The organism is Pseudomonas sp. GW821-FHT05D12 (genome assembly GCF_059419825.1).
In genome coordinates this window covers 1-54,736 of record NZ_JBWKSN010000023.1, presented here as the reverse complement: position 1 = coordinate 54,736, position 54,736 = coordinate 1, and the positions used below count along the sequence as shown (strand labels likewise).

58 protein-coding genes and 1 tRNA gene (1 of these 59 cut by a window edge) are annotated in these 54,736 nt (G+C 61.6%); 33 read left to right on the top strand and 26 right to left on the bottom strand.

Annotated features, from left to right (window positions below):
• Nucleotides 1–1,094, top strand: the 3' portion of a protein-coding gene (cysG, locus tag AC07SI_RS29335) for a siroheme synthase CysG (protein ID WP_495007044.1). It extends 301 nt beyond the left edge of the window; 1,094 of the gene's 1,395 nt are visible here — the last part of the coding sequence; its start codon lies off the left edge, out of view; the stop codon is at nt 1,092–1,094.
• A gap of 866 nt (nt 1,095–1,960) precedes the next feature.
• On the opposite strand, the gene AC07SI_RS29330 is transcribed toward cysG, so the two are convergent.
• The 6 genes from AC07SI_RS29330 to tusD all read right to left on the bottom strand — a co-directional run bounded on the left by AC07SI_RS29330 (nt 1,961) and on the right by tusD (nt 5,397).
• Nucleotides 1,961–2,956, bottom strand: coding sequence for a glutathione S-transferase family protein (locus AC07SI_RS29330; RefSeq protein ID WP_495007043.1), 996 nt, complete (start codon nt 2,954–2,956; stop codon nt 1,961–1,963).
• An 88-nt stretch (nt 2,957–3,044) separates the two neighbouring features.
• Complete coding sequence (locus AC07SI_RS29325; protein WP_495007042.1) at nt 3,045–4,046, bottom strand: glycosyl transferase family protein; 1,002 nt, start codon at nt 4,044–4,046, stop codon at nt 3,045–3,047.
• Nucleotides 4,043–4,378, bottom strand: a complete 336-nt coding sequence (locus tag AC07SI_RS29320) for a TusE/DsrC/DsvC family sulfur relay protein (protein ID WP_120448964.1) — start codon at nt 4,376–4,378, stop codon at nt 4,043–4,045. The genes AC07SI_RS29325 and AC07SI_RS29320 overlap by 4 nt, the downstream gene beginning before the upstream one ends.
• Nucleotides 4,375–4,653, bottom strand: a complete 279-nt coding sequence (gene tusB, locus AC07SI_RS29315; RefSeq protein ID WP_106803439.1) for a sulfurtransferase complex subunit TusB — start codon at nt 4,651–4,653, stop codon at nt 4,375–4,377. Before tusB ends, AC07SI_RS29320 begins: the two co-directional genes overlap by 4 nt.
• Nucleotides 4,653–5,003, bottom strand: coding sequence for a sulfurtransferase complex subunit TusC (gene tusC, locus AC07SI_RS29310; protein ID WP_495007041.1), 351 nt, complete (start codon nt 5,001–5,003; stop codon nt 4,653–4,655). Before tusC ends, tusB begins: the two co-directional genes overlap by 1 nt.
• Nucleotide 5,004: 1 nt before the next feature.
• Nucleotides 5,005–5,397, bottom strand: coding sequence for a sulfurtransferase complex subunit TusD (tusD, locus tag AC07SI_RS29305; RefSeq protein ID WP_065907471.1), 393 nt, complete (start codon nt 5,395–5,397; stop codon nt 5,005–5,007).
• Nucleotides 5,398–5,554: 157 nt separating this feature from the next.
• Between tusD and AC07SI_RS29300 the strand changes: the two genes are divergently transcribed.
• The gene (locus AC07SI_RS29300; RefSeq protein ID WP_495007040.1) at nt 5,555–6,736 is read left to right on the top strand and encodes a CaiB/BaiF CoA transferase family protein; all 1,182 of its coding nucleotides are present in this window, start codon (nt 5,555–5,557) and stop codon (nt 6,734–6,736) included.
• A gap of 103 nt (nt 6,737–6,839) precedes the next feature.
• Here the strand turns inward: AC07SI_RS29300 and AC07SI_RS29295 are convergent, their stop codons facing one another.
• Both AC07SI_RS29295 and AC07SI_RS29290 read right to left on the bottom strand, forming a co-directional pair.
• Nucleotides 6,840–7,334, bottom strand: a complete 495-nt coding sequence (locus tag AC07SI_RS29295; protein WP_065907486.1) for a SprT family zinc-dependent metalloprotease — start codon at nt 7,332–7,334, stop codon at nt 6,840–6,842.
• 128 nt (nt 7,335–7,462) lie between these two features.
• Nucleotides 7,463–8,065 (bottom strand): Yip1 family protein, encoded by a 603-nt coding sequence (locus tag AC07SI_RS29290; RefSeq protein ID WP_065907465.1) that lies wholly within the window; start codon nt 8,063–8,065, stop codon nt 7,463–7,465.
• Nucleotides 8,066–8,407: 342 nt separating this feature from the next.
• Here AC07SI_RS29290 and ttcA point away from each other — a divergent pair, with 342 nt between their 5' ends.
• Together ttcA and AC07SI_RS29280 are read left to right on the top strand one after the other, a co-directional pair.
• Nucleotides 8,408–9,232 (top strand): tRNA 2-thiocytidine(32) synthetase TtcA, encoded by an 825-nt coding sequence (gene ttcA / locus AC07SI_RS29285; RefSeq protein WP_065907464.1) that lies wholly within the window; start codon nt 8,408–8,410, stop codon nt 9,230–9,232.
• Nucleotides 9,233–9,299: 67 nt separating this feature from the next.
• On the top strand, nt 9,300–9,971 hold the full coding sequence (locus AC07SI_RS29280) for a DNA-3-methyladenine glycosylase I (protein ID WP_010209632.1): 672 nt from the start codon (nt 9,300–9,302) through the stop codon (nt 9,969–9,971).
• Between the two features lie 149 nt (nt 9,972–10,120).
• Here the strand turns inward: AC07SI_RS29280 and AC07SI_RS29275 are convergent, their stop codons facing one another.
• From AC07SI_RS29275 to arsC, 3 genes are read right to left on the bottom strand one after another with little or no spacing between them, the layout of a single operon-like run.
• Complete coding sequence (locus AC07SI_RS29275; protein WP_106803441.1) at nt 10,121–10,525, bottom strand: DUF2069 domain-containing protein; 405 nt, start codon at nt 10,523–10,525, stop codon at nt 10,121–10,123.
• Nucleotides 10,509–11,123, bottom strand: a complete 615-nt coding sequence (gene wrbA / locus AC07SI_RS29270) for an NAD(P)H:quinone oxidoreductase (protein WP_065907460.1) — start codon at nt 11,121–11,123, stop codon at nt 10,509–10,511. Before wrbA ends, AC07SI_RS29275 begins: the two co-directional genes overlap by 17 nt.
• Nucleotides 11,120–11,473 carry an arsenate reductase (glutaredoxin) gene (arsC, locus tag AC07SI_RS29265; RefSeq protein WP_495007039.1) on the bottom strand — a complete coding sequence of 118 codons (354 nt, stop codon included), beginning with the start codon at nt 11,471–11,473 and terminating at the stop codon, nt 11,120–11,122. The genes wrbA and arsC overlap by 4 nt, the downstream gene beginning before the upstream one ends.
• Nucleotides 11,474–11,588: 115 nt before the next feature.
• Here arsC and AC07SI_RS29260 point away from each other — a divergent pair, with 115 nt between their 5' ends.
• Nucleotides 11,589–12,050: a TlpA disulfide reductase family protein gene (locus AC07SI_RS29260; protein WP_106803443.1), complete on the top strand. Its 462-nt coding sequence runs from the start codon at nt 11,589–11,591 to the stop codon at nt 12,048–12,050.
• A 140-nt stretch (nt 12,051–12,190) separates the two neighbouring features.
• Here AC07SI_RS29260 and AC07SI_RS29255 read toward each other — a convergent pair whose 3' ends face one another.
• The 4 genes from AC07SI_RS29255 to AC07SI_RS29240 form a co-directional block, all read right to left on the bottom strand.
• Nucleotides 12,191–12,595 carry an META domain-containing protein gene (locus tag AC07SI_RS29255; RefSeq protein WP_065907455.1) on the bottom strand — a complete coding sequence of 135 codons (405 nt, stop codon included), beginning with the start codon at nt 12,593–12,595 and terminating at the stop codon, nt 12,191–12,193.
• Nucleotides 12,592–13,032, bottom strand: coding sequence for a hypothetical protein (locus AC07SI_RS29250; protein WP_495007038.1), 441 nt, complete (start codon nt 13,030–13,032; stop codon nt 12,592–12,594). Before AC07SI_RS29250 ends, AC07SI_RS29255 begins: the two co-directional genes overlap by 4 nt.
• A 71-nt stretch (nt 13,033–13,103) precedes the next feature.
• Nucleotides 13,104–14,093, bottom strand: a complete 990-nt coding sequence (locus AC07SI_RS29245) for a 2-hydroxyacid dehydrogenase (protein ID WP_201145152.1) — start codon at nt 14,091–14,093, stop codon at nt 13,104–13,106.
• A gap of 144 nt (nt 14,094–14,237) precedes the next feature.
• Complete coding sequence (locus tag AC07SI_RS29240) at nt 14,238–16,991, bottom strand: response regulator (protein WP_106803445.1); 2,754 nt, start codon at nt 16,989–16,991, stop codon at nt 14,238–14,240.
• A gap of 205 nt (nt 16,992–17,196) precedes the next feature.
• On the opposite strand from AC07SI_RS29240, the gene AC07SI_RS29235 reads away from it, so the two are divergent.
• Nucleotides 17,197–17,925, top strand: coding sequence for a response regulator transcription factor (locus AC07SI_RS29235; RefSeq protein ID WP_201145150.1), 729 nt, complete (start codon nt 17,197–17,199; stop codon nt 17,923–17,925).
• Nucleotides 17,912–19,282, top strand: a complete 1,371-nt coding sequence (locus AC07SI_RS29230; RefSeq protein WP_065907445.1) for a sensor histidine kinase — start codon at nt 17,912–17,914, stop codon at nt 19,280–19,282. Before AC07SI_RS29235 ends, AC07SI_RS29230 begins: the two co-directional genes overlap by 14 nt.
• Nucleotides 19,283–19,285: 3 nt before the next feature.
• Here the strand turns inward: AC07SI_RS29230 and AC07SI_RS29225 are convergent, their stop codons facing one another.
• The gene (locus AC07SI_RS29225) at nt 19,286–19,801 is read right to left on the bottom strand and encodes a DUF2062 domain-containing protein (protein ID WP_065907443.1); all 516 of its coding nucleotides are present in this window, start codon (nt 19,799–19,801) and stop codon (nt 19,286–19,288) included.
• A gap of 135 nt (nt 19,802–19,936) precedes the next feature.
• Between AC07SI_RS29225 and AC07SI_RS29220 the strand changes: the two genes are divergently transcribed.
• From AC07SI_RS29220 to murB, 8 genes are all read left to right on the top strand, one after another.
• Nucleotides 19,937–22,162: a DNA internalization-related competence protein ComEC/Rec2 gene (locus AC07SI_RS29220; protein ID WP_495007037.1), complete on the top strand. Its 2,226-nt coding sequence runs from the start codon at nt 19,937–19,939 to the stop codon at nt 22,160–22,162.
• An 87-nt stretch (nt 22,163–22,249) separates the two neighbouring features.
• Nucleotides 22,250–22,885: a MotA/TolQ/ExbB proton channel family protein gene (locus AC07SI_RS29215; protein WP_065907440.1), complete on the top strand. Its 636-nt coding sequence runs from the start codon at nt 22,250–22,252 to the stop codon at nt 22,883–22,885.
• A complete protein-coding gene (locus AC07SI_RS29210) occupies nt 22,882–23,310 on the top strand; it encodes an ExbD/TolR family protein (protein ID WP_065907438.1) in 429 nt (142 codons plus the stop codon). The genes AC07SI_RS29215 and AC07SI_RS29210 overlap by 4 nt, the downstream gene beginning before the upstream one ends.
• Nucleotides 23,310–24,320 carry a tetraacyldisaccharide 4'-kinase gene (gene lpxK, locus AC07SI_RS29205; RefSeq protein ID WP_065907436.1) on the top strand — a complete coding sequence of 337 codons (1,011 nt, stop codon included), beginning with the start codon at nt 23,310–23,312 and terminating at the stop codon, nt 24,318–24,320. The genes AC07SI_RS29210 and lpxK overlap by 1 nt, the downstream gene beginning before the upstream one ends.
• Nucleotides 24,321–24,343: 23 nt before the next feature.
• Nucleotides 24,344–24,529 carry a Trm112 family protein gene (locus AC07SI_RS29200; RefSeq protein WP_003174668.1) on the top strand — a complete coding sequence of 62 codons (186 nt, stop codon included), beginning with the start codon at nt 24,344–24,346 and terminating at the stop codon, nt 24,527–24,529.
• Nucleotides 24,526–25,290, top strand: a complete 765-nt coding sequence (gene kdsB / locus AC07SI_RS29195) for a 3-deoxy-manno-octulosonate cytidylyltransferase (protein ID WP_495007036.1) — start codon at nt 24,526–24,528, stop codon at nt 25,288–25,290. The genes AC07SI_RS29200 and kdsB overlap by 4 nt, the downstream gene beginning before the upstream one ends.
• Complete coding sequence (locus AC07SI_RS29190; protein ID WP_106803449.1) at nt 25,290–25,754, top strand: low molecular weight protein-tyrosine-phosphatase; 465 nt, start codon at nt 25,290–25,292, stop codon at nt 25,752–25,754. Before kdsB ends, AC07SI_RS29190 begins: the two co-directional genes overlap by 1 nt.
• Complete coding sequence (gene murB, locus AC07SI_RS29185; RefSeq protein ID WP_495007035.1) at nt 25,751–26,770, top strand: UDP-N-acetylmuramate dehydrogenase; 1,020 nt, start codon at nt 25,751–25,753, stop codon at nt 26,768–26,770. Before AC07SI_RS29190 ends, murB begins: the two co-directional genes overlap by 4 nt.
• Before the next feature lie 63 nt (nt 26,771–26,833).
• Here the strand turns inward: murB and AC07SI_RS29180 are convergent, their stop codons facing one another.
• Nucleotides 26,834–27,505: a Bax inhibitor-1/YccA family protein gene (locus tag AC07SI_RS29180; protein ID WP_065907428.1), complete on the bottom strand. Its 672-nt coding sequence runs from the start codon at nt 27,503–27,505 to the stop codon at nt 26,834–26,836.
• Between the two features lie 152 nt (nt 27,506–27,657).
• Between AC07SI_RS29180 and AC07SI_RS29175 the strand changes: the two genes are divergently transcribed.
• Nucleotides 27,658–27,748: transfer RNA gene (locus AC07SI_RS29175), tRNA-Ser, on the top strand.
• Between the two features lie 168 nt (nt 27,749–27,916).
• Here AC07SI_RS29175 and AC07SI_RS29170 read toward each other — a convergent pair.
• From AC07SI_RS29170 to AC07SI_RS29155, 4 genes are all read right to left on the bottom strand, one after another.
• Nucleotides 27,917–28,156, bottom strand: a complete 240-nt coding sequence (locus tag AC07SI_RS29170) for a helix-hairpin-helix domain-containing protein (RefSeq protein WP_120448954.1) — start codon at nt 28,154–28,156, stop codon at nt 27,917–27,919.
• A 273-nt stretch (nt 28,157–28,429) separates the two neighbouring features.
• On the bottom strand, nt 28,430–28,864 hold the full coding sequence (locus AC07SI_RS29165; protein ID WP_201145132.1) for a hypothetical protein: 435 nt from the start codon (nt 28,862–28,864) through the stop codon (nt 28,430–28,432).
• 149 nt (nt 28,865–29,013) lie between these two features.
• A complete protein-coding gene (locus tag AC07SI_RS29160) occupies nt 29,014–29,571 on the bottom strand; it encodes a hypothetical protein (protein ID WP_201145130.1) in 558 nt (185 codons plus the stop codon).
• A 305-nt stretch (nt 29,572–29,876) separates the two neighbouring features.
• Nucleotides 29,877–30,260, bottom strand: coding sequence for a DUF1090 family protein (locus AC07SI_RS29155; protein WP_120448952.1), 384 nt, complete (start codon nt 30,258–30,260; stop codon nt 29,877–29,879).
• Between the two features lie 894 nt (nt 30,261–31,154).
• Here AC07SI_RS29155 and AC07SI_RS29150 point away from each other — a divergent pair.
• The 4 genes from AC07SI_RS29150 (at nt 31,155) to AC07SI_RS29135 (ending at nt 33,642) form a co-directional block, all read left to right on the top strand.
• Entirely contained in the window at nt 31,155–31,904 is a 750-nt protein-coding gene (locus AC07SI_RS29150) for a hypothetical protein (protein ID WP_065907416.1), read from the top strand.
• 79 nt (nt 31,905–31,983) lie between these two features.
• Nucleotides 31,984–32,460, top strand: a complete 477-nt coding sequence (locus tag AC07SI_RS29145) for a GAF domain-containing protein (RefSeq protein WP_065907414.1) — start codon at nt 31,984–31,986, stop codon at nt 32,458–32,460.
• A 130-nt stretch (nt 32,461–32,590) separates the two neighbouring features.
• Nucleotides 32,591–32,860 (top strand): hypothetical protein, encoded by a 270-nt coding sequence (locus AC07SI_RS29140; RefSeq protein ID WP_120448951.1) that lies wholly within the window; start codon nt 32,591–32,593, stop codon nt 32,858–32,860.
• A gap of 269 nt (nt 32,861–33,129) precedes the next feature.
• Nucleotides 33,130–33,642 (top strand): hypothetical protein, encoded by a 513-nt coding sequence (locus AC07SI_RS29135; RefSeq protein WP_495007034.1) that lies wholly within the window; start codon nt 33,130–33,132, stop codon nt 33,640–33,642.
• Between the two features lie 54 nt (nt 33,643–33,696).
• Here the strand turns inward: AC07SI_RS29135 and AC07SI_RS29130 are convergent, their stop codons facing one another.
• On the bottom strand, nt 33,697–34,323 hold the full coding sequence (locus AC07SI_RS29130) for a helix-turn-helix domain-containing protein (protein ID WP_106803462.1): 627 nt from the start codon (nt 34,321–34,323) through the stop codon (nt 33,697–33,699).
• A 5-nt stretch (nt 34,324–34,328) separates the two neighbouring features.
• Nucleotides 34,329–34,487 (bottom strand): hypothetical protein, encoded by a 159-nt coding sequence (locus AC07SI_RS29125; RefSeq protein ID WP_162946103.1) that lies wholly within the window; start codon nt 34,485–34,487, stop codon nt 34,329–34,331.
• A gap of 249 nt (nt 34,488–34,736) precedes the next feature.
• On the opposite strand from AC07SI_RS29125, the gene AC07SI_RS29120 reads away from it, so the two are divergent.
• The 3 genes from AC07SI_RS29120 (at nt 34,737) to AC07SI_RS29110 (ending at nt 38,734) form a co-directional block, all read left to right on the top strand.
• A complete protein-coding gene (locus tag AC07SI_RS29120; protein ID WP_495007033.1) occupies nt 34,737–36,854 on the top strand; it encodes a TonB-dependent receptor family protein in 2,118 nt (705 codons plus the stop codon).
• Between the two features lie 408 nt (nt 36,855–37,262).
• Nucleotides 37,263–37,805 carry a sigma-70 family RNA polymerase sigma factor gene (locus tag AC07SI_RS29115; RefSeq protein ID WP_065907399.1) on the top strand — a complete coding sequence of 181 codons (543 nt, stop codon included), beginning with the start codon at nt 37,263–37,265 and terminating at the stop codon, nt 37,803–37,805.
• Nucleotides 37,802–38,734: a FecR family protein gene (locus AC07SI_RS29110; RefSeq protein ID WP_213553215.1), complete on the top strand. Its 933-nt coding sequence runs from the start codon at nt 37,802–37,804 to the stop codon at nt 38,732–38,734. The genes AC07SI_RS29115 and AC07SI_RS29110 overlap by 4 nt, the downstream gene beginning before the upstream one ends.
• Here the strand turns inward: AC07SI_RS29110 and AC07SI_RS29105 are convergent.
• Nucleotides 38,731–40,548, bottom strand: coding sequence for a sigma-54-dependent Fis family transcriptional regulator (locus AC07SI_RS29105; protein WP_065907394.1), 1,818 nt, complete (start codon nt 40,546–40,548; stop codon nt 38,731–38,733). The genes AC07SI_RS29110 and AC07SI_RS29105 overlap by 4 nt on opposite strands.
• 353 nt (nt 40,549–40,901) lie before the next feature.
• Here AC07SI_RS29105 and AC07SI_RS29100 point away from each other — a divergent pair, with 353 nt between their 5' ends.
• From AC07SI_RS29100 to AC07SI_RS29075, 6 genes are all read left to right on the top strand, one after another.
• On the top strand, nt 40,902–41,996 hold the full coding sequence (locus AC07SI_RS29100; protein WP_495007032.1) for an ABC transporter ATP-binding protein: 1,095 nt from the start codon (nt 40,902–40,904) through the stop codon (nt 41,994–41,996).
• Nucleotides 41,996–43,093: an ABC transporter ATP-binding protein gene (locus tag AC07SI_RS29095; protein WP_495007031.1), complete on the top strand. Its 1,098-nt coding sequence runs from the start codon at nt 41,996–41,998 to the stop codon at nt 43,091–43,093. The genes AC07SI_RS29100 and AC07SI_RS29095 overlap by 1 nt, the downstream gene beginning before the upstream one ends.
• Nucleotides 43,090–43,956 carry a carbohydrate ABC transporter permease gene (locus tag AC07SI_RS29090; RefSeq protein WP_495007030.1) on the top strand — a complete coding sequence of 289 codons (867 nt, stop codon included), beginning with the start codon at nt 43,090–43,092 and terminating at the stop codon, nt 43,954–43,956. The genes AC07SI_RS29095 and AC07SI_RS29090 overlap by 4 nt, the downstream gene beginning before the upstream one ends.
• Nucleotides 43,957–43,966: 10 nt before the next feature.
• A complete protein-coding gene (locus AC07SI_RS29085; RefSeq protein WP_003232361.1) occupies nt 43,967–44,767 on the top strand; it encodes a carbohydrate ABC transporter permease in 801 nt (266 codons plus the stop codon).
• Between the two features lie 11 nt (nt 44,768–44,778).
• Nucleotides 44,779–45,051 (top strand): DUF2160 domain-containing protein, encoded by a 273-nt coding sequence (locus tag AC07SI_RS29080; protein WP_003232363.1) that lies wholly within the window; start codon nt 44,779–44,781, stop codon nt 45,049–45,051.
• Nucleotides 45,052–45,134: 83 nt separating this feature from the next.
• Nucleotides 45,135–46,877 carry an ABC transporter substrate-binding protein gene (locus tag AC07SI_RS29075; protein WP_065907385.1) on the top strand — a complete coding sequence of 581 codons (1,743 nt, stop codon included), beginning with the start codon at nt 45,135–45,137 and terminating at the stop codon, nt 46,875–46,877.
• A gap of 666 nt (nt 46,878–47,543) precedes the next feature.
• Here AC07SI_RS29075 and potE read toward each other — a convergent pair.
• Nucleotides 47,544–48,872, bottom strand: a complete 1,329-nt coding sequence (potE, locus tag AC07SI_RS29070) for a putrescine-ornithine antiporter (protein WP_495007029.1) — start codon at nt 48,870–48,872, stop codon at nt 47,544–47,546.
• A gap of 341 nt (nt 48,873–49,213) precedes the next feature.
• On the opposite strand from potE, the gene AC07SI_RS29065 reads away from it, so the two are divergent.
• From AC07SI_RS29065 to AC07SI_RS29055, 3 genes are all read left to right on the top strand, one after another.
• Nucleotides 49,214–50,587 (top strand): iron-containing redox enzyme family protein, encoded by a 1,374-nt coding sequence (locus AC07SI_RS29065; protein ID WP_495007028.1) that lies wholly within the window; start codon nt 49,214–49,216, stop codon nt 50,585–50,587.
• Between the two features lie 11 nt (nt 50,588–50,598).
• Nucleotides 50,599–51,543, top strand: a complete 945-nt coding sequence (locus AC07SI_RS29060) for a methyltransferase (RefSeq protein ID WP_065907377.1) — start codon at nt 50,599–50,601, stop codon at nt 51,541–51,543.
• Nucleotides 51,544–51,633: 90 nt separating this feature from the next.
• Nucleotides 51,634–52,878 carry a zinc-dependent alcohol dehydrogenase gene (locus tag AC07SI_RS29055; RefSeq protein WP_495007027.1) on the top strand — a complete coding sequence of 415 codons (1,245 nt, stop codon included), beginning with the start codon at nt 51,634–51,636 and terminating at the stop codon, nt 52,876–52,878.
• A gap of 46 nt (nt 52,879–52,924) precedes the next feature.
• Here the strand turns inward: AC07SI_RS29055 and AC07SI_RS29050 are convergent, their stop codons facing one another.
• The gene (locus AC07SI_RS29050) at nt 52,925–53,356 is read right to left on the bottom strand and encodes a hypothetical protein (RefSeq protein ID WP_106803473.1); all 432 of its coding nucleotides are present in this window, start codon (nt 53,354–53,356) and stop codon (nt 52,925–52,927) included.
• Between the two features lie 163 nt (nt 53,357–53,519).
• Here AC07SI_RS29050 and AC07SI_RS29045 point away from each other — a divergent pair, with 163 nt between their 5' ends.
• Nucleotides 53,520–54,533, top strand: a complete 1,014-nt coding sequence (locus AC07SI_RS29045) for an ABC transporter substrate-binding protein (protein ID WP_495007026.1) — start codon at nt 53,520–53,522, stop codon at nt 54,531–54,533.
• Nucleotides 54,534–54,736 lie beyond the last annotated feature (203 nt).

The following is a 54,736-nucleotide window of genomic DNA, read 5'->3' as shown; positions in this document are numbered from 1 at the left end:
ATGTGGTGGATGCGCCGGCCTTGTGCAGCGTGATCTTCCCGGCGATTGTCGACCGTTCACCGTTGGTGATCGCGGTGTCCAGCGGCGGCGATGCGCCGGTGCTGGCACGCTTGATCCGGGCCAAGCTGGAAACCTGGATTCCGTCCACCTACGGGCAACTGGCCGGGCTCGCGGCGCGTTTTCGCGCCCAGGTCAAAGGCCTGTACCCGGATGTGCAACAACGCCGTGCGTTCTGGGAAGAAGTGTTCCAGGGCCCGATTGCCGACCGTCAATTGGCCGGGCAGGGTGAGGAGGCCGAGCGCCTGCTGATCGAAAAGGTCAACGGCGCGCCGCCGTATGCACCGGGCGAGGTGTACCTAGTGGGGGCAGGGCCGGGTGATCCGGACCTGCTGACCTTCCGCGCCTTGCGCCTGATGCAGCAGGCCGACGTGGTGCTGTACGACCGCCTGGTGGCCCCGGCGATTCTCGAACTGTGCCGCCGCGATGCCGAGCGTATTTATGTCGGCAAGCGTCGCGCCGATCACGCGGTCCCGCAGGACCAGATCAACCAGCAACTGGTGGACCTGGCCAAGCAGGGCAAGCGTGTATTGCGGCTCAAGGGTGGCGACCCGTTCATCTTTGGCCGGGGGGGCGAAGAGATCGAGGAACTGGCGGCCCATGGCATTCCGTTCCAGGTGGTGCCTGGCATCACGGCGGCGAGCGGTTGCGCGGCGTATGCCGGGATTCCGCTGACTCACCGTGACTATGCGCAGTCGGTGCGGTTTATCACCGGGCACCTGAAGGACGGCACCTCGGACCTGCCCTGGCATGACCTGGTGGGACCGTCGCAGACCCTGGTGTTCTACATGGGCCTGATTGGCTTGCCGATCATCTGCGAACAACTGATCAAGCATGGCCGCGCGGCGGACACCCCCGCTGCGTTGATCCAGCAGGGCACCACCTCCAACCAGCGCGTATTCACCGGCACCCTGGCGGACTTGCCGCGCATGGTGGCGGAGCATGAAGTGCATGCACCGACACTGGTAATCGTCGGTGAAGTGGTGGTGTTGCGCGAGAAGCTGAAGTGGTTTGAGGGCGCGCAGTCGCAGGTTTAGGCCTGTGTGATTGCCGGGCTTGTTGAGGCTGCGCAGTTGTTGTGGCCAGTGGGCTTTCTGAGGCCAGTGAGATTTCTGAGGCCGGGGAGATTTTTGTGGGCAGTGGAGATTTCTGAGGCCAGTGGGATTCCTGCGGGCAGTGGAGATTCCTGTGGGCAGTGAGATTCCTGTGGTCAGTGGAGATTCCAGAGGCTAGTGAGATTCCTGTGATCAGTGGAGATTCCTGTGATCAGTGGAGATTCCTGTGATCAGTGGAGATTCCTGTGACCAGTGGAGATTCCTGAGGTCAGTGAGACTCCTGAGATCAGTGAGACTCCTGAGGTCAGTGAGACTCCTGAGGTCAGTGGAGATTCCTGAGGCCAGTGGAGATTCCTGAGGTCAGTGAGACTCCTGAGGTCAGTGGAGATTCCTGAGGCCAGTGATATTCCTGAGGTCATTGGAGATTCCTGTGGCCAGTGAGATTCCTGAGGTCAGTGGAGATTCCTGTGGCCAGTGAGATTCCTGTGGCCAGTGGAGATTCCTGTGGCGAGCGGGCTTGCCCCGCGTTGGGGCGCGAAGCGGCCCCAGTACACTCGCCGCGCAGTTTCAGGAAGACCGTGTAGGCAGGTTTTGGGGCCGCTTCGCGCCCCAACGCGGGGCAAGCCCGCTCGCCACAAGAAGCCCACTGATCTCAAGAAGCCCGCTGACCTCAAGAAGCCCACTGACCTCAAGATGCCCGCTGACCTCAAGAAGCCCACTGACCTCCAGAAGCCCACTGACTTCCAGAAGCCCACTGACCTCAAGAAGCCCACTAACCTCAAGATGCCTGCTGGCTCCGAGAAGCTTGCTAGCCATAGCAAGCCCCGCCCCAGAGACACCGGGTCGTCTCAGCTAAAGACGCCTTTCCCCGCAAGGCGAGCCCGATCATGGTCGGCATCAAAACTCTGCAACGGCCCCTTCGGCACGATTGCCGTCGGATTGATGGTCCGGTGGCTCGCATAGTAATGCCCCTTGATATGCGCAAAATCCACCGTCTCGGCCACGCCCGGCCACTGGTACATCTCCCGCAACCAATTCGACAGGTTCGGATAATCGGCAATCCGCCGCAGGTTGCATTTGAAGTGGCTGTAATACACCGCATCAAAACGGATCAGCGTGGTGAACAGGCGCACATCCGCCTCGGTCAGGTACTCACCGGCCAGGTAGCGATGTACTTGCAGGTGCTGCTCCAGGTGATCCAGTTCGGCAAACACATCATCAAATGCGCTTTCGTAGGCCTTTTGCGCGGTGGCAAAGCCGGCGCGGTACACGCCATTGTTCACGGCCGGGTAGATCCGCTCATTCAGCGCGTCGATGCTCGGGCGCAGTGCCTGCGGGTAGAAGTCCAGGGTATTGCCGGTCAGCGCGTTGAAGGCGCTGTTGAACATGCGGATGATTTCCGCCGACTCATTACTCACGATGCGCTGCAGTTTCTTGTCCCACAACACCGGCACGGTGACGCGCCCGGTGTAGTCGGCGGTGTCGGCGGTGTAACGCTGGTGCATGAAGTCGAAGCCATCCAGCGTGTCGCCGGTGGAGCCGTGGGTCTTGTCAAAGGTCCAGCCGTTTTCCAGCATCAACCAGCTGACTACCGACACGTCGATCAGGCTTTCCAGGCCCTTGAGCTTGCGCAGGATCAGCGTGCGATGCGCCCAAGGGCAGGCAAGGGAGACGTAGAGGTGATAGCGACCGGCTTCGGCCTTGAAGCCGCCTTCGCCGCTGGGGCCGGGCGCACCATCGGCGGTCACCCAGTTTCGGCGTTGCGCCTGTTCACGCTGGAAAGCGCCGTCGGCGCTACTTTCGTACCACTGGTCCTTCCAGTGCCCTTCGATCAGCAAACCCATGACTGGCTCCTTGGCTAATAAGCGTTGGAGCCCAGTCTAAAGGGATGAGTTCGAACTAAAAGCGCAAAGACCGGGCGTGAATCATCGATTAAATCGATTTATCTCGCGCATCCCAGTACTGCTGGGCCAATGTGAACGCCTGTTCCCGTGGGTGGCCCAGGCCACGCAGCGCCAGGGCCATGGTCGCGATCAGCGCCAGTTGCGGGTAGCTCTCTTCGGCGTCGCCGCGCCACACGGCTTTTAAATGTTGCGGCTCAAGGCTCGCGGGTTTGACGTGGCGCTGGGCGGAGAGGGCGGGCCATTCTTCGTCCCAGCTTTCGCCACCGGTGGTGCCGTACAGGTGGCTGATGGTGTCGGGATTGATCTCGACTTCGCCGCCATCCCCCTTGACCACAATCACATTGTCGCCGAGCAGGCCGCTGGCATCGCGGTGCACGCCTTGATAACCGGGGTGGAAGATGCTTTGCAGGCCGCAGCGTGCATTCAGCGGGTTGAGCAGGCGTGCCAGGGAGTGGATCGGCGAGCGCAGGCCCAGGGTGTTGCGCAGGTCGATCATGCGCTGCAGTTGCGGCGCCCAGTCGCCCAAGGGAATAAATGCCAGGTTGCCTCGTTCGAACGCGGCGCCGACCTGCTGCCAGTTGCGGCACAGCGGGATCTGCAAGCCCTCCAGCAATTGCTCGGTGTACAAGCGGCCGGCGGTGTGTGCGCCGCCGCCGTGCATGAGGATGCGTACACCGTTCTGCGCCAGGCACTTGGCCGCCAGCAGGTACCACGGCAGGTGGCGCTTCTTGCCGGCATAGGTCGGCCAGTCGACATCTACGTTCAAGGCCGGGGCGTGCAGGCGCTCGCGCACGGCTTCGGTGAAGCCGGCGAGTTCTTCCGGGCTTTCTTCCTTGTGGCGCAGCAGCATCAGGAAGGCGCCGAGCTGGGTGTCTTCGACTTTTTCGTCGAGCAGCATGCCCATGGCTTCGCGGGCCTCTTCACGGGTGAGGTTGCGCGCGCCGCGCTTGCCTTTGCCCAGAATGCGCACGAATTGCGCAAATGGGTGCTCGGCAGGGGTTTCAAGGGTCAGCGGGGCAAAGTCGGTCATAAGCAATTCGTCGGCCTGGGCAGGCCCGCCAGCTTGGCGGCGAGTTTGGCGGGAGTGCCGTTGAACAGTTTGTTGAGGTGCAGGCTGTTGCCCTTTTCCGGGCCCAGCTTCAAGGCGGTGTACTTGATCAGCGGGCGCGTGGCGGGAGACAGCTGGAATTCGGCATAGAACTGGCGCAGCAGCGTGAGGATTTCCCAATGGTCCGCGGTCAACTCCAGCGTTTCGGCGGCGGCCAGGGCGTGGGCCACCTCCGTCGACCACTCGTTCAGGTCGACGAGGTAGCCGTCCTTGTCCAGTTCCAGGGTGCGTGCGCCGACGGTCAGGGTGTTCATAGCCAGGTGTTGACCTTGTCGTAGTCGATCGACAGTTGCACGAAGCCCGGGTAGTCGACGCTGTCGGCCCAATCCGGTAGGGGCAGATTGCGCGCCAGCAGGTCTTCGGCCAGCACCAGGACCTTCACACCCTTGGCCTGCAGGGCCGGGTTGTGCAGCCCATAGGCGCCGTCGCCGCAGAGCAGGATTGCATCGTCGGCGCCACAGATGCGCAGGCAACTGGCGAGGCGGCTGTCGGTGAACGGCGAGTGGGAAACCACATGTAAAGTCGACATCAGAGGGTCATCACCTGGTCGTAACGGTCAATCAGCGTGGAAATGGCGGCGCTGTCCAATGGCTGGGCGCTGGCCGGGGAGATAAGCCCGCGCTCGGCCAGGCTGTGGCTGCAGACGAACACATCATCGATGCCGAACAGGCCCAGTGCCTGCAGGTTGGCGCTGAGGTCCTTCTGCTGCACGGCCTTGGCGTCCTGTTGCGGCGCCAGCTGGAACACGCCGTCATCGAGGAACAGCAGGCCGATCGGCAGATCAAACGCGCCGCCGGCCAGCACGATATCCAGTGCTTCGCGCGCGCCCGGCCCGGACCACGGTGCCTGGCGGCTGATCACCAATAAGGATTTGGACATCTCACGGCCCTCCAAAACAGATCAGGCGGTCGGCGGCCTGGGCGGCGTCGTGCAATTGCCCCAGGCCCGACAGTGCCCACGGCGCATCCAGGTTCACTGCGCTGCGTTGATAGCGCGTGGCTTCCTCGGTGTTGAGCACGCCACGGCGCAACGCGGCGGCGATGCAGACCACGCCGTCGAGTTGGTGCTGACTGACCCACTCGCGCCACTGGCGGGCGATGTCCTGCTCGTCCTGGGGCGCGACGATGTTATTGGCAGCGCTGTAGACGCCGTCCTGATAGAAAAACAGCCGAACAATCTCATGCCCGCCGGCCAGCACCGCCTGGGCAAAGCGCAGGGCGCGGCGCGAGGAGGGCGCGTGGGCGGCGGAAAACACTGCAATCGCAAACTTCATGGAACACTCTGCAAGCAAACGTGGGCCAATGATAAAGCCGCCTGCACGAAAAAGCCCGCCGTGATCAAAACGGTCACCCTCGCTGATCGTTCTGACGATTGCCGGTCGGCGCCAGGCTGCCTAGTCTGTGGGAACCCGAAACACAACTGGAGTGTTCATGTCAGGTCCCTTGGCGTCCCTCAAAGTGCTGGATTTTTCCACCTTGCTGCCCGGTCCGTTTGCATCATTGATGCTCGCCGACATGGGCGCCGAGGTGCTGCGTATCGAATCGCCCACGCGCATGGACCTGTTGCGGGTATTGCCGCCGCACGATCACGGCACATCGGCGAGCCACGCCTACCTCAATCGCAACAAACGCAGCCTGGCGCTGGACCTCAAGCAAGCCGAGGCGCTGGAGATCGTGCACGCGCTGGTCAAGGAGTACGACATCGTGCTCGAACAGTTCCGCCCCGGGGTGATGGAGCGCCTGGGCCTGGGGTATGAAGTGTTGAAGGCGATCAACCCGCGGCTGATCTACGTCTCCATCACGGGTTACGGGCAGACCGGCCCCTACAAGGATCGTGCCGGGCATGACATCAATTACCTCGCCCTGGCCGGCCTCGCCAGCTACACCGGTCGCCAGGACAGCGGGCCGTTGCCCTTGGGCGTGCAATTGGCGGATGTGGGCGGCGGTTCGCTGCATGCGGTGGTGGGACTGCTGGCGGCAGTGATTGCCCGGCAAACCAGTGGCCTCGGCCAGTACCTGGATGTGAGCATGACCGACTGCTCGTTCAGCCTGAATGCCATGGCTGGCGCCGGTTACCTGGCGTGTGGCGTCGAGCCGGCGTGGGAGGGGCATGTGCTCAATGGCGGCAGTTTCTACGACTATTACCGCTCGCGGGATGGGCGCTGGATGTCAGTGGGCAGCCTCGAGCCCGGGTTTATGCAACAACTCTGTACGGCATTGGGTCGCCCGGAGCTGGCGGCGCAAGGCTTGTCACCCAAGCCGCAGGCGCAACAAGCCTTGAAGCTGGCGCTGCAGGTCGAGTTCGAGAAGCGCAGTTTTGATGAGCTGTGCGCGTTGTTTGCCGGGGTGGACGCGTGTGTTGAGCCTGTCCTCGCTTTGAGTGAGGCGGTGGAGCATCCGCAGTTGAAGGCACGGGCGTTGGTCACCCAGGTGCCACGGGGCGATGGCTCGACCCAGGCGCAGATTGCCTGCCCGTTGAAGTTCTCCGAGGCATTGCCGCAGCCTAGGCATATCGGTGCCGTCGTAGGGGCGCACAGTGATGAAGTGCTGGCGGAGCTGGGCTTGAGTGCGCAGCGGATAGCCGATTTGCGGCAGGCCAAAGTTGTGGGGTGACTGAACAGGCGCTTTCGCGGCCAAGCCCGTTCCCACGTTTTGACCGCGCCCTATCCTCGTAATGCATTCAAATGGCGGGGTGGGCGTGCCTGCGAAGAGGCCCTCACTCCACCCGGGTTTCGCCGGTAAACACCAAGGTCTGCCGGCACCGCCTGCACAAATACCGCCGCCCCTGGGCCACCATCCCGTGGCGCTGTGACGAGAACGGAAAATCACTGTCCGCACACGGGCAACGGTAGATATAGCGCATCACCTGGCGGCGCTTGACTGCATAGGTGTGGCAACGGTCCGGCGGCAGTTCATAGACCCCGCGCATGATCAGTTGCCATTCCTCGCCATGCGGCTGGATGCGCTCGCCAAACAATTGGTGGGCGATCAGGTGCGCCACCTCATGAGCCACGGTCTGCTTGAGGAAGTGCTGGCTGTTTTCGCGGTAGAGCTGTGGGTTGAAGCGCAGCAGGTTCTCGTGCAAATGCGCGACACCGGCCTTCTGGCCCCGCAGCTTGAGGCTGACCTGGGGGCGTTTGAAGCTTCGTTTGAAAAAGGATTCGGCTTGCAGGAAACAATCTTCGACGCGGGTATTGAGTTGCTCGGGCATGCTGACCATATCTCCAGAGACGTCCAGTATGCCGCAAAACCGGGTGTTTCCGAATCTGTCAGGCGCCGAATGGTCATGCATAACGCACAAAGCCACCTTGCGGCGGCTTTGCCTACCCCTTTGACCGGTCAGTTGGTATAGATCGGGCCGACGCCCAGCCCCCAGACAATCACGGTAAACGCCATGATTGCCACCAGGACTACCAGGCCCACGGCCAGTACCGAGCTGGAAAACAGGAAGCCCTCGTCGGGATCAATGCTCATGAAGGTGGGCAGCCCTACATACAGCAGGTACACCGTGTAGCAAATCGCCGCCGTCCCGACCACCATGCCCAGCCACATATGTGGGTAGAGCGCCGCCAGCCCGCCGATAAACAGCGGTGTCGCGGTGTAGGTGGCAAAGGCTACGCACCGCGCCATGCTGGGGTTGGCGTCGTAGGTGCGGGCCATCCAGTGAATGAACGCGCCCATCACCGCCACGCCGCCGAGCATGGCCGCGTACGACATGATGGTCATCCACAACGCGCTTTCCTGGGTCAGCATGACCGGCGCGCGGCTGCCGATCACCCAACCGACCCGGGTGGTACCGATAAAGGCGGACACGGCGGGGATCGCCGCGAGAATCAAGGTGTGAGTGAGGTACATGTGGCTGATGCTTTCTTCTTTATCGCCACGAATTTCCCGCCATTCCTGGTCGGGATGGGTAAACAGCCCCACGACGTGATGGATCATGCCAGTCACTCCTGTCGTTATTACCATCGCCCCCCATCGGAGCGCCCACCGGCCAATTGGCCTGAAAGGTCTGGATAGTGATGTGCGACCTCAAGTCGCAGTATAGGAAGGGATGACCGGAAAAACTGTAGGGCTTTAGAGCAAATCGCGCTGTAAACATTGGCCCTAATCGCGGTGAGGTCTGTGTACGCGTCGGCTTGCCGGCGATTGCGCTATAACGGGCTGCCACGAAACGGCAACCACCGCTATCGCCGGCGAGCCAGCGCCTACAATGGAACTCGGTGGTGCTTATCGGTAAAATACCGCGCTTTTCGTCACACACCTCTAGCGGATCCAAGCGCCATGGGCACTCTTACGGTCAATCAGAACAAACTGCAAAAACGCCTGCGTCGCCTGGCCGGTGAAGCGGTCGCCGATTTCAACATGATCGAGGACGGCGACAAGGTCATGGTCTGCCTCTCCGGCGGCAAAGACAGCTACACCATGCTTGACGTGCTGCTGCACCTGCAAAAGGTCGCGCCGATCCAGTTCGAGATCGTCGCCGTCAACATGGACCAGAAACAACCGGGTTTCCCTGAGCACGTGCTGCCGGCCTACCTCAAGGAGCTGGGCGTCGAGTACCACATCGTCGAGAAAGACACCTACTCGGTGGTCAAGGAGCTGATCCCGGAAGGCAAGACCACTTGCTCGCTGTGCTCGCGCCTGCGCCGTGGCACGCTCTACACGTTCGCCGATGAGATCGGTGCGACCAAGATGGCCCTGGGGCACCATCGTGACGACATCGTCGAGACCTTCTTCCTGAATATGTTCTTCAACGGCTCGCTCAAGGCCATGCCGCCCAAGCTGCGTGCCGATGACGGGCGCAACGTGGTGATTCGCCCGCTGGCGTATTGCAATGAGAAGGACATCCAGGCCTATTCCGACTTCAAGCAATTCCCGATCATCCCGTGCAACCTGTGCGGCTCCCAGGAAAACCTGCAGCGCCAGGTGGTCAAGGAGATGCTGGTGGACTGGGAGCGCAAGACCCCAGGCCGTACTGAAAGCATCTTCCGCAGCCTGCAGAACGTGATCCCGTCACAGCTGGCCGACCGCAACCTGTTTGACTTCACCAGCCTGAAGATTGATGAAACCGCCGCGTCGCGCTTCGTCAATGTTGTGAACCTCTGAGCCGATTCAACGCTCTGACACACGGCGCTTGCGGGCGCCGTTTTCAATTCCATTGCCAGGAGAGGGCATGCGCGATTACAAGTGGCTGCACGAATATTGTCTGAACCGCTTCGGTTCAGCGGCCGAGTTGGAAGCCCACCTGCCTGTACCCAAGACCCCGGCGCAGTTGCGCAAGATCAGTGATGACCGCTACCTGTCGACCCTGGCGCTGCGGGTCTTTCGCGCAGGCTTGAAACACAGCGTGGTCGACGCCAAGTGGCCGGCGTTCGAGCAAGTGTTCTTCGGCTTCGATCCGGAAAAAGTCGTGTTGATGGGCGCCGAGCACCTGGAGCGGCTGATGCAGGACACGCGCATCATCCGCCACCTGGGCAAACTCAAGAGTGTGCCGCGCAACGCGCAGATGATCCTCGACATCGAGCAGGAAAAGGGCAGCTTTGGTGCGTTCGTCGCCGACTGGCCGGTGACCGATATCGTTGGGTTGTGGAAGTACCTGAGCAAGCACGGCCACCAATTGGGCGGCCTGTCGGCGCCGCGCTTTTTGCGCATGGTCGGCAAGGATACGTTTGTGCCGAGTTATGACGTGGTGGCCGCGCTGAATGCGCAGAAGATCGTCGACAAAGCGCCGACCAGCCTGCGCGACCTGGCGACGGTGCAGGGCGCGTTCAACCAATGGCATGCCGAGAGCGGCCGGCCGATGTGCCAGTTGTCGATGATGCTGGCTTACACAGTGAATCACTGACCGAGTTCTATCGTGGCGAGCGGGCTTGCCCCGCGTTGGGCTGCGTAGCGGCCCCAAAACCAAGCCCTGCTTTCTATCAGAAAGAATGCGGTGACTATTTCGGGGGCTGCTGCGCAGCCCAACGCGGGGCAAGCCCGCTCGCCACAACGTTATTCTGCCAGTCTTCGATTCAACTGATGCCGCCAGCGCACATACAGCAACGCCGTACAGAACACCGCCAGGCTCGCGAGCATCTCCAGCACACCGAACCACTGGCGGTTCGGGTCGTACGCTGCCAGCGCGCCCTTGATGAAATACAGGTTCACCACAAAGCACATCCACGAATGTCCGCGCGCGCTGCCCAGCAACATGCCCGGCGCGAGGATCAGCAGCGGTACCAGTTCGATCAGCAGGATCACCCACGGGCGGGCGCCGTGCAGGTCGGCGATGAACAGGTAGTACACGCAGAGCAACCCCACCAGGGCGAAAAACGCCAGCAGGCTCAGCGTGCGCGCGAGCTTGACCCGTGGCTCCAGCCACGCCTGGGGCGGCAGGACCTTAGGCTTTCTGGCCACGGCCGTTCTCCAGCAACGTGGCGGTGGTGGCGAGGCGCAGGCCGAGGGCGCGGCACAGGCTGATTTCGTGTTGATCGAGCAAGCGCTTGCCATCCGGCCCGGCATGGTGGCTGGCGCCATACGGAGTGCCGCCACCCTGGGTGTCGAGCAGTGCCTGTTCGCTGTACGGCAGGCCGGTGATCAGCATGCCGTGGTGCAGCAGCGGCAGCAGCATCGACATCAGCGTGGTTTCCTGGCCGCCGTGCAGGCTGGCGGTGGAGGTGAACACCCCGGCCGGCTTGCCGACGAGCGCGCCGGTGAGCCACAGGTTGCTGGTGCCGTCGAGGAAGTACTTGAGCGGCGCGGCCATATTGCCGAAGCGCGTCGGGCTGCCGAGGGCCAGGCCGGAACAGTGTTTCAAGTCATCGAGGCTGGCATACAGCGCGCCTTCCTCCGGGATGCTCGGTGCCACGGCTTCGCACTCGGTGGAGATCGCCGGCACGGTGCGCAAGCGCGCCTCCATCCCGCCTTGCTCGATGCCCCGGGCAATCTGCCGGGCCATTTCGCTCACCGAGCCATTGCGGCTGTAATACAACACCAGCACATACGGCGACGTCACGGCAGGATCTCCAGCACGTTTTCCGGCGGGCGGCCAATGATGGCTGTGTCGGCGGTTTCCAGGATCGGGCGTTCCATCAACTTCGGGTGCGCGGCGATGGCGGCAATCAATTGCGCTTCGCTGAGGCTGGCGTCGGCCAGGCCGAGGGCCTTGTATTCGTCTTCACCGGTGCGCAGCAGTTGCCGGGCGCTGATGCCGAGCTTGACCAGCAAGGCCTGCAATTGCGCGGCGTCGAGCGGGGTTTCCAGGTAGCGCACCACGGTCGGGGCGAGGCCACGGGCTTCCAGCAGTTCGAGCGCACCGCGGGATTTCGAGCAGCGCGGGTTGTGATAAAGCGTCAGATCGGTCATGTGCGGGTCGCATCTTGCGTAAGGTGGCAGGTATTCTACCTGCGCTGCGCCCGGTCCTTAAACCGTTAGAGGCGTTAGGTCGCAGCCTACGTTCATTTTTGCGAAGGATTACCCCATGACTAGGCGACTGATCGGTGCATTGGCGATCATCACAACCCTGCTGCTCAGCGGCTGCGGTAATGACTACGGCGTTGACCAGAACGGCCAGAAGGTGGCGGCCGAGCGCCTGGACAAGCAATGGCTGGTGGTCAACTACTGGGCGGAATGGTGTGGCCCGTGCCGCACGGAAATCCCTGAACTCAACGCCCTGGCGGAGCAGTTGAAGGGGCAGGGCGTGGGTGTGTTCGGGGTCAACTTCGACAATGTGCAAGGCGCAGAGCTGAAGGAAGCCAGCGACAAGCTGGGCATCAAGTTCACGGTGCTGGCGCAGAACCCGGACGGGATCTTCGATATTCCGCGCAGCGAAGCATTGCCGGTGACCTACATCATCGATGACAAGGGCAAGGTGCGCGAGCAGTTGATGGGTGAGCAGACTGCAGAAGGCGTATTGGCCAAGCTCAAGGCCCTTCGCGGCTAAAGGCGGTCCCCGATCAAATGTGCGAGGGGGCTTGCTCCCGAATGCGGTGGCTCAGCCAATACAAGTGCTGACTGACACACTGCCTTCGGGAGCAAGCCCCCTCCCACATTTAGACCTCAGCCATCTCTGGATGGAGTGGGTCAGCCTTCTTCCAGCCAGAGGCGGATGGGCTGGCCCTCGGCTGGCCAGAAGCGCGTCTGTTCGATCGGCGAGATGTCCCAGCGCTGCACCCCTTGCAGGGCCTGGAAGAAGCGGTGTTCCTGCTCCATCAGGGCCTCGGCGCAGAGTTTGCGGGTGCTGCCGATCTTGCCGAAGCTGAGCTTGTCGCCGTCGACGGTGTACGGCGCAAACCAGTGGTTGCAACCGCCATTGCCGTAGGCGCGCCCGTCGGCACCGAGGGTGACGGTCAGGTGCGCGTAATCCATCAGCGGCCGCTCACCAATCCACTCCACTACGTAGCTGTGATCCTGCTTGAGCCGGACCGCGTCACCGGCGCAACCCGTCAGGGCCGCACCGAGGGCGGCGAGCAGAAGCAGGCCTTTCATTGCGCGGCCTGCTGGCATTTCGGGCAGCGGTGTTTGTCGCCCTCGCTGGCCCAACCCAGTTCCTTGACACGCGCATTGGCGGCCGGTTGCAGCGGCTCTTTGGTCAGCTTGGTTTCCACCGCGAATTCAAACTCCAGCACGGCGTCGCAGCTGTCGCAGTTGACCTTCCAGGTGTGAATTTCCAGTTCGCCGAATTTCGGCCCCTGGGCCATGGCGACCCACTGGCCTGCCGGGCGGATGGAGTAGCGCGCGTCACCTTCGACGGTCAGGCGCATCGACAGGGTTTTGCTGCCTCGCAGGGTGACGATCAGCACGTCGCCGTGCTTGATCGAGCCACCGTTGCCGGTGACCTGGTAACGGCCCGGCACCAGGGCGCGGCATTCGATCAGGGTGTGTTGCGGGCTCAGCAAGCTGAAGCGGAAATCGTGTTCGGCCATGGATCCTCCAAATAGGCGCGGCATCCTATCACGGGTGCCTGCCGATCATGCGCCTGGTATATGACCGCTGATCATCCTTCGACGCGGTTCTGGGCGCGGCCATCGGCCCACGCTGCAATGTTCGCCAGGGTCGTGCCAGCAATCGCCGCCAGGGCCTCGCGGGTGAGGAAAGCCTGGTGCGCGGTGATGATCACGTTGGGGAAGGTCAGCAGGCGCGCGAGTACATCGTCCTGCAGCGGCAGGTCGGAGCGGTCCTCGAAAAACAGCTGGGCTTCTTCCTCATACACATCCAGGCCGAGGTAGCCGAGCTGGCCGTCCTTGAGCGCCTCGATCAGTGCTGGCGTGTCGACCAGGCCACCGCGACCGGTGTTGATCAGCATCGCGCCGGGTTGCATCTGTGCCAGCGAACGCGCGTTGATCAGGTGTTTGCTGTCGGCAGTCAACGGGCAGTGCAGGCTGATGATCTGCGCTTCGGCGAGCAGTTCGGGCAGGCTCACGTAGCGGGCGCCGAGGGCCTCGACCTGCGGGTTGGGGAAGGGGTCGTAGGCGAGCAACTGGCAACCGAAGCCGGCCATGATCTTGGCGAACGTGGCGCCGATCTGCCCTGTGCCGACCACACCGACGGTCTTGCCCACCAGGTCGAAACCCGTCAGGCCGTGCAAGCTGAAATCGCCATCGCGGGTGCGGTTATAGGCGCGGTGCAGGCGGCGATTGAGCGCGAGGATCAACGCCACTGCATGTTCGGCCACCGCATGGGGCGAGTAGGCGGGCACACGCACGATGGTCAGGCCCAGGCGCTGGGCGGCCGGCAGGTCCACATGGTTATAGCCGGCCGACCGCAGGGCGATCAGCCGTGTGCCGCCCTGGGCCAATTGCTCCAGCACCGGCGCGCTGAGGTCGTCATTGATAAACGCGCAGACCACTTCGTGATGTTCGGCCAGGGCCACGGTGTCGAGGTTGAGCCGGGCGGGTTGGAACTGCAGCTCCAGGCCATCGGGCAAGGGCTCGCCGAGAAAGCTGTCGCGGTCGTAGGTTTGGCTGCTGAAAAGAATCACGCGCATTGAATAGCTCCCTGCGATCGTAGAATGGTTGCGTTGCTCGTAGGCGCGACTTGCTGCAGCAAGTGTGTTGCAGAGGGGGTGTCGTGGCGAGCAAGCGCTCTCGCCACCTCCCTTGTCACAGCAATCGCGCTCCTACAGCGGTGTTCAGGCGCTGACCCGCGCTTCACTGGCGAGCCGGGCGATCGCCATGTCCAGTTCGTCCAGCGCGTGCATGGCTTTGGCGTCGTCCTGCTTGAGCAGGGTTTCGGCACGTTGGCAGGCCGCGCGCAGCTGTGGCACGCCACAATAGCGAGTGGCGCCATGCAGGCGGTGGACGCGTTCGATCAGGGCGTTGTTGTCATTGGCATCACGGGCGACGTTGATAGCCAGGCGGTCGGCTTCCAGCGACGCCAGCAGCATGGCGAGCATGTCGGCGGCGAGGTCGGTCTTGCCGGCGGCCAGGCGCAGGCCCTCTTCGTGGTCCAGCACCGGCAGTTGCTCGCGAGGGCCGAGGCCATCGGCGCTGCGTTCCGGGCCCTGGTTGCGCAGGGCCAGGCCGGTCCATTTCAACACCACCTGCGCCAGTTGCCGCTCGCTGATGGGTTTGGTCAGGTAATCGTCCATGCCACTTTGCAGCAGCGCGCGTTTTTCGTTGGCCATGGCGTGGGCGGTGAGGGCGACCACCGGCAACGGCGTACCGTGCCGCTCGCTTTCCCACTGGCGAATCGCCTCGGTACTCTGGCGACCGTCCATGCCGGGCATTTGCACGTCCATCAGCACCAGGTCGAAGGTGTCCTGCTTCACCGCGTCGACGGCCGCATAGCCACTTTCCACGGCGCGCACCCGTGCGCCCATGTCTTCGAGCAGGGTTTGCACCAGCAAAAGGTTGGCCGGGTTGTCATCCACACACAGCACGCGCGGTGCACGGCTGGACAACGGCTCGCCAGGTTCGCTGCGCGAAGGGCGGGGGCTGATCAGGTCGGAGAGCGCCCTGCGCAGCTTGCGCGTGCAAGCCGGCTTGGCCTGCAACTGGCTGTTGGGGTTGGGTACCGACTGGTTGAACAGCATCTGCTCGGTGGTCGGGCACAGCACCAGCACTTTGCAGCCCAGGTGTTCGAGGTCCCACAGGTGTTGGTTGAGGCGTTCCGGCGGAATGTCATTGGCGGTCACGCCGAGCACCGCAAGATCGATGGCCTGTTCGGTCTGATGCGCGCTGGTGATGCCGTTGGTCAGGCTTTCGAGGCTGTTGAACGGCGTGACCTGCAGGCCACAGTCTTCGAGTTGGTGCTGCAAGGCCTGACGCGCGAGTTCGTGGTTTTCGAGGACAGCCACGCGATGGCCCAGCAGCGGCGCACACGGCAGGTCTTCGACATCGTCGCGGGTCTTGGGCAGGTTGAGGCTGATCCAGAATTCCGAGCCTTCGCCGGGCGTACTGTCGACGCCGATTTCACCGCCCATCTGCTCGATCAGGCGCTTGGAAATCACCAGGCCCAACCCGGTACCACCGGGCTGGCGCGACAACGAGTTGTCGGCCTGGCTGAAGGCCTGGAACAACGCGCGCACGTCCTGGCTGGACAGGCCGATGCCGGTGTCCTGCACACTGATGCGCAGTTGCACGCTGTCTTCCTGCTCGTCCTCGATCATCGCCCGGGCGACGATGGTGCCTTCACGGGTGAACTTGATCGCGTTGCTGATCAGGTTGGTCAGGATCTGCTTGAGGCGCAGCGGGTCGCCGACCAGTGCCAGCGGGGTGTCGCGGTACACCAGGCTGACCAGTTCGAGCTGCTTGGCGTGCGCGGCGGGGGCGAGGATGGTCAGGGTGTCCTGCAGCAGGTCGCGCAGGTTGAACGGGATACTGTCGAGCACCAGCTTGCCGGCTTCGATTTTCGAGAAGTCGAGGATCTCGTTGATGATGCCCAGCAGGTTGTCGGCGGATTTTTCGATGGTGCCCAGGTAGTCCAGCTGGCGCGGGGTCAGTTCACTTTTTTGCAGCAGGTGGGTAAAACCGAGGATGCCGTTGAGCGGCGTGCGGATTTCATGGCTCATATTGGCCAGGAACTCGGACTTGATGCGGCTAGCTTCCAGCGCCTCTTTGCGCGCCAGGTCCAGCTCGATGTTCTGGATTTCAATGGTTTCCAGGTTCTGGCGCACGTCTTCAGTGGCCTGGTCGATGCTGTGTTGCAACTCTTCCCGGGCGTTCTGCAGGGTTTCGGCCATGCGGTTGATGCCCGAGGCGAGCTGGTCCAGTTCTTGGCTGCCGAGGGCGGGCAGGCGGGTTTCCAGGTTGCCGTCCTTGAGCTGGGCCACGGCTTGTTTGATCAAGCCGATCGGGGAATTGATCGTGCGGCTGATCCGCAGCGCCAGGGCCGCGGTGCAGATCAGGCCGATGGCGATCAGCAGCAGGCTGGCGAACAGACTGCGGTAGCCACGCAGCAACATGCCATTGTGGGACAGCTCCACCTCGACCCAGCCGAGCAGGCGGTCGGCTTCATCGGGAATCAGGTCGCCGGCGAGGTTGCGATGGCGGCCAAACACTGGCAGCAGGTACCGCGTGGCGTCATTGCCGGTGCGCTGCAGCAAGTGCGAGCTGTTGCCGACCGGCGGCTGGTTGAGCATGGTCGGGCCGGCGTGGGCGAGGGACGCGCGGTCGGGGGCGAGGAAGGACACGGCGCGTACGTCCGGCTGTTCCAGGGATTGCGTGGCGATGCGTTCCAGCAGGTCCGTGTTGCGCGCGCTCAAGGCGGGTGCCACCAGCGGTGCCAGCTGCTCGGCGATCATTTCGCCGCGCTGCAGCAATTGCGACTGCAGTTCCGAGAGCTGCATCCAGGTGAAATAGCCCCCCAGCAAAGAGGCCATCAGGCTGGTCGGTAATAAGGTCAGCAACAGTACGCGGCCCTTTATCCCCATTCTTCTAAGCACGCCACTCTCCTGCTACCACAGTGTTATCGAATTTCTGCACGGGCATCCGGCCCGCACCACCTGCGCAGTGTAGCCATTTGCACGGCGAGGAATCTTGCAAATTAATGACATACGGCAATCTTCGCGCCATTTGGCGCCGGGTGGCGATTGCCTGGCGCGGGGTAATCTTGAATAATCAGTCATTGAGAATGACTTGCAGACGCTAATGAATCCCGCAGCAGTTGGCCTACCCAGTATCCTGACCATCGAAGACGATCCCGTGCTCGGCGCCTACGTGCATGAGCACCTGGGCCGCTGTGGTTTCCAGGTCACCTGGTGCCAGAACGGCCAGCAAGGCCTGCAGATGGCCCGCGACCAGGCGTTCGACGTGGTGTTAATGGATATCCTGCTGCCCGGGCTGGATGGCCTGTCGATCCTGACCCATCTGCGCCAGAGCCATTCGATCCCGGTGATCCTGATGTCGGCCCTGGGCGCCGAAGCCGACCGCGTCAGTGGTTTTCGCCTGGGCGCCGACGATTACTTGCCCAAGCCGTTCAGCATGATCGAACTGCGCGTGCGCATCGAAGCCATCCTGCGCCGAGTGGCCCTGGATCGGCGCCCGCTGCCGAGCCTGACCCTGGCGCGCGATGACGCACGCACGCTGCGTTTTGACGATGAACTGTGCGACGTCTTCTACCAGCAACACTGGGCCGGGCTGACCCGCAGCGAATACCGCCTGCTCGAAACCCTGCACCGCAATGGCGACGAAGTGCTCAGCAAGGCCTTCCTCTACCAGCATGTGCTGCAACGTGGCTATGCGCCTCACGACCGCAGTCTCGATATGCATATCAGCCAGATCCGCCGCAAGCTCAAGGCCATCGGCTATGCCGAGCGCGAAGTGCGCACGGTGTGGGGCAAGGGTTATGTGCTGAGTGCTCTTGATGACGGACTTTGATCGTCCGTTGCAGCGGTTGCCGGGCAAGCACTCGTTATTCTGGAAGCTGGCTTGCCTGCTGATCGCCTTCTGTCTGCTGATGATCTGGCTCAGTTGGTCCTGGGGCCGCTACATGGAAGAGCAGAATGCCTATCTGGCCGAGGAACCCCGCGAAATTCTCAAGGGCTACGCGGCAGGCGCCGAGCTGGCGTGGAGCACCCAGGGACGTGCCGGGGTGGACGCGTGGTTGCAGGTCATGGCCAAGCGCGAGTCGACCTGGATCGGTGTGATCGGCAACGACTTGCAATCGCTGAGCAGCAAGCCGCTGGCGGTCAAGGAAAGCCAGCGCCTGACTTTCCTGCGTGGCCTGGAATGGCCGGTCAGCCGCCATGTCAAAGGCCTGCCCTGGTTGAAAATTCCATTTCCCGTGGACCCCAACGCCGGTTCGCTGGTGATCGAGTTGCCGCAGCGCTTCATGCCGGGGCGTTATCAACTGTTCTGGCGGGTGGTGACCAACGGTGTGATCCCCGGCCTGTTTACCTTGTTGCTGTGTGTGGGCTTGTACCGGCTGCTGATCATGCCGCTCAACCAACTGCGCGAGCAGGCCAATGCCTGGCGTGCCGATCAGTTGAATACGCGGCTGTCCCACGCGGCCACCAGCCGTCAGGATGAATTGGGCGAGCTGGGCCGGGCTTTCGACCAGATGTCCGAGCGCCTGCAAGGGACCGTGCTACTGCAGCAGCAATTGCTGCGAGACATGTCCCATGAACTGCGCACCCCGTTAAGCCGCCTGCGCGTGGCCTGTGACAGTGAGCAGGACCTGGCGCAACTGCGCGAGCGACTCGGCCGCGAGATTGACGCCATGCAGCGCCTGGTGGAAGACAGCCTGCAACTGGCCTGGCTGGACACCGAGCGGGCGCCGTTGCCGCAGGAAGACATCCAGCTCCAGGCGCTGTGGGACATGTTGCGCGAAAACGCGTGCTTTGAAAGTGACTGGTCGCCGTCGCGCCTGCCGTGTCTGCTGGGCGCCGATTGCTGGGTGCGTGGCAACCTGAATACCCTGGCCCAGGCCCTGGAAAATATCCTGCGCAATGCCATCCGGCATTCGCCAGTGGACGGTATCGTCAGCCTGGACGGGCAGCGTGATGGCGAGTACTGGCACCTTTGGCTGGAAGATCAGGGCGGGGGGATCGACGAGCAGGACCTGGAGCGAATCTTCGCGCCCTTTACCCGCCTGGACGGTTCACGCCCCGGCGACGGTGGCTTCGGCCTGGGCTTGAGCATCGCGCGCAACGCCGTACAGCGCCAGGAAGGCAGCCTGTGGGCGGAAAACACCGGCAGCGGCCTGCGCGTGCACCTGCGTCTGCGGGCGCGCTGACCCTCACGCGCGACGCTGTTTGCGTTTCTTCCATTGGTGCGCCACCCACCAACGCCAATAGAGCATGGTCAGGCAATAGGCCAGCGCCCCCAACACCAGCCCCAATACCACCGAACCCAGCAGGAAGGGCTGCCACAAGGTACTCAGTTGGCTGCTGATCCATTCCCAGGTGAGGTCATCGGGCAGGCTGCGTGGCGGTACATTCATCAGCCACGCGCCGGTCAGGTAGGTGCAGATAAACACCACCGGCATGGTGATCGGGTTGGTCAGCCACACCAGGCTGACGGCGATGGGCATATTGCCGCGCACCGTAATCGCCAGGATGGCCGCGAGCAGCATCTGCAACGGGATCGGGATAAAGGCCGCGAACAGGCCGACCGCCATGGCCCGGGCCACCGAGTGCCGGTTCAGGTGCCAGAGGTTCGGGTCATGCAGCAGCGTGCCGAGAAACTGTAATGACTTGTGTTCCCTGATACTGGTCGGGTCGGGCATGTACCGTTTGAATAAGCGCCGGGGCATAAGGGGTCCAGGTCAGTTCGAGGGGCAAGTATGCCCGCATTCTATAAACAGAAAATTCAGACTTTGTGACAAAACATCATAGGCGCTGCCCGGCAACCCGCTAAGACTGAGTGGATCACTTGCAAAGGATGATTCATGAAGACAGGGATGTTTGCGCTGGCGCTGGGGTTACTGGCCTTGCGTTGGTTACCGGCGCTGCCGTCGACGGGGTGGCTGGTGATGCTGCTGGTGGTGGCGCTGATGCTGTTGCCGTTTCGCACCTACCCGCTGGCGTTCTTGCTGTTCGGTTTGAGCTGGGCTTGCCTCAGCGCGCAATTGGCCCTGGATGATCGTCTCGATCCGGCGCTGGACGGCCAGACCCGCTGGGTCGAAGGGCGGGTCACCGGGTTACCGCAACGAACAGGCGAGGGCGTACGTTTTGAACTGACCGACAGCCGCTCGCGAAAGGCGCGGCTGCCCAAGCGTATTCGCGTGTCCTGGCGGGGCGGGCCCGAGGTGCGCAGTGGCGAGCGCTGGCGCTTGGCAGTCAGCCTCAAGCGGCCCTCGGGCCTGCTGAATTTTCATGGGTTCGATCAAGAGGCCTGGCTGTTGGCCCAGCGCATCGGTGCCACCGCGTCGGTGAAGGACGGCGAGCGCCTGGCGCCGGCGCGCAATGCCTGGCGCGACAGCGTGCGCCAACGCCTGATCGCGGTGGATGCCCAAGGTCGCGAGTCGGGCCTGGCTGCGTTGGTGCTGGGCGACGGTTCGGGGTTGGCGGCCGAAGATTGGCAGGTCTTGCAGGCTACTGGCACCGTGCACTTGCTGGTGATTTCCGGCCAGCATATCGGCCTGCTGGCGGGGCTGGTCTACGGACTGATCGCCGGGTTGGCGCGCTACGGGTGCTGGCCGCGCGCCTGGCCGTGGCTGCCATGGGCGTGCGGCCTGGCATTCGGCGCAGCCCTGGGGTACGGCCTGTTGGCAGGGTTCGGCGTGCCGGTCCAGCGTGCGTGTGTGATGGTCGGATTGGTGCTGGTGTGGCGTTTGCGCTTTCGTCACCTGGGGGTGTGGTGGCCATTGTTGCTGGCGCTTAATGGCGTGCTGATCCTGGAACCATTGGCCAGTTTGCAGCCAGGCTTCTGGTTGTCCTTTGCCGCGGTGGCGGTGCTGATCCTGGCCTTCGCCGGGCGGCTGGGGCCCTGGAGTGTGTGGCAGGCATGGACCCGACCGCAGTGGCTGATCGCCATCGGCCTGTTTCCGGTATTGCTGGTGCTGGGGTTGCCGATCAGCCTGAGTGCGCCGTTGGCCAATCTGGTGGCGGTGCCCTGGATCAGCCTGGTGGTATTGCCGCTGGCCTTGCTGGGGACTGCCTTGCTGCCGTTGCCGTGGTTGGGGGAGAGCCTGTTGTGGCTGGCCGGCGGTGCATTGGCCGGGCTGTTCGAGGGCCTGGCCTGGCTCGCCGGACTGCTGCCGGCGTGGGTCCCGGCCGAGGTGCCGCTGGGTTACTGGTGGTTGAGCCTGCTGGGCACGGTGCTGCTGTTGTTGCCCAACGGTGTGCCGTTGCGCCTGCTGGGGTTGCCGATGCTGCTGCTTGCCGTCTTTCCGCCGCAGGAGCGGGTGCCCCATGGGCAGGTGGACGTGGTTCAGCTGGATGTCGGGCAGGGGCAATCCCTGATCCTGCGAACCCGCCATCACACTTTGCTCTACGATGCCGGCCCGCGTACCGGAACATTTGACCTCGGCGCGCGGGTGGTGCTGCCGTCGCTGCGAAAGTTCGGGGTCGACAGGCTCGACATGATGTTGCTCAGCCATGCCGATGCGGATCACGCGGGTGGCGCGGCGGCGATTGCCAGGGGCATGCCGATCCAGCGTGTGGTGGGCGGTGAAGTCGAAGGCCTGCCGGCGTTCCTCGGCACCCAGCCTTGCGTCAGCGGTGAGCAATGGCAGTGGGACGGTGTTTCATTCGAGCTGTGGCAATGGCCAGGCGCCGACAACGGTAATGCGAAGTCCTGCGTGCTGCAGGTGCAGGCGAATGGCGAGCGCCTGTTGCTCACCGGCGACATTGATCGCGCCGCCGAACAGGCTTTCCTGGCTTCGCCGCTGGCCGTGCCGACCGATTGGCTGCAAGCGCCCCACCATGGCAGCCGCAGTTCGTCTTCGAAGGCCTTCCTGCAACGATTGGCACCCGGTTCGGTGCTGATATCGCGGGGGCGTGGCAACGCGTTCGGCCATCCCCATCCGCAGGTGCTGCAGCGCTATCAGGCGCTGGGCAGCCAGGTCTACGACAGTGCCGAGCAGGGGGCCGTGCGCCTGCAGCTGGGGGCCTTTGCAGCACCGGTTGTTGCGCGCAGTCAACGCCGGTTCTGGCGCGAGTGGTTACCCTGATCGTACCGTCGACCGCTGCATGGCCGGCGGACCCCGCCGGCGAACCTATATGGTAAAGTGGCGCACTTTTTCGAGGGGACATTCACTGTGTGGGAATTGGTCAAATCCGGCGGCTGGATGATGTTGCCGATCATCATGAGTTCCATCGCCGCACTCGGCATCGTCGCCGAACGCCTGTGGACCCTGCGCGCCAGTCGCGTCACCCCCGAGCATCTGCTGGGGCAGGTCTGGGGCTGGATCAAGAACAAACAGTTGGACAAGGACAAGCTCAAGGAACTGCGGGCCAACTCGCCGCTGGGTGAGATCCTCGCCGCGGGCCTGGCCAACTCCAAGCATGGTCGCGAGATCATGAAGGAGTGCATCGAGGAAGCCGCGGCCCGCGTCATCCATGAACTGGAACGCTATATCAACGCCCTCGGCACCATCGCTGCCATGGCGCCGTTGTTGGGGCTGCTGGGCACGGTATTGGGCATGATCGATATTTTCAGCTCGTTCATGGGCTCGGGCATGACCACCAACGCCGCGGTGCTGGCCGGTGGTATTTCCAAGGCCTTGATCACCACGGCCGCAGGCCTGATGGTCGGTATTCCTTCGGTGTTCTTCCATCGCTTCCTGCAACGCCGCATCGATGAACTGGTGGTTGGCATGGAGCAGGAAGCCATCAAGTTGGTGGAAGTGGTGCAGGGCGACCGTGATGTGGACCTGGTCGAGGGCAGAGCGTGAAATTTCGCCGCAAGCAACGGGAAAATGTCGATATCAACCTCGCGTCGCTGATCGACGTGGTGTTCATCCTGCTGCTGTTTTTTGTCGTCACCACCACGTTCACCCGACAAACCCAGCTGCGTGTCGACTTGCCGGAAGCCGTGAGCGGTTCGCCTGCCGAAGACCAGCAAGTCAAGCAACTCGACATCGCCATCAGCGCCGACGGGGTGTTCTCGGTGAATAACCAGTTGCTCGAGAAAAACGACCTCAATAGCCTGATGGACGCGCTGCAGAAGGAATCCGGCGGTGATACCAAGATGCCGCTGTCGATCAGTGCAGACGGCAAGACCCAGCACCAGGCCGTGATCACCGCCATGGACGCGGCCGGCAAGCTCGGCTTCAGCCATCTGCGCATGACCACTGTCGAGGCGGCGAGCCAACCCTGATGGCCATGTCCGATCGTTTGCTCAAGGCCTGGTACACCGGCCATCCGGCGCTCGCCTTGTTGCGGCCGCTGGAATCCCTGTATCGCCGCGTGGTGCAGCGCAAGCGTGCGCGATTCCTGGCGGGCGAGGGTGAGATCTACCAGTCGCCTGTGCCGGTGGTGGTGGTCGGCAATATCACCGTGGGTGGCACCGGCAAGACGCCGTTGATCCTGTGGCTGATCGAACACTGCCGGCGCAGCGGTTTGCGCGTTGGCGTGGTCAGTCGTGGGTATGGTGCCAAGCCGCCGCAGCTACCGTGGCGGGTCGAGGCCAGCCACAGCGCCGACGTGGCCGGTGATGAGCCGCTATTGATCGTGCAGCGCTGCGGTGTCCCATTGATGATCGACCCCGACCGCAGTCGCGCGGTCCGGGCCCTGCTGGCGAGTGAAACCCTGGACCTGATCCTCTCCGACGACGGCCTGCAGCATTACCGCCTGGCCCGTGACCTGGAACTGGTACTGATCGACGCCGCCCGTGGCCTGGGCAATCGCCGCTGCCTGCCGGCCGGACCGTTGCGCGAGCCGGTGGAGCGCCTGCAGAGTGTCGATGCGTTGCTGTACAACGGCGCCGTCTCGGACCGTGAGGACGGCTTCGCCTTTCGCCTGCAACCCAGCGCATTGGTCAACCTGCAGAGCGGCGAGCGCCAGCCGGTCGATTACTTCCCGGCGGGCCAGCAGGTGCACGCGGTCGCCGGCATCGGCAACCCGCAACGTTTCTTCAATACCCTTGAAACGCTACACTGGCAACCCATACCCCATGCTTTTGCCGACCACGCGCCCTACAGCGCCGAGGTCCTGAACTTTACGCCGTCATTGCCGCTGGTCATGACCGAGAAGGACGCGGTGAAGTGCCGCGCCTTTGCCCGGCCAGACTGGTGGTACCTTGCAGTGGATGCCGTGCCGTCGCCAGCGTTCGTCGCCTGGTTCGATACGCAGTTGATGCGTCTGCTGCCCGCTCGTCTCTTGCCTTAAACGCTGCTATCCAGGAAACACTCATGGACACCAAATTGCTCGACATCCTCGCTTGCCCGATCTGCAAAGGCCCGCTCAAGCTCAGCGCCGACAAAACCGAGCTGATCAGCAAAGGCGCCGGCCTGGCTTACCCGATCCGTGATGGCATCCCGGTGATGCTGGAAAGCGAAGCCCGCACCCTGACTACCGACGAGCGCCTGGATAAATGACCACAGCCTTTACCGTTGTCATTCCGTCGCGCTACGCCTCGACCCGTCTGCCGGGCAAACCGCTGCAGCTGATCGGTCACAAGCCGATGATCCAGCTGGTGTGGGAACAGGCCTGCAAGAGCAGCGCCGAGCGCGTGGTGGTGGCTACCGATGATCCACGCATCATCGACGCCTGCAAGGGTTTCGGCGCCGAAGCGGTGCTGACCCGCGAGGACCACAACTCCGGCACCGACCGCCTGGCTGAAGTGGCCACCCAGCTGGGCCTGGCCCCGGATGCGATCGTGGTCAACGTGCAGGGTGACGAGCCGCTGATCCCGCCGAGCGTGATCGATCAGGTGGCCGCCAACCTGGCCGCCCATGGCGAAGCGCGCATGGCCACGCTGGCCGAGCCGATCGAAGACATCGACACACTGTTCAACCCCAATGTGGTCAAGGTGGTCAGTGACATCAATGGCCTGGCGCTGACGTTCAGCCGTTCGACCTTGCCGTGGGCCCGCGATGCCTTTGCCAAGCAGCCTGGCGTGTTGCCGCAAGGCGTGCCGTATCGCCGCCATATTGGCATCTACGCCTATCGCGCCGGCTTCCTGCATGACTTCGTCAGCTGGGGCCCGTGCTGGCTGGAAAACACCGAATCGCTGGAACAACTGCGTGCCCTGTGGCACGGCGTGCGTATCCACGTGGGCGATGCCCTGGAAGCGCCTCCTGCCGGCGTCGATACCCCGGAAGACCTTGAGCGCGTCCGGCGCCTGCTGGGGGCTTGATGGAAGTTCTGTTTGTCTGCCTGGGCAATATCTGCCGCTCGCCGACTGCCGAAGGTGTGCTGCGCCATAAATTGCGCGAAGCCGGGCTGGCGGGGCAGGTGGAAGTCGCCTCGGCCGGTACCGGTGAATGGCATATCGGCAACCCGCCCGACCAGCGCAGCCAGCGTGCAGCGTTGGTTCGCGGCTACGACCTGTCGGCGCAACGTGCCCAGCAGGTATCACGTGCCGACTTTGCGCGCTATGACCTGATCCTCGCGATGGACAACAGCAACCTGCGCAACCTCAAGGCCCTGCAGCCAGCGCAGGGCAAGGCCGAGCTGGACCTGTTCCTGCGCCGCTTTGAGGCTGAAGTCGACGAAGTGCCGGACCCTTACTACGAAGGCGAACAAGGCTTCGAGCGGGTGCTGGACCTGATCGAGCGCGCCTGTGACTTATTGGTGATCGAATTGAAGGGGCGGTTATGACCTTGCAGGTGCTTGCGCAGGTATCGCTCAAGCCATTCAACAGCTTTGGCATCGATGTGCGTGCCCAGCTGTTCGCCGAAGCGCACAGCGATGACGACGTGCGCGAGGCCCTGGCCTACGGCGCCGCGAATGCATTGCCGGTGCTGGTCATCGGTGGCGGCAGCAACCTGCTGCTGACCCAGGATATTCCTGCACTGGTCCTGCGTATGGCCACCCAAGGCATCCGCGTGCTCAGCGATGACGGCGTGCAGGTGGTGGTTGAAGCCGAAGCGGGCGAAGCCTGGCACCCATTCGTGCTGTGGACCCTGGCGCAGGGCTTCTGCGGCCTGGAAAACCTCAGCCTGATCCCTGGTACGGTGGGCGCTGCCCCCATGCAGAACATCGGTGCCTACGGTGTAGAGATCAAGGACGTATTCGCCGGCCTGACTGCCCTGGACCGGCACACGGGCGAGCTGCGCGATTTCAGCCTGCCAGAGTGCAATTTTGCCTACCGCGACAGCCTGTTCAAGCACGAGACCGGGCGCTGGCTGATCCTGCGGGTGCGCTTTGCCCTGAGTCGCGCCAGCCACCTCAAGCTCGACTACGGCCCGGTGCAGCAGCGCCTGGCCGGGCAGGGCATCACCGAGGCGACGCCAAGTGATGTCAGCCGGGCAATCTGCAGCATTCGTCGCGAGAAACTGCCGGACCCGGCGGAGCTTGGCAATGCCGGCAGCTTCTTCAAGAACCCGTTGGTGTCCCAGGCGCTGGCTGCGCAACTGCAGGAGCTGTACCCGGACCTGGTGGCGTATCCCCAGGCCGATGGGCAGATGAAACTCGCCGCCGGCTGGCTGATCGACAAGGCAGGCTGGAAGGGCTTTCGCGAAGGCGATGCGGGCGTGCACAAGTTGCAGGCGCTGGTGCTGGTCAACTATGGCGCTGCGTCAGGGCACGACATTGCCAACCTTGCCAGGCGTATCCAGCAGGATATCGCCGAGCGCTTCAAGGTCGACCTGGAAATGGAACCCAACCAGTATTGAACCGCTGAAAACAAAAATGCCCCGTATCTTTCGATACGGGGCATTTTTTATTGCGCGGATGAATCAGTCATCGCGGCTCATGATGCCGAAGATCTGCAACAGGCTGATAAACAGGTTGTAGATCGACACATACAGGCTGATGGTCGCCATGATGTAGTTGCGCTCACCGCCGTGGATGATGGCGCTGGTCTGGAACAGGATGCACACCGAGGAGAACAGCACAAAACCTGCGCTGATCGCCAGTTGCAGGCCGCTGATCTGGAAGAACATGCTGGCGAGCACGGCCGCCAGCAGCACGAAGAAGCCCGCGGTGATGAAGCCACCCAGGAAGCTCATGTCCTTGCGGGTAATCAGCACGTAGGCCGACAGACCACCAAACACCAGGGCCGTCATGGCAAACGCCGAGCTGACCACTTCCGCGCCGCCGGCCATGCCGAGGTAACGGTTGAGGATCGGGCCGAGGATAAAGCCCATGAAACCGGTCAAGGCAAACGCCGACACCAGGCCCCAGGCCGAGTCACGCAGCTTGTTGGTCAGGAAAAACAGACCGTAGAAGCCGATCAGCACGACAAAGATGTTCGGGTAGCCGACGCGCATCTGTTGAGCCACGAACGCCATCACGCCGCTGAAGGCGAGGGTGAGGGCAAGCAAGCCATAGGTGTTGCGCAACACGCGGCTGACTTCAAGCTGCTCAGCCTGCGCGTTACCATTCACTGCGTAATTCTGTTCGCGCATGGCGACACTCCTTCGGTTTTGAAACGTTCAGTCGCAAAGATCATAACAGACGCTCTGTAACAAGCGATGGCGAGAGTTTGACAGTGTGTTTCATTCGGGTATTATGGCGCCCGCTGAGACGGGATAGGCTACTATAATCCTGTGATGCACAAGGGAAATTGGCAGAGTGGTTGAATGCACCGGTCTTGAAAACCGGCGGACGTTAATAGCGTCTCCAGGGTTCGAATCCCTGGTTTCCCGCCAAGATTTACACGAAAGCCCCGCAATGCGGGGCTTTTGCGTTTCTGGCGGTTGGCGGCTCTTTTAGTTAAAGCCCCGATCGTTTGCGCATCGTCTCAGGCAGTTTCCGCAACTCGATGTCAGCGGGTCGGTTTCAGGGTCTTTCCCAACACGTCTGCACCGGGCCGGGATTTAATCTGTAGAGCTCTTCGCAAGCTCCACTGCGGCGGTGATGGCTGCTCTGGCTTGAGGGCTGTTCTTCCAGCAAGTCGAGCCTAATGCCGCGGATGCTCGAGCCAGGATGTCACCCACATCTGATTTTCGGAGTTCGGCGAGCGATTCGATACCCATTTGCTCAAGTCGAGTCATTACGGTTGGCCCTACACCTTTGAGTGCGAGCAGAGCGGTTCTTTCATCCAATGAAAACGGCACTGTAAATTCCTTTTTTACCGACGAGTCCACGTGAGTGTGCCCGACGCTAGAGAGTGCCTCAATAGGCCGGCATCCTCGTTTTAAGGAGGATGGAGTGGAATTCTGGCTTGGATACTCAGGACCTGTGGGTGGCGAAACCCAAAACGCAGTTGCAGTTATCTTCTCCACGGAAGCTTGTAAGGGCTTCATTCAGATCGACAGACTCACACTCTATAAATTGGGTGAGACGCTCAGAAGCTCGCGGTGAGCCATCTATCATTGGATGGCTCAGTTTTAAAAGCCTGGGGGGATATACCCAGGTACGTAAGGGACGTTCGTGCACTTGCCATGGAGGATGCGCCCATCCTCGATTCTAAAAAGTACGATTTTTTTGGCTTTGTTGACCGTCGCCTCAAGTTTGCAGGAAGAGCTATGTCCGACCGTTTGATAATGTTCCGTGTACACCATGCCATTGCCCGTGTGGTTCATCGAGGTTCCTGCTGCTTCAGTATTGGTCCAACTTGAGGACTTATACCAAGTCAGTACCGCTAGCGCCTCGCCGTTCGGGCCTGTTTGCTTTTTCATTGAATCGGGCTTGCCAAATAAATCCAGTGCCTCCTGGAGGTCTCGCCCTTCCCAGCGAGACTGGGCAATGGTGCTACAACCATTCAAAAGCAGTACTGATGAAATGACCACCCCTAGCAACACTGTTTTAGCCAACTTCTCCATCCCGACGCCCTCTGTCTCGCTAAAAGTAAAAAACTACATCTGATGTCTGTATTGGGGTTTAGCGGATACTTATCCATCGCGATGCCCGTTCAAGTTAACGCGCTCGCAACCCCTAAGTATCCGTCTCCGTCAGCGTGCGGATCGATTTGCTATTTATTGCCCAGTATGGAGTCCAGGTCCTCCATCATCTGACTTTTCTCGCGGATGGGCGCCAGCTTAAAGAACATCTGCTGGGTAATATTAATCATCTGCATATATTCCATCTTGCCCATCGCAATCATATCTTTGCTCTTTGGCGAGCAGACGAACTCAGCACTGCGCTGGACCCAGGGGTCTTTCACGTCCTGCCATTTTTCCGATACTTTCAAGTGCCGCAGGCTACCCATGCGCGAGACAGATTGACCATTGATAAATCGAAACTTATGCGTTGGGCACTGGACCTCCATGTTGTAGACGTCAATCATGGGCTTGCCCAGTTCTTCATAAACTAAAGTAACGGCGACTAACTGGGCTCCCTTGGTTTTTTTAGAGGGTGTCACGGAAGTTCGATCTGCGACATAGGTCACATTCTTGCCGGGCGCGCCATCCCCGTAGATGATCCACCAATCTCCGGTGGGACTTGAGTCATTGGCCCATGCGCAAGTAAACACTGATAGGAGCGCAACCAATAGGAGACGACGTTGATTGATTCCAGAATAAAAAGACATCGGTTGTTCAACTCCTTGAACTTGCGAAGTGGCTATCTAAGGGGTCAAGAAACTAGCATCATGATGGGGGCAGTAACATAGAACAGATGTGCTAGTGGCATGTTGATGCCTAGGGGTGACGGATGCGCCGATCACATCCTTTTGGCCAAGGCATCTACGCAGCCCCAGAACCCTGGCCGCCGGCAGGCGAAGTTTCCAAATCGCACTACGGCGCGCATGATCTATCGCTTCCAACAGTGCCTGGGGTGGACGGATACACATGAAAAAGCCCGCATTCGCGGGCCTTTTTCACTGCGTGTTACGGACTACTTGAACAATCCGCCAATGGCGTTGATAGCATCCGCCGCCTTGTTGACGTTCTGCTGGCGTTGCGGGTTGGTGTCGACCTGCGCCTGGGCGTTGTAGGTAGAGTTGCTGCAGCTTTTGTTGGTTTGCGTGAGCGCCGCCTGGTAAGCGGTTGCGCGCAAGGTGTCGCCCTTGGCATTGGCGGCATTGATGTTTGCCTGCAGGTCGCGAACTTGTTGCTGGCAGGAGGCACTGTTGCTGTTATTGGCGTTGACGGTGCTGTTGTTGGCACCACCGAGGGCAGACGACAGCGCACCCGTGAGGGCACTCAGGTCGGCGGCATGGGCGGGCAGGGTGAACAGGCTGAACAGGGCGGCGGCGGGTGCGAGTTTGGAAAGACGCATGGCAAACCTCAATGTTTTATTGCCTGCGCAACGTAGAAGTCCCGAGCTGGCGCAGAACAATATCCGTATAAGAGGTGCGCCCGGGCGGGAAAAATACTATTGGGTCGGTTATTGGCCTTCAACGCTGAAGTTCCATAAGTGTGAATCCTTTCACGTTGTACACGACGCATGGCTGCAGGAGTGTCATTACGCCACTATCTATAGAAGGCTCCTGTGATTGCCTTATCAAATCGGAGAAAGTTCTCCTCGCAGTGACGGAGTCGTTCGAAGTTTGATGCCTGAAAAGGGGTTCGGCTTCATCCGAGGAACCCCGGCAATTTATCTAAACCATGGCTCCCGAGCCCCGCGACGCTGAAGTGGTGTCTGCGCTCGCCCGGGGCTGGTTTGAGTCCAGCGCCACCGGGCAATCTTCAACGGGGCCTGCGGTTGGCGTGCATGTTCTTAACATCCTTTGGACCGCACTACGCGCCAGTTTGCCTGGCGGGCGTAATCGGCGCGATTCCAGGTAAACGGCAACAGCCCTCCACGCCGCACCTGCAGCAGAGTTAAAAGGCAGTGACGCACTGCTCAGCAGAAAAGCTGAGCCACCGAAAGCAAGCAAATTACCTGAACAAAGATTTGAGCTCTAATGGGGTGTTTCATCGCCGCGACCCTCCAGTACAGTTGCTGTTAAGAGAGAGATGGGTGTTGTCAATCTTCCTTGGCTCGCCAAAGTCACTCGCAACTGTTCCTCTGAGTATAGTGCCTGCGCCGAATTCTTCACGTTTGATCCCCAGGCGTACGGTTTACAACTATCTGCCTGCCCCTATTGCACTTTTTTGCATTTCTCCTATCTATCTTTGTCGCAGCCCCGCCGATCCCCCGCGCGGGGCATGAGAACCAGATCGGGTGCCGATGGATCGCACGTTACTGTTATTCAAGATTCGATGGAGGCGCCAGCCACTGTGGCTGGCGGCGGTGTTAATGCTCTGTGTCGGCGGGTGTACGCAGCAGCAAGGGCAAGATATCGCCAAGCAGTTCAGCAATGGTAAACCCGATGAGTTTTTCCAGACGAGTGTCGATCGCATGGCCACCCTGGGCATGCGCGACAACTTGCAGAGCCTGTATTTGCTGATGAACAAGCTCTACCTGCGCAACCCTAACCAGTGGCGCCAGTCGGGTTACCCGGATGCAGTGAGCGCCGCGCGGGAAATACGCCAGGCCATTGAGCAGCGTCGCTCACTGCCGGCCCTTGGCGACCGCCGCGATTTGGCCGCGTTGAGTTATTCGCTGAGTCCGGAGTTCAAAGGCGACCGGGTCGGCGCCTTTATCTATGCCATCGGCAGCATGATTGTGACGGCCCACGGTGGCCGCACCGAGTTCTACATCACCGACTCGATCAACCCGCAGTTCGTCAGCAACGCCGCGCGCAATATCGAGAAGGCCACCTGGCTGCTCGGCAAGCGCCAGGATGCGAATGGCGTGCTGCTGCTGTTTTCCAACGAAATTTCGGAGGAGGGCAGCAACCTGAGCTTCGCCGTAGAGTTCGGCAAGATCGTCGCGCGCCTCGACCTGTTGACCCAGATGCTGGATGAACGCTACCGGCGCATTGGGCTCAATTACGCGCAGAGCCTGTTGCTGATGAATTTCCTGCCGGTGCAGTGATGCATTTCGTCGGCGTGGATTTAAGCCTCATCGCCAATGGCCGATGCAGGGGTGAGACCTGTCATGTGAGGAGCGTGTTATCAAACATCTAACCATTGAAGAGCTGGACGCGATCACAGAGATCGAAACCACTTCAAATATCTTGCGACTGACTTCGCGTTTGACCGGAATGCGCTTTTCAGCCATTTCCAAGATGACGGACACGCACTGGGTGGCGTGTGCGGTTCATGACGAGTTGCAGTTCGGGCTGGAGGCCGGCGACGAGTTGCTCGTGGAGGCCACGTTGTGTAACCAGTTACGCGCCAATCGCAAGTCGATCGTCATCGAGCATGCCAGTCGCGACCCGGTATTCTGGGAGCACCCGTTGCCCAAGGAGCATGGTTTCGAGAGCTATATCTCATTGCCCATCGTGTTCTCCGACGGCACTTTTTTTGGCACCTTGTGCGCGTTGGACGTGTTGCCCAGGCAGTTTGAAAACACCCAAATGCTCGAAATCCTGAGCATCTTTACGCGGCTCATCGGCACTACACTGGAATTGCAGCGCAGCAGAGCCTGAACCCATCAAGGTGGTTTGCTGGGTTATGTCTCTTTTATCTGTAGGAAAAGGCCTATCTTGCATCCCGCCGCTTGAATCACCCCTCAGTGCGCAATAGCCTCGGACTTTTCCGAAAAAATGAGGCCCTCCCTTGGGTAAGCGAAAAACGGTTTGGCCGACAGACCGCGAAATACGCCTGCGCTTTATGCTCTTTGCCGTGATCGATGCCGCGAGTGTCCAGGGTGTTCCAGCGGAGCTGTTACTGCCCGCGCACGCACTGCTGCAAGGTTCGCCAACCGAAGCGCAGCTGCTGGGTGCGCTGGTTGAAATCCTCGCCGCCGAAGAAATGTACGGGTTCAGGTTTGCGCCGGGATCAGAAGCGCAGGAATTGCTGGACTTACTGGCGCAGCCTAGCGATTGAACGCCGTCGTTAGACCGTTTATTTCCATAAGATTGGACGACATGCCTGGATCGAATATCCATGACGTCGAATTGGCGCGTGTCACGGACATCCACGACGTGATAACAACGAAATGCCCACCATCACAGCCGGCACAGCTGTCTTGATCGACTAAGCTTCCCTCCGAACATCCGATCCTGCTGCTCTGTCGCCGTCTTGCGCCGCTGCCTGGCGTCTCTAGAATCGGCCCCAGAACTTACTCATTTCCTGTCGATTACGGAGTTTCGAACATGATGAATGCAATGCAGATGCCGATGAACACTTCCATGCCAATGATGCCGATGATGGGCATGCCGATGATGATGGCCACCATGAAATGCGAAATGGCCGCTGACGCCATGATGTGCACCATGAAGCCGGCGGCGGGCATGGACATGGCTCAGTTCAAGACCAACGCCGAAATGATGGCGATGATGATGAACTGCGGCATGCCGATGATGATGCAGTGCGCCAACATGTCGATGATGTGCATGTCCGCCGAAACCATGGCGATGATGTCGGGCATGAATATGCCGATGAACATGCCGATGATGTCCATGGGCATGATGATGCCGATGATGAAGTGCGTGATGGAATGCACCGTGCAGGCTGACGGCATGATGTGCAAAATGATGCCGATGCCAGGCATGAGCATGGACATGATGAAAAACTGCTGCATGCTCATGAATAAAATGATGAACGACTGCGCCATGCCGATGATGATGAGCTGCAACGGTATGCCGATGATGTGCTGCACCTGCTGACAGGTAGCGCAATAAAAAACGCCCCGATGATTCGGGGCGTTTTTTTTGCCGGGATTAATCCAGGCGTTCGGGGTAGGTGATCACCAGGAACGCCACGGCTTCGCTGTCCGCCGGGTTGCGGTAGCGGTGGGGCTGGTCGGCATAGAACAGGATCGAGTCGCCGGTGGAGAGTAGGTAGCGCTCATCGTTGACACTGACCTCCAGCACACCTTGCGCCACGACCAGGTTCTCCTGGATGCCGGGGCCGTGGCCTTCGGAGACTTCCTCGCCAAGCGCACGCAGGCGAATCTCGTAGAACTCCGACTGGCGCGCCGTATCGTAGGGAAACAACGCGCGGCTGGTAAACGCGCCGTCGGCACTCACCAGGCGTTTGCTCTGGTGTGCCGGCAGCACCTCGACGCCTTCGAACGCGCGGTCCTCCAGGAACGCCGCGACCGACACCTTCAAGCCCTTGGCGATCTTGCACAGCACCTTGATCGACGGCACGCTGCGCCCGGATTCAATCTGCGCCAGCATCGCCCGGCTGACCCCGCACACACGCGCCAGGCCATCCAGTGACAGATGGCGCTTGCTGCGCAGGCGTTGCAGGTTGTGCGCGACGCACAAGCTGATCACGTCGTCGTCAACAGTGGGTTTGGGCAGGGGTTCGGGTGGTTCGGGGAGCACGTGCAGGAAATTCATCGGCCTTACGCCCGGCGAGTATCGCTGGACGGCGTCACCTGTGCGGTAAACACCGCCAGCCCGGCACGCGCCGCGTACATCGCCCACATCAGCTCAGCCGCGGCACGCGCCTGGCGGCGTTTGCGGTGAAGCGTGAAGTCGATGACGGTGGCGGATGTTTGCATGGGGGCAGTCTCGTGCGGCGTGGTTGGTTCAGTGGCTCCACAGTAATGCCTGCCGGTTATTTCTTTAAATACTGAGTTTGCATGTGGTAATTCGATTTTGGACTTAACCCATAAATTGGGTCCGACACTGTTGTGGGAAGCGTCTGGTCCGTTAATAAGGCGTGACCTGGCGGGCGCGCGTGCCTTCCCAACACTGTTCGCGTGCCAGGTCCAGCCTGCCACGCCCCCGAATTCCAAGGATCTGCCTCGATGCTGCTGCGCCAACCCCCGCTCTTTTTTGCCGCCCTGACCTTAAGTTCGCTGGTGCAAGCCGAAGACCTGCAACTGGCCCCGGTCGAAGTCACCAGCAGCGAGGCGAGTGCTGGTGAAGTCGCCCAGGCACAACTCAAGAGCGTGCCCGGCGGCACCAATTTCATTGACATGAACAGCGTGCAGCAGGGGCGGGTGAGCACCAACGAAGATGTGTTCAAGTACCAGGCTGGGGTGTACGCCAAGGCGGCAAATAATGAAGGGGTGAAGCTGTCGATTCGCGGTTCCGGCCTCAATCGCAGCCCGGGTTCGCATGCCTCGGGGCTGTATGAAATGTTCGATGGCTTGCCGCTGACCGGCCCCGGCGGGACCCCCTATGAGCTCAAGGACCCCTTGTGGCAAAGCCGCGTCGAGGTGCTGCGCGGTGCCAATGGCTTTGACCAGGGGGCATTGGCGCTGGGCGGCGCGGTCAATTATGTGACCCGCACCGGCTACGATGCGCCCAAGCTGCAGCTGCGCTATGAGGCCGGCAGCCGTGGCTACGCCCAGCGCGAGATCAGCTCCGGGCAAGTGCTGGGGGATGCCGACTACTACATCAGCCTCACCGACTCCGAGTCCGACGGCTACCAACGCCAGAGCGCTGCCTCGGGCAAGGGCGTGGCGGCCAACTTCGGCTACCGCTTCAACCCGGACCTGGAAACCCGTTTCTATTTCCGCTACCGCGAAACCACCAACGACACCCCCGGCAAACTTACCCGTGCGCAGATCAGCCACGACCCGCGTGCGGCCAACAGCCTTAACGCCGCCCGCGACTCCAAGCGCCTGCAACCGGGCTCGACCTGGATCGCCAACAAGACCACCCTGCACTTGGACGACAGCTCCCGCGTCGAAGTCGGACTGGCCTACCACGACTATCCGATGGACCTGCGTGAAGGCACCAACCGCCTGAAGGTTGCCTACACCGACATCAGCAGCACCCTGAATTACATCCGCCAGGACACGCTGTTCGGCCACGACAGCACCACCACGGTCGGCCTGCGCACCACGCAGGCGATGCCCAACAACGGCGCGTCGGAATATGTACGCACGCCCGCCGGCAATACGGCCACCTACGCACCCGGAACCAAGACCCGCGACTACAGCTACCTGGGCTCCGACACCGTGCTGCATATAGGTAACGACCTGGAGCTGGTCCCGGACCTGTGGCTGACCACAGGCCTTGCGGCGATCTACACCCGCCGCGAAACCCAGGTGACCTACCCCGAAGGCCAGGCGCCGCTGAGCCAGCATGACTGGGACTACGCCCCGCGCATCGGCCTGCGTTATGACTTCACCCCGCAATTGCAGGTGTACGGCAACCTGAGCCGTTCGGTCGAGCCGCCGCACGCCTGGTCGATGATCTGGGGTTCCAACAAATACTTCGGCCCAGGCAGCGGCCCGGCTACTGGCCTGCAGCGTGAAGGCGTCAGCCTGAAAAACCAGACCGCGACCACCTTGGAAGTCGGCAGTCGGGGCGAGGCGTTGATCGGCCAGTGGGACCTCGCGCTGTACCGTTCAGAAGTGCGCCACGAGCTGCTCAGTGTGGAAACCCAGGCCCAGACCTCTTCCAGCAATGCCATCATTGCCGAATCCAACGCCAGCCCCACCGTGCACCAGGGCGTGGAACTGAGCCTGCTCAGCCCGTTATGGGAAGGCGGCCGCAGCGGCCAGGTGGCTCTGCGCCAGGCCTACACCTTCAGTGACTTCCACTACCGCGACGACGACCGTTTCGGCGACAACACCTTGCCGGGCATTCCCAAGCACTACTACCAGGCCCAACTGCGCTACAGCCACCCGACCGGTTTCTACACCAGCCTCAACACCGAGTATTCCTCGCGTGTGGCGGTGGACTACGCCAACTCGTACTACGCCGCGTCCTACACGACCCTGGGGGCGACCTTCGGCTACGACGCGCCCAAGCAGGACTGGCAAGCCTGGGTCGACCTGCGCAACCTCACCAACCGGCGCTACGCCAACACCGTCACCCCTGGCTACGACGACAAAGGCCTGGACACGGCCCGCTCGACCCCGGCAGACGGTCGCGGCATCTACACCGGCGTCTCATGGAGCTGGCGTTAACCCGCCGCGACCGCCCCGCCGTGGTGAGCTTGTGGTGATGAATGGGCTTGATGTGGCTGCCAGGCTTGTGGTGGAGGTTGGGCTTGTTGTGGAAGTCGAGCTTGTTGTGATGACCGAGCTCATTGTGATGACGGGCTTGGCTTGTTGTTGCTGCCAGGCTTGTTGTGGCGAGCGGGCTTGCCCCGCGTTGGGTGGCGAAGCCGCCCCATTAAGACTCAACGCAATAAACCTGACACTCATCGCCAGCAGTGACAGGGGCCGCTTCGCCACCCAACACGGGGCAAGCCCGCTCACCACAAGGAGGCGAAACTTTCCCTGGTGCATCGGGCGGGCGCTCTTGCTCCTACACCGATTTACTGGCATTGTTTGCGCAATTGGTAACTCTTCCCATTTGAGATCTTTTTGCGCATGCATGACATTCCGGCCGCGCTGGGCGATTCAGAGCGTCAGCAGACCCTTACGGCGATGTACAGCGAGCACCACGGCTGGTTGCACGGTTGGCTGCGCAAAAAACTCGGCTGCTCCCAGTATGCTGCCGACCTGGCCCACGACGCGTTTATCCGCGTGTTGATGCTTGCCGAACCGCAGAATATCAAGGAACCACGGGCGTTCCTGGCCACCACGGCAGGGCGGTTATTGATCGACGGCGCGCGGCGTCGGCGCATCGAAAAAGCCTACATGGAAGCCCTGGTAATCCAATGCGAAGACGCCGGCATGCCCGACCCGGCCGCCATCCATGTAGCACTGCAAGCGCTGGAGCGCATCGCCGAAATGCTCGCCGGCCTGCCGGCCAAGGCGCGCGAAGCCTTTCTGTTGAGCCGCCTCGACGGCCTGACCTACAGCGAAATCGCCACGCGCCTGGAGGTGTCCTCCAGCACCGTCAAAAACTACATCTCCAGCGCCCTGGTGCACTGCTACCACAGCCTGCATGCGGCAGATCCGCTGGCATGAACTCCGAACAGATCATTCAACAAGCGGCGAATTGGCTGACACGCCTGCACGACGAAGACGTCAGCGACGCCGAGCGCCAGGCATTCAACACCTGGTGCCAGGCCGATCCACGCCATGCGGTGGCTATCGAACGCATGCGCGTCCTGTGGGGCAGCCTCGATGCTGTGCCTGCGCAACCGGCACGCGTGGCACTCAACCGGGCCTTCGCCCCGCGGCGTCCGCGGGCTACTCAGGTGGTGGGGCTGCTTGGCGTCTTACTGTGCGGCTGGCTGGGCCTGGAACACCTGCCGGTATGGATGGCCGACCAGCGCACCGGCGTCGGCGAGCGTCGCCAGATCGCCCTTGAAGACGGCAGCCAGCTGCAGCTCAACAGCAATTCGGCAGTCGACGTGAAATTCGACGGCCACCAGCGCGTCATCGAGTTGTTACAAGGCGAACTGTGGGTCGAGGTCGCCAAGGACGCGCAACGGCCCTTCGTGGTGCGCACCGACCAAGGCACCGCGACCGCCCTGGGCACGCGTTACCTGGTCAAGCGTGCGCCGGACGGCACCACTGTGGTGACCGTGATCGAGTCCACCGTCGCGGTCAAAGGCCAGACCAGTGAAGGGGTCAGCGTCACCGCCGGCCAGCGCTCGGTCCTCGACCATGGCCGCGCCCAACCGCCACAAGCCGTCGGCAACACCGACGCGGACGCCTGGACCCGTGGCCTGCTCAAAGTCAACGACCAGCCGCTGAGCGAGGTGCTGCAAACCCTGGCCAGTTACCGTCACGGCCTGGTGCGCTACGACCCGCAGGCCCTGCAGAACCTGCGCGTGTCCGGCGTATTCAAGCTGGACGACACCGCTGCGGCGCTCTCGGCCCTGGCCGACAACCTGCCGATTCAGGTGGAGTACTTCACCGACCTGCTGGTGGTGGTCAAGCCGCGCTAGCCTTCGTGCTGGCGCAGGCGCTTGTACAAGGTGTTGCGGCTCACCCCCAGCTCCCGCGCCAGGTGGGAAATATTCCCGCCGGCCGCTTTCAGGCGCTGGGCCAGGTCGATGCTGTCATCCAGGTACTCGCTGGTGGGCGGCGGCGCTGCGACATTCAGGTCGACAAAGAAATCATCCGGCAGGTGCTCCGGGCGAATCGGCTGCTCCTCAGCCATCGCCAACGCCACCTGCAACACACTGCTCACCTGGCGCAAATTGCCCGGCCAGGGGTGCTGCTCGAACAGGGCCAGCACCTCGGCACTGAGGCCGGCCCATTGGGTCGGCTCGCGATGTTGCTGCCACAGTTGCTGGAACAGCGCGCGCTTGTCGCTGCGTTCGCGCAGCGGCGGTAGCTCAAGGGTCAGGCCGCCAATGCGGTAGTACAAATCCTCGCGAAAACGCCCGGCCTGCACCTGCTCGCGCAGCGCCCGGTTGGTGGCCGAGATGATGCGCAGATCCACCGGGAACAGCTCACTGCTGCCCACCGGCTGCACGCAGCGCTCCTGCAACACCCGCAGCAGGCGTGCCTGGGTGGGCAGCGGCATGTCGCCGATTTCATCCAGAAACAGTGTGCCCTTGTCGGCCTTGCGGATCAGGCCAATGCTGCCTTTTTGATTGGCGCCGGTAAACGCGCCTTTTTCGTAGCCGAACAGTTCCGATTCCACCAGCTCGGCAGGAATTGCCGCACAGTTCACCGCGATAAATGCCTGCTGACTGCGGGAACTCGCCTGGTGCAGGGCCTTGACGAAAACTTCCTTGCCCACGCCGGTTTCGCCGTGGATCAGCAGCGGGATGTCCTTCTCCAGCAAGCGTTCGGCTTGGCGCACGGCCTTTTCCACGCGCGCATCACCAAAGTGCAGGGTGTTCAGGCCAATCGCCGCCGGCTTTGGCGGCGTGGGTTGGCTGAACACCCGCGCCTGCACCGGCATTTGCTTGGGCCGTTTCAACAGGCACTGGAATCGGTTGCGTCCAGCCGCCTGCAGCGAAAACGGCAGGCCCTCGGGCTGATTGAGCAACTCCAGCAGCGAGACCTTGAACAAACTGTCGATCATCACCCGTGACAGACTGATGCCCAGCAGGTTGTCGGCGCGACGGTTGGCCGACAGCACCTGGCCGCTTTCATCGAAGATCAGCAGGCCGGCCCATTGGCTGTCGAGGTTGCTCAGGCCGGTGTTGAAGGTCAGTTGAAAATGCTCGCCGCGAAACAGGTTGAGGATCAGCCGGTTTTCCACGGTCTGGCTCATCATCTTGACCATGCCCAGGGTGTGGGAGGGCGGCAGGTAGCTGTCGCTGGACACATCCAGCACCGCGATGATCTCGCGCTGCGCGTCGAAGATCGGCGCGGCCGAGCCGGTCATGAAGCGGTTGGCCTTGAGAAAGTGTTCGTCATGTTCGATATGCACCGCCTGCGCACAGGCCAGCGCAGTGCCGATGGCATTGGTGCCACTGGAGCGCTCCATCCAACTGGCGCCAGCGCTGAACCCCCGGGCCAGCTTGGGCTCGATAAAACGCTGGGTGCCCCAACTGGTCAGCACCTGGCCCTGGTTGTCGGCCAGCATGATCAGGCAGTTGGAGTTGCTGAGGATGTTTTCGTAGTAGGGCAGCACCTCCTGATGGGTGGTCTGCACCAGGGAATGCTGGCTTTCGAGCAATTGGCTGATGCCCTCGGCAGGCAGCTGATCGAAGCTGGGCGTGCTCTGATGGTCCAGCCCAAACGCGCGGCAGCGGCGCCAGGATTCCTGGATAAGGGTGTCGTGAGCCAGTGGTTCGGCCATGGGGTGACCTGCATTTTTATTGTTATGGGGTGTTGCACAATCCAACCATTGAAACCGGATCGAAATGCGGGAGCGGGCTTGCTCGCGAATGGGGTGTGTCAGTCCCTGGAAATGTTGACTGATTTACCGCATTCGCGAGCAAGCCCGCTCCCACATTTGTCCTGTGTTGGTGGTGAGAGTGTTGTTCAGAACTGTTCATTGTCAACCCCGTGACTGTTCAGTTGTTCACCTGGAGTGTTCAAACACGAACATCGGGTTTTCCCATTTCCTTACACATCAAGCCCTTGCGGTTTTGGCACGAAACTCGCTCTGACAACTGGCCAGATTCATTCCAATAATAAAAAGGTCGTGTCATGTCATTGACCCTGGAAAATGTCTCCCGCGTCGTCGAAGGCCAAACCTGGATCGACGAGGCCAGCCTGCGTTTCGAAGCCGGCTCCTTCAACGTATTGCTCGGCCGCACACTCTCCGGCAAGACCAGCCTGATGCGCCTGATGGCCGGCCTGGACAAACCCGACAGCGGCCGCATCCTGATGAACGGCGTGGACGTCACGCAAAAGCCAGTGCGACTGCGCAATGTGTCGATGGTCTACCAGCAATTCATCAACTACCCGACCATGACGGTGTTCGAAAACATTGCCTCGCCGTTGCGCCAGGCCGGTGTCTCCAACGAGCTGATCCAGAGCAAGGTGCTGGAAACCGCGAGGATGCTGCGCATCGAGAAATTCCTCCAGCGGCACCCGCTGGAGCTGTCCGGGGGCCAGCAGCAACGCACGGCCATGGCCCGCGCGCTGGTCAAGGATGCCGAACTGATCCTGTTCGATGAGCCGCTGGTCAACCTGGACTACAAGCTGCGTGAAGAGCTGCGTCAGGAAATGCGCGAGCTGTTCAAGGCGCGGCATACCATCGCCATCTACGCCACCACCGAGCCCAACGAGGCCCTGGCCCTGGGCGGCACCACCACGATTCTTCATGAAGGCCGGGTGATCCAGAGCGGCAAGGCCGCCGAGGTCTACCACCAGCCGCAGTCCGTGCTGGCCGCCGAGCTGTTTTCCGAACCGCCGATCAACCTGATGCCGGGGCGCATCAGCGGCAATGAAGTGAGTTTCGCCAACTTTGTGCACTTCCCGCTGAACGTCGACCTGCGCCCGATTGGCGAAGGCGAATTCCGCTTCGGCGTGCGCCCCAGCCATATCAGCCTGGTGCCGAGCAACGACGATGACCTGGAGCTGGCAGTGACCGTGGAAGTCGCCGAAATCAGCGGCTCGGAAACCTTCCTGCATGTGCGCAGCGAGCACTTCCTGCTGGTGCTGCACCTGCCGGGCGTGCACGAGTACGACGTCGACGCGCCGATCCGCGTGTATATCCCCACCCATAAACTGTTTGTGTTCGATGCCCAGGGCCGTCTGGTCCAGGCTCCCGGACGCCGTGTCGCGAGGGTTGCCTGATGGCCGAGATCCATTTGCAGAACCTGGCGCACAGCTACAGCCCTACACCGACAGGGCCTGAAGACTACGCGATCCGGGAAATGAACCACGTATGGGAGCAGGGCGGTGCCTACGCCTTGCTCGGGCCCTCGGGCTGCGGCAAGTCGACCCTGCTCAATATCATCTCCGGGCTGCTCAGCCCGTCCGAGGGCCAGGTGCTGTTCGATCACAAGGTGGTCAACGAGCTGACGCCTGAACGGCGCAACATCGCCCAGGTGTTCCAGTTCCCGGTGGTGTACGACACCATGACGGTGTTCGACAACCTGGCCTTTCCTCTGCGAAACCAGGGCATGGCCGAGGCGAAGATTCACAGCAAGGTGCAGGAAATTGCTGAGGTGCTCGACCTGCAAAACCTGCTGACCAAGAAAGCCCGCAACCTCACCGCCGATGAAAAACAGAAAGTTTCCATGGGCCGTGGGCTGGTGCGCGACGATGTGTCGGCGATCCTGTTCGATGAGCCGCTGACGGTGATCGACCCGCACCTCAAATGGAAGCTGCGGCGCAAGCTCAAGCAGATCCATGAGCAGTTCAACATCACCATGGTCTACGTCACCCACGACCAGTTGGAGGCCTCGACCTTCGCCGACAAGATCGCAGTGATGTACGGCGGGCAGATCGTGCAGTTCGGCACGCCGCGTGAGCTGTTCGAGCGGCCGAGCCACACCTTTGTCGGCTATTTCATCGGCAGCCCTGGGATGAATCTGATCGAGGTGCAGGCCGAACCCGGCGGGGTGCGCTTTGCCGGTACTCATCTGCCCCTGTCCGCGGCACTGACCCAGCGCATTGCCGATACGGACTACAAGAAACTGCAGGTAGGCATCCGCCCGGAATTTATCCACGTGTGGGACGAGTACAACCCTGACGCCTTGCAGGCCGCTGTCACACACGTCGAGGACCTCGGCACCTACAAGATCATGACCCTTACGCTGGACGGTGCGCCACTGAAAGTGCGTCTGGCCGAAGACAAACCGGTGCCTGAAGGCACGGCGTCCATCAGTTTCCCGGCGCAATGGCTGATGGTCTACGCCGACGATTACCTGCTGGAGGTGCTGCCATGAACAAGGTGCAGAACAACAAGGCCTGGTGGCTGGTATTGCCGGTGTTCCTGCTGGTGGCGTTCAGTGCGGTGATCCCGATGATGACCGTGGTCAACTACTCGGTGCAGGACATTTTCGACCAGTCCAGCCGCTATTTCGTCGGCGCCGACTGGTACAAGCAGGTGCTGCTCGACCCGCGCCTGCATGACTCATTGCTGCGCCAGTTCATCTACTCGGCGTGCGTGCTGCTGATCGAAATCCCACTGGGCATCGCCATCGCCCTGACCATGCCGACCAAGGGGCGCTGGTCGTCGCTGGTGTTGATCATCCTCGCCATTCCGCTGCTGATCCCCTGGAACGTGGTCGGCACCATCTGGCAGATTTTCGGCCGCGCCGATATCGGCCTGCTCGGCTCGACCCTCAACGCCATGGGCATCAGCTACAACTACGCGGCCAACACCATGGACGCCTGGGTCACCGTGCTGGTGATGGACGTGTGGCACTGGACCTCGCTGGTGGCGCTGCTGTGCTACTCGGGCCTGCGCGCGATTCCGGATGTGTACTACCAGGCGGCGCGGATTGATCGGGCCTCGGCCTGGGCGGTGTTCCGACATATCCAGTTGCCGAAGATGAAAAGCGTGCTGCTGATCGCGGTGATGCTGCGCTTCATGGACAGTTTCATGATCTATACCGAGCCTTTCGTGTTGACGGGCGGCGGACCGGGTAACGCGACTACCTTCCTTAGTCAGACGCTGACCCAGATAGCTGTAGGTCAATTCGATCTGGGCCCGGCGGCCGCGTTTTCCCTGGTGTATTTCCTGATCATCCTGTTGGTGTCCTGGCTGTTCTACACCGCCATGACCCACTCCGACGCCAACCGCTGAGGCCGCCAACATGAGCAAGAGAAAGCTGATTCCGCTGCTGATCTACATCCTGTTCCTGCTGGTGCCGATCTACTGGCTGCTGAACATGTCCTTCAAGAGCAACACCGAAATCCTCGGCGGCCTGACGCTGTTTCCGCAGGATTTCACCCTGGCCAACTACAAGGTGATCTTCACCGATCCCAGCTGGTACACCGGCTACCTCAACTCGCTGTACTACGTGAGCCTGAACACGGTGATTTCGTTGAGTGTGGCGCTGCCGGCGGCGTATGCGTTTTCGCGCTACCGCTTCCTCGGCGACAAGCACCTGTTCTTCTGGTTGCTGACAAACCGCATGGCGCCGCCGGCGGTGTTTCTGCTGCCGTTTTTCCAGCTGTATTCGTCCATCGGCCTGTTCGACACGCACATCGCCGTGGCCCTGGCGCATTGCCTGTTCAACGTGCCGTTGGCGGTGTGGATCCTGGAAGGCTTCATGTCCGGCGTGCCCAAGGAAATTGACGAAACTGCCTACATCGATGGCTACAGCTTTCCTAAGTTCTTCGTGAAGATTTTTATCCCCTTGATCGGCTCCGGCATCGGCGTGACGGCGTTTTTCTGCTTCATGTTTTCCTGGGTCGAGTTGCTGCTGGCGCGCACCCTGACTTCGGTCAACGCCAAGCCCATCGCGGCGGTGATGACGCGCACGGTCTCGGCGTCGGGCATCGATTGGGGCGTGCTGGCAGCGGCGGGGGTGTTGACCATCCTGCCGGGCATGCTGGTGATCTGGTTTGTTCGCAACCACGTGGCCAAGGGCTTTGCCCTGGGCCGGGTCTAGAGGAATCGATGATGGAATGGATGGCCTGGACCACCCCCACCGCGCTGTTCTTTGGTGGTATCGCCCTGATTTTGGCGGGCATGACCACCTGGGAGCTGCGTTCGCCGAGCATCCCCCGGCGCGGTTTTCTGCCGATCAGCACCACCCGTGGTGATCGCTTGTTTATCGGTCTTCTCGGCAGCGCCTACCTGCATTTGCTGGTCATCGGCGTTACCGACTGGAGCATCTGGGTGGCGTCCGCGCTGTCCCTGGTATGGCTGTTGAGTGTGATGCGTTGGGGCTAGTACTCGCTCTGCAGGCGCCGGCAAGCCGGCGCCTGCAGGGATTGTGTTCGCAGGTCCCGTTTGAAACTAACCAGGAGGTCTCTATGTTCGATAAAAACAATAAGCTGCGACATAGCATTTCATTGGCCGCCGTATTGGCCCTCAGCGGTTTGAGCGCCACGGCCTGGGCCGATGCGTACGAAGATGCGGCGAAAAAATGGATCGGCAGCGAATTCAAACCGTCCACCCTCACGGCCGACCAACAGCTCGAGGAGCTCAAGTGGTTTATCAAGGCCGCCGAACCGTTCCGTGGGATGAAGATCAATGTGGTGTCGGAAACCCTTACCACCCACGAGTACGAGTCCAAGGTGCTGGCCAAGGCCTTCACGGAAATCACCGGGATCAAGCTGACCCACGACCTGCTGCAGGAAGGCGACGTGGTCGAGAAGCTGCAGACGCAGATGCAGTCCGACAAGAATATCTATGACGGCTGGGTCAACGATTCCGACTTGATCGGTACGCACTTTCGCTATGGCAAGACCGAATCGATCACCGACCTGATGGCCAACGAAGGCAAGGATTTCACCTCGCCGACCCTGGATATCAAGGACTTTATCGGCATCTCGTTCACCACCGCGCCGGACGGCAAGATCTACCAGCTGCCCGACCAGCAGTTCGCCAACCTCTACTGGTTCCGCGCCGACTGGTTCGAGCGCCCGGAGCTGAAAGCCAAGTTCAAGGAAAAATACGGTTACGACCTCGGCGTGCCGGTGAACTGGTCGGCCTATGAAGACATCGCCAAGTTCTTCAGCGAAGACGTCAAGGAAATCGACGGCAAGCGCATCTACGGGCACATGGACTACGGCAAGAAAGACCCATCCCTGGGCTGGCGCTTCACCGATGCCTGGTTCTCCATGGCCGGCGGCGGCGACAAAGGCCTGCCCAACGGCTTGCCGGTGGACGAGTGGGGCATTCGCGTGGAGGACTGCCATCCGGTGGGCTCCAGCGTGACCCGTGGCGGCGACACCAACGGCCCGGCGGCGGTATTCGCCACGCAGAAATACGTGGACTGGATGAAAGCCTACGCACCACCGGAAGCGGCGGGCATGACCTTCTCGGAATCCGGGCCGGTGCCGTCGCAAGGCAATATCGCCCAGCAGATTTTCTGGTACACCGCGTTTACCGCCGACATGGTCAAGCCGGGCCTACCGGTAGTGAATGCCGACGGTACGCCGAAGTGGCGCATGGCGCCGTCGCCGGTCGGGCCTTATTGGGAAAAGGGCATGAAGAAGGGCTATCAGGACGTGGGTTCCTGGACGTTCCTCAAGTCGACCCCGGAGAAACAGAAACTCGCGGCCTGGCTGTATGCGCAGTTCGTGACCTCGAAGACCGTCTCGCTGAAGAAAACCATCGTTGGCCTGACACCGATTCGTGAGTCCGATATCAATTCCCAGGCCATGACCGACATGGCGCCCAAACTCGGCGGCCTGGTGGAGTTCTACCGCAGCCCGGCCCGCGTGGAGTGGTCGCCGACCGGCACCAACGTGCCGGACTATCCGCGCCTGGCACAACTGTGGTGGAGCAACATCGCCGCCGCCGCCAGCGGCGAGAAAACCCCGCAACAGGCCCTCGACAACCTGGCCAAGGAGCAGGACGCGATCATGACGCGCCTGGAACGCTCCAAGGTGCAACCGGTGTGCGGTCCGAAGATGAACCCCGAGCGTGACGCGCAATACTGGTTCGACCAACCGGGCGCGCCGAAACCAAAACTCGCCAACGAGAAACCCAAGGGCGAAACCGTGGCCTACGGCGATCTGCTCAAGCAGTGGGAGGCAGCGCGTAAATAAACGCGCCAGTTAGCGGATGTAGGAGCGGGCTTGCTTGCGGTAGCGGTGTGTCAGTCGCTGAATTGGGTGACTGATCCACCGCCTTCGCGAGCAAGCCCGCTCCCACATTTGGGGTGTGTTCCAAGGTTGGAGTCGGGTTGTACCGTCTGCTCAAATGCCGTTGCAGCACCTCGACCTCCAGTCCGAACACCAATCAAAACTGTGGGAGCGGGCTTGCTCGCGAAAGCGGTGTGCCAATCGCTGAGGAGGGTGACTGACCCACCGCCTTCGCGAGCAAGCCCGCTCCCACATTTGGCGTGTATTCCAAGGCTGGGATGGGGTTGTACCGTCGTCGAAACTATTGTCGAAACGCCTCTAATCTCAAGCCCAAACACCGACCAAAACTGTGGGAGCGGGCTTGCTTGCGATAGCGGTGTGTCAGTCGCTGAATTGGGTGACTGATCCACCGCCTTCGCGGGCAGGCCCGCTCCCACATTTGGCGTGTGTTCTAAGGCTGGAATCGGGTTGTACCGTCGTCGAAACTGTTGTCGAAACGCCTCTAATCTCAAGCTCAAACACCAATCAAAACTGTGGGAGCGGGCTTGCCCGCGAAAGCGGCTTTCCAGTCGCTGAAAAGGTTGGCTGACCCACCGCCTTCGCAAGCAAGCCCGCTCCCACAGTTGACCTTTATGTACCAGGAGCCCAGACCTGTTCCTCGACAAAGCGCCTGGCCAGGAATCCATACAGCAAATACCCGAATGCCAGCACCAGCATCGCGCCAAATACGGCCTCTTCGCCGCAGGCATAAATCGCGTACAGCGAGTACCCCACGGCCACCAGCACCACCAGCGTATTACGCGCCTGCACCGCTGCAGTGGCGCGTGCCTTGTGCATCATTACCAGCAAGCCGGTGAGGGCGGTCACGTAGGGCACCAGGTTGGTCACCACTGCCAGGTTCACCAGTTTGCTGAATTGCGCGCTGGCTGTTGGCGAGATGGTCGACAGGGCAATCAGGCTCTGCAGCGTCGCACACGCGAGCAGCCCGAGTACCGGCGCATTCGCCGCGCTGACCCGGCTGAAAAAGGCCGGAAACAGACGCTGGTCCGCCGACATCTTGGCCGTCTGCGCCAGGGTGAACTGCCAGCCCAGCAATGAACCGATGCACGCCACCACCGCCAGCGCCATGATCACTTCACCCACCCAGGGCGTGAACATCTGCGCATACACCAAGGCAAACGGCGCCGAAGACTCGGCCAACTGCGCATTCGGCACGATGCCCTGGATCACCGCCGTCGACAGCACGTACACCAACGCCGCGCCCAGGGTGCCGAGCAGGCAGGCCAGCGGCACGGTGCGCTGGGGCTCTTCCACCGCGTCATAGCCTTGCGCCGCCGACTCCATGCCGAGAAATGCCCACAGCGTCAGCGGAATACTCGCACCGATGGCGTCCCACAGTTCCAGCTGATTGGGGTTCCAGGCCGCCACAAACACCTCGGCATTGAAGTAGAACCAGCCGACCACACACAGCCCCACCACGGGAATGATCACGCCCCACACCGTCACCACCCCGATGCGCCCGGTCAGGCGCGGGCCGCCGAAGTTGGCCACGGTGGTCAGCCAGATCAGCGCCAGACTGCCGATGAACAACGGCAGCGGCCCGCTGCCCAGCCACGGCACAAATGACGACAGATAACCCACGGCTGAAATGGCAATCGCCACATTGGCGATGATCAGCGACAGAAAATACAGAAACGAGCACAGGAAAAATCCCGACTTGCCGTGGGCCTCTTCGGTATACGCCGACATCCCGCCGGTGCGCGTACAGAACAGTCCGCACTGGGCAAAGCCATACGCGATGGCCATCGAGCCCACTGCCGTGATCACCCACGACAACAACGAAATCGCGCCCAGCTGCGCCATGCTCGCCGGCAACATGATGATGCCCGAGCCCATCATATTGATCGTGACCAGCGTGGTCAGGCCCAACAGGCTCATCTTTTTGCTTGGCTCGGGCATGGTCGTTCCTTGGATTGGCGGGGGAACACTGCCCCAGTGGTGAGGGGCACCTTGTGTAGAGGCAACTTACTGCGTTGCGTGGGCTTTGTGTATCAAGTGAGCTTTTTTTGTGCGGAGTAACGTTTTTCCAGTACCCATTGGCTCGCCGGAGCACCCATCCACGCCTCGGCGGGTGTACGGGCTGGGCCATCTGTAACCGCCGATCCGCCCCTTCTTAACCTCGATTGAATTTTCCGCACACCCTGATGCTCTGCACTGTTAGAAGCGTGTGGTTTTCAGCGCTCTTGTGGGGCTTCCTTGTTGGGAGGCCTGTTGCATCGGACTTTGCGGACACTGCCATCATGACGCTTTTTACAGCGCTGTCGGGCCAACCGGCCTCCCTTACCCAGCCGGGCCAGTGCCAGCGGGTGTATCAACAGCTGCATGGCGAAACTGCGGGTGCAGAAGAGGTCGCGCAGGCATTTATTCGCACGCAATTGGCACAGTTGCGCGATGTGCCCGGCGAGTTGCCCGAGGCGCCCGAGCAATTGCCCGCGTGGGTCGAGCAGCGCTGCGCCGAGGTGGCCCAGGCCTATGCCGATTACCTGGAGCAACGCCAGCAAGGCCAGTCACGCCGCTATTTCCAGAACAAGGCCCATGCGCTGTACTTCCTGCAGCGCGTGGCGCCGACCAAACACGTCGACGGCGCCTGGCTCAACGGCCTGCTGCGCTATTGGCAGGACCCGCGTTTCGACGGCCTGCTCACCACCTACCTTGAAGAGTTGGGCGACGGTGAGGCGGCGCAGAATCATGTGCTGATCTACCGCAAATTGCTCAGCGAACACGATGCCGACAGCGACGCCGGCCTGGAAGACAGCCATTACCTGCAAGGCGCGCTGCAACTGGCGCTGGGGCTGTGTGCCGAGGAATTCCTGCCGGAGATCATCGGCTACAACCTGGGCTATGAGCAGTTGCCCTTGCACCTGTTGATCACCGCGTACGAGCTGAGCGAGCTGGGCATCGACCCGTATTACTTCACCCTGCACGTGACCATCGACAATGCCAGCAGCGGCCACGCGTGCAAGGCCGCGCAGTCGGTGCTGAATTTATTGCCGCTGGGCGAGGGCAGGGCGGACTTCTATCGCCGGGTGGCCGACGGGTACCGGCTCAACGACCTCGGCCTGGGCACCACCGCGGTGATCAGCCGGTTCAATCTGCAGGACGAAGTGGTGGCGATGCTCGAACGCAAGCGCACGTTCGGCCAGCACATGCATTCGGACTACTGCCGCTTCGAGGGCCAGACCGTCAATCAGTGGCTGGCCCAGCCGGGGCAGATAGGCGCCTTTCTCCAGGCCCTGGAAGACAAGGGCTGGATCAAGCGCAACCAGGACCCGGCCGACAGTCGTTTCTGGCAATTGATCGAAGGCGCCGGCGCGGCGATGTTCGGCGTGTTCAGCGGCTACGAAAAACAGCTGCTGCATGACTGGATCGCCGGTGAGTGGATCAGCAGCCAACGCGTGCCGCCGGTACGGCCAGGGCGCGGTAGCCGCTTCTCGCGCGAGCAGCACCGCCCGGCGGATCCGGACACCCAGGCGCTGGTGGATTCGCTGTGGAACCTGTCCGACGAGCAGCAGCTCCAGGCATTGATTCCCTGGCTGTCGGCGCGGCGCCATTGCACGCCCGCCGGTTTGTACGCCACCCGACGTTTTATCCAATTGCGCGCGCGCCTGCGCTGAGGTCCTTGCCCATGTCTGCACAACAACTCGCCGACCGCGCCTTGCTCAACCTGGGCCGGGGGTTGAAGGAGCACGGCTACCGGTTCATCACGCCGACGCCGTTGACCCATGAGCGGGTCTATCAACGCCTGCCCACGCCACTGGCGGTCGACCTGCGTGATGTCTTTGGCTGGTCGATGCCGTTTGACAATCAGCTGTTGCCCGAAGCATTCCGGGAAGAGTTGCAGCAGGCCGATGTGATCGAGAAGCACGACGCGCTATGGCGCAGCGCGGTGCGTTGGTCGAGCCTGGATGATCTGCTGCTGGCCCACTCGGCGTACCCCACCACACAGTCGGATGCGGTGTTTTTCGGACCGGACAGCTACCGCTTCGCGCACCTGCTCGAAGCCCATCTGCAACAGCGCGGCGAGCCGATCACCCGCGCCGTGGACATCGGCTGCGGCGCCGGTGTTGGCGCGCTGGTGGTCGCCCGCGCGCGGCCCGACGCCGAGGTGCTGGCAGTGGACATCAACCCGCGTGCCTTGCGCCTCACGGCGGTGAACGCGGAGCTGGCGGGACTGGCCAACGTCAGTGCCTACCACAGCGATGTGCTGGGCAGTGTCGAGGGCGAATTCGACCTGATCGTCGCCAATCCGCCCTATATGAACGACGACCGTCAGCGCGCCTATCGGCATGGCGGCGGCGCGCTGGGTGAGCAACTGTCGGTGCGTATCGCCAGCGAATCACTCGGGCGCCTGGCCCTTGGCGGCAGCCTGGTGCTTTACACCGGCGTGGCGATCGTCGCCGGTGAAGACCCGTTTCTGGCGGCGGTCAAGCCGCTGCTTGCCAGCGACGCTTTCGGTTGGACCTACCGCGAACTCGATCCCGATGTGTTCGGCGAAGAGCTGGGCAAACCCGGGTATGAGCGCGTGGAGCGAATTGCCGTGGTCGCGCTCACCGTCACCCGTTTGCGCTGACCACTCATCAGGTATGGACGCACGCTGAAGGAACGCTCGCCGGCTCAACCGCCCTTATCTATAACCCCTTCAATGGCAGGAGTGCAGAGCATGCGAGCGATGACTTTCCAGGGCACCCACAAGGTGCAGGTGGACACGGTTCCCGATCCGATCATTGAGCAACCGGACGACATCATTTTGCGCGTCACCGCCACGGCCATCTGTGGTTCGGACCTGCACCTGTACCGGGGCAAGATCCCCACGGTGGAGCACGGGGATATCTTCGGGCACGAGTTCATGGGCATCGTCGAGGAAACCGGGCCGGCGGTGACGGCCGTGCAGCGCGGCGACCGTGTGGTGATCCCGTTCGTGATTGCCTGTGGTGACTGCTTCTTCTGCCAGCTCCAGCAGTTCGCCGCCTGCGAAACCACTAACGACGGGCGCGGCGCGATCCTGAATAAAAAGGCGATCCCGCCGGGCGCGGCGCTGTTTGGCTATAGCCGTTTGTACGGCGGCATTCCCGGTGGCCAGGCCGAGCTGGTACGGGTGCCCAAGGCCAATACCGGGCCGTTCAAGGTGCCTGGCACCCTCGCGGATGAGAAGGTGTTGTTCCTTTCCGACATCCTGCCCACCGCATGGCAGGCGGTGACCAATGCCGGCATCGGCGAGGGCTCAAGCGTGGCGATCTATGGCGCCGGCCCGGTGGGACTGCTCAGCGCCGCGTGCGCACAGATGCTTGGGGCCGCGCAGATCTTCATGGTCGACGATCACCCGTATCGCCTGGCCTATGCACAGAAAACGTATGGCGTGATCCCGATCAACTTCGAGGAAGACGATGACCCTGCCGACACCATCATCCGCCAGACTGCCGGTATGCGCGGCGTCGATGGCGTGGTCGATGCGGTCGGCTTCGAGGCCAAGGGCAGCACCACCGAAACCATCCTCACCACCCTCAAGCTCGAAGGCAGCAGCGGCAAGGCCCTGCGCCAGTGCATCGCCGCCGTGCGCCGGGGTGGCACGGTCAGCGTGGCCGGGGTGTATGCCGGGTTTATCCATGGCTTCATGTTCGGCGACGCGTTTGACAAGGGCCTGACTTTCAAGATGGGCCAGACGCATGTGCAGCGGTTCCTGCCGGAGCTGCTGGGGCACATCGAACTGGGGCACTTGAACCCGGAGGCGATCGTCACCCATCGCCTGTCGCTGGAGCAGGCGGCGCGTGGCTATGAGCTGTTCGACAAGGCCGAGGAGGATTGCCGCAAGGTGATCCTGCTGCCGGGGATCGACGAGCGGCCACTGGTCGAGCCGCTGGAAGAACTCACGCCGGAGATTCGCGTGCAGGGCGTCCCCGGGTTCTAGGCGATCCCTTGCAGGAGCCGGCAAGCCGGCTCCTGCAGGGAGTTGATCAGGCAGCAGCTTGTGGCTGCAGGCGCAACTCGCCGTCGACATCCTTGACCAAGCCGCTGGCCAGGAACAGCGGTGCCAAGCGCTTGTGCAACTGCGGTTCGACGAATTCCTTTACCGTGTCCAGCGCCAGCGCACCACTGAGCGGCAGCTCGGCCTTGGTGTACGACAGCCAGGCTTTCTTGAGCATCTGCAACACATCACTGCCGGCCGTCGAAGCGAAGCGGCGGTGGCTCGGTTTACCGTCGAAAGCGAACGAGTGCTGGAACTCATAGCCCGTCTCGTCACCGCCACTGGCCGTGCAGCGCACGCAGGTGCAGGGGCCGTCGCCGAACGCGCTGCGCAGGTAGGCGTTGAAGTCCACCACGGGTTTGAGTGACAGGCGCTTATCCACCTCGAACAGGTCCCCGGTCATTTTTTCGTCAGTGTTCAACGTCCATTTCCTCGCAGTCTGCGGCAGTTTTACAAAGCGCGGCACAATACCAGCCGCACGCCAATTTGGGGATTATTTGCATAACAATAGACCCCAATATTCTTTTGCTGTCTTAAAAACCGCCGCTACGCTCCAGCACCTTCCCGAAACGCGGCAGACCCCCATGACTTTCAAGCGTTCCTCCCAGACCCTCCTGGCGGCATCCCTCGCCGCCGCCACGGCCTTGCTCAGCCCCGGTGCGCAGGCCGAAGGCACCATCAGCATCGCCCAGCAATTCGGCATCGGCTACCTGATCCTCGACGTGGTGCGCGATCAGCACCTGATCGAAAAACACGGCAGGGAGCAGGGCCTGGATATCAAGGTGGAATGGAACAGCATATCCGGTGCCACCGCCATGAACGAATCGCTGCTGGCCGGTGCCCTGGATGTGGTCTCGGCCGGTGTGCCGCCGATGCTTACGCTGTGGGACCGCACCAAGGGCAAGCAGAACGTCAAGGCCATCGCCTCCCTCGGCTCGATGCCCAATTACCTGCTGACCAACAACCCCAACGTGAAGACCCTCAAGGACTTCACCGAGAAAGACCGCATCGCCGTGCCCGCTGCCGGCGTGGGCTTCCAGTCGCGTACCCTGCAGATCGAAACCGCCAAGCAGTTCGGCGACGCCAACTACAAGAAGTTTGATGACATCTCCATCAGCCTGGCCCACCCCGACGCCACGGCGGCGCTGATTGCCGGCGGTTCGGAGATCAACTCGCACTTCTCCAGCCCGCCGTTCCAGTACCAGGAGCTGTTGAATCCCAACGTGCACAAGGTGCTCAGTTCCTACGACATCCTCGGCGGCCAGGCCACGTTCAACGTGCTGTACACCACGCAGAAATTCCACGACGAAAACCCCAAGACCTACAAGGCGTTCTATGACGCACTGGCCGAGGCCGAGAAAATCATCAAGGCCGACAAACCGGCTGCTGCCAAGGCGTATATCCGCGTAGAGCAGTCGAAGTTGCCGCTGGACCTGGTCGAGAAAATCGTCCAGGACCCGGAAATCGACTTCACCATCGTGCCGCAGCGCACCTATATCTACGCCGAGAAATTGCAGGAACTCGGAGTGCTGAAAAACAAGGCGGCGAGCTGGAAGGACTACTTCTTCGAAGAAGCCCATGGCGGCAACGGCAGCTGACCCGCCAAGACCCTGATGTCGAACACCGCCAAATGTGGGAGCTTTAGCGAGGCCGCGAAAGCGGTGTGTCAGGCACAGCAGGGCTATCAGTACCGCCGCCTTCGCAGCCTCGCTAAAGCTCGACATCTCCCACAGTTGACCGGTGTTGTAGCTGAAATTTCAACCACATAGCAAACCCGGCTCCTGCTCAAATCCCAGCCACA

What these genes read in the sequence shown, in the direction of transcription:
- AC07SI_RS29280 (WP_010209632.1), top strand. Translation starts at nt 9,300, where the DNA reads ATGCGCGATTACAAGTGGCTGCACGAATATTGTCTGAACCGCTTCGGT.
- AC07SI_RS29295 (WP_065907486.1), bottom strand. Translation starts at nt 7,334, where the DNA reads ATGCCCGAGCAACTCAATACCCGCGTCGAAGATTGTTTCCTGCAAGCC.
- AC07SI_RS29255 (WP_065907455.1), bottom strand. Translation starts at nt 12,595, where the DNA reads ATGAAAGGCCTGCTTCTGCTCGCCGCCCTCGGTGCGGCCCTGACGGGT.
- arsC (WP_495007039.1), bottom strand. Translation starts at nt 11,473, where the DNA reads ATGACCGATCTGACGCTTTATCACAACCCGCGCTGCTCGAAATCCCGC.
- AC07SI_RS29075 (WP_065907385.1), top strand. Translation starts at nt 45,135, where the DNA reads ATGTTCGATAAAAACAATAAGCTGCGACATAGCATTTCATTGGCCGCC.
- AC07SI_RS29065 (WP_495007028.1), top strand. Translation starts at nt 49,214, where the DNA reads ATGACGCTTTTTACAGCGCTGTCGGGCCAACCGGCCTCCCTTACCCAG.
- AC07SI_RS29290 (WP_065907465.1), bottom strand. Translation starts at nt 8,065, where the DNA reads ATGATCCATCACGTCGTGGGGCTGTTTACCCATCCCGACCAGGAATGG.
- AC07SI_RS29105 (WP_065907394.1), bottom strand. Translation starts at nt 40,548, where the DNA reads ATGGCCGAACCACTGGCTCACGACACCCTTATCCAGGAATCCTGGCGC.
- lpxK (WP_065907436.1), top strand. Translation starts at nt 23,310, where the DNA reads ATGGCCATGTCCGATCGTTTGCTCAAGGCCTGGTACACCGGCCATCCG.
- AC07SI_RS29190 (WP_106803449.1), top strand. Translation starts at nt 25,290, where the DNA reads ATGGAAGTTCTGTTTGTCTGCCTGGGCAATATCTGCCGCTCGCCGACT.
- AC07SI_RS29245 (WP_201145152.1), bottom strand. Translation starts at nt 14,093, where the DNA reads ATGCGCGTGATTCTTTTCAGCAGCCAAACCTACGACCGCGACAGCTTT.
- AC07SI_RS29320 (WP_120448964.1), bottom strand. Translation starts at nt 4,378, where the DNA reads ATGAACACCCTGACCGTCGGCGCACGCACCCTGGAACTGGACAAGGAC.
- tusC (WP_495007041.1), bottom strand. Translation starts at nt 5,003, where the DNA reads ATGTCCAAATCCTTATTGGTGATCAGCCGCCAGGCACCGTGGTCCGGG.
- AC07SI_RS29250 (WP_495007038.1), bottom strand. Translation starts at nt 13,032, where the DNA reads ATGGCCGAACACGATTTCCGCTTCAGCTTGCTGAGCCCGCAACACACC.
- AC07SI_RS29160 (WP_201145130.1), bottom strand. Translation starts at nt 29,571, where the DNA reads ATGTCTTTTTATTCTGGAATCAATCAACGTCGTCTCCTATTGGTTGCG.
- AC07SI_RS29155 (WP_120448952.1), bottom strand. Translation starts at nt 30,260, where the DNA reads ATGCGTCTTTCCAAACTCGCACCCGCCGCCGCCCTGTTCAGCCTGTTC.
- AC07SI_RS29120 (WP_495007033.1), top strand. Translation starts at nt 34,737, where the DNA reads ATGCTGCTGCGCCAACCCCCGCTCTTTTTTGCCGCCCTGACCTTAAGT.
- tusD (WP_065907471.1), bottom strand. Translation starts at nt 5,397, where the DNA reads ATGAAGTTTGCGATTGCAGTGTTTTCCGCCGCCCACGCGCCCTCCTCG.
- AC07SI_RS29100 (WP_495007032.1), top strand. Translation starts at nt 40,902, where the DNA reads ATGTCATTGACCCTGGAAAATGTCTCCCGCGTCGTCGAAGGCCAAACC.
- AC07SI_RS29150 (WP_065907416.1), top strand. Translation starts at nt 31,155, where the DNA reads ATGGATCGCACGTTACTGTTATTCAAGATTCGATGGAGGCGCCAGCCA.
- AC07SI_RS29225 (WP_065907443.1), bottom strand. Translation starts at nt 19,801, where the DNA reads ATGCCCCGGCGCTTATTCAAACGGTACATGCCCGACCCGACCAGTATC.
- AC07SI_RS29235 (WP_201145150.1), top strand. Translation starts at nt 17,197, where the DNA reads ATGAATCCCGCAGCAGTTGGCCTACCCAGTATCCTGACCATCGAAGAC.
- AC07SI_RS29055 (WP_495007027.1), top strand. Translation starts at nt 51,634, where the DNA reads ATGCGAGCGATGACTTTCCAGGGCACCCACAAGGTGCAGGTGGACACG.
- AC07SI_RS29300 (WP_495007040.1), top strand. Translation starts at nt 5,555, where the DNA reads ATGTCAGGTCCCTTGGCGTCCCTCAAAGTGCTGGATTTTTCCACCTTG.
- AC07SI_RS29165 (WP_201145132.1), bottom strand. Translation starts at nt 28,864, where the DNA reads ATGGAGAAGTTGGCTAAAACAGTGTTGCTAGGGGTGGTCATTTCATCA.
- AC07SI_RS29095 (WP_495007031.1), top strand. Translation starts at nt 41,996, where the DNA reads ATGGCCGAGATCCATTTGCAGAACCTGGCGCACAGCTACAGCCCTACA.
- AC07SI_RS29200 (WP_003174668.1), top strand. Translation starts at nt 24,344, where the DNA reads ATGGACACCAAATTGCTCGACATCCTCGCTTGCCCGATCTGCAAAGGC.
- AC07SI_RS29220 (WP_495007037.1), top strand. Translation starts at nt 19,937, where the DNA reads ATGAAGACAGGGATGTTTGCGCTGGCGCTGGGGTTACTGGCCTTGCGT.
- AC07SI_RS29060 (WP_065907377.1), top strand. Translation starts at nt 50,599, where the DNA reads ATGTCTGCACAACAACTCGCCGACCGCGCCTTGCTCAACCTGGGCCGG.
- AC07SI_RS29085 (WP_003232361.1), top strand. Translation starts at nt 43,967, where the DNA reads ATGAGCAAGAGAAAGCTGATTCCGCTGCTGATCTACATCCTGTTCCTG.
- AC07SI_RS29125 (WP_162946103.1), bottom strand. Translation starts at nt 34,487, where the DNA reads ATGCAAACATCCGCCACCGTCATCGACTTCACGCTTCACCGCAAACGC.
- AC07SI_RS29180 (WP_065907428.1), bottom strand. Translation starts at nt 27,505, where the DNA reads ATGCGCGAACAGAATTACGCAGTGAATGGTAACGCGCAGGCTGAGCAG.
- kdsB (WP_495007036.1), top strand. Translation starts at nt 24,526, where the DNA reads ATGACCACAGCCTTTACCGTTGTCATTCCGTCGCGCTACGCCTCGACC.
- AC07SI_RS29090 (WP_495007030.1), top strand. Translation starts at nt 43,090, where the DNA reads ATGAACAAGGTGCAGAACAACAAGGCCTGGTGGCTGGTATTGCCGGTG.
- AC07SI_RS29260 (WP_106803443.1), top strand. Translation starts at nt 11,589, where the DNA reads ATGACTAGGCGACTGATCGGTGCATTGGCGATCATCACAACCCTGCTG.
- tusB (WP_106803439.1), bottom strand. Translation starts at nt 4,653, where the DNA reads ATGTCGACTTTACATGTGGTTTCCCACTCGCCGTTCACCGACAGCCGC.
- AC07SI_RS29135 (WP_495007034.1), top strand. Translation starts at nt 33,130, where the DNA reads ATGATGAATGCAATGCAGATGCCGATGAACACTTCCATGCCAATGATG.
- AC07SI_RS29080 (WP_003232363.1), top strand. Translation starts at nt 44,779, where the DNA reads ATGGAATGGATGGCCTGGACCACCCCCACCGCGCTGTTCTTTGGTGGT.
- potE (WP_495007029.1), bottom strand. Translation starts at nt 48,872, where the DNA reads ATGCCCGAGCCAAGCAAAAAGATGAGCCTGTTGGGCCTGACCACGCTG.
- AC07SI_RS29130 (WP_106803462.1), bottom strand. Translation starts at nt 34,323, where the DNA reads ATGAATTTCCTGCACGTGCTCCCCGAACCACCCGAACCCCTGCCCAAA.
- ttcA (WP_065907464.1), top strand. Translation starts at nt 8,408, where the DNA reads ATGGGCACTCTTACGGTCAATCAGAACAAACTGCAAAAACGCCTGCGT.
- AC07SI_RS29115 (WP_065907399.1), top strand. Translation starts at nt 37,263, where the DNA reads ATGCATGACATTCCGGCCGCGCTGGGCGATTCAGAGCGTCAGCAGACC.
- murB (WP_495007035.1), top strand. Translation starts at nt 25,751, where the DNA reads ATGACCTTGCAGGTGCTTGCGCAGGTATCGCTCAAGCCATTCAACAGC.
- AC07SI_RS29230 (WP_065907445.1), top strand. Translation starts at nt 17,912, where the DNA reads ATGACGGACTTTGATCGTCCGTTGCAGCGGTTGCCGGGCAAGCACTCG.
- AC07SI_RS29330 (WP_495007043.1), bottom strand. Translation starts at nt 2,956, where the DNA reads ATGGGTTTGCTGATCGAAGGGCACTGGAAGGACCAGTGGTACGAAAGT.
- AC07SI_RS29110 (WP_213553215.1), top strand. Translation starts at nt 37,802, where the DNA reads ATGAACTCCGAACAGATCATTCAACAAGCGGCGAATTGGCTGACACGC.
- AC07SI_RS29045 (WP_495007026.1), top strand. Translation starts at nt 53,520, where the DNA reads ATGACTTTCAAGCGTTCCTCCCAGACCCTCCTGGCGGCATCCCTCGCC.
- AC07SI_RS29325 (WP_495007042.1), bottom strand. Translation starts at nt 4,046, where the DNA reads ATGACCGACTTTGCCCCGCTGACCCTTGAAACCCCTGCCGAGCACCCA.